This is a genomic window from Vibrio sp. 1402 (genome assembly GCF_033340275.1).
This window is the reverse complement of record NZ_JAWOWE010000003.1, coordinates 287323-344993: the sequence shown is the minus strand read 5'-3', so window position 1 is coordinate 344993 and position 57671 is coordinate 287323. Positions and strand designations below refer to the sequence as shown.

Genomic DNA, 57671 nt, shown 5'->3' with positions numbered 1-57671 from the left:
TTTTTGTCAGTCAATGGGGTTCGTTCAATGTGCTTATGTACGTTTTCTATCATAACGATAGCACCGTCTACCATTGCGCCTATCGCGATTGCAATCCCTCCTAACGACATGATATTGGCGTTGATACCTTGCCAATGCATGACAATAAAGGCCCCTAAAATACCGACAGGCAAACTTAGCGCGATGACCAATGATGAGCGAATGTGGAATAGGAACAACGCACATACAATAGCGACAACAATGAACTCTTCTGCAAGCTTTTTCCAAAGGTTCTCAACCGCTGCATTAATTAACGTCGAGCGATCGTAAGTAGCCACTATCTCAACGCCATCAGGCAAGCTACGTTGAAGCTCGTTTAGCTTATCCTTAACATTACTGATCACTTCGCTTGCGTTTTCTCCAAAACGCATGACAATTACGCCACCTACGGCTTCGCCCTCTCCATTTAATTCAGAGATTCCTCGTCTCATCTGTGGTCCGAGTTCAATATCAGCAACGTCACCTAATATTAGGGGAGATCCCTTTTTACTTACCTTGAGAGGTAGCGCTTTAATGTCATCGATACTAGACAAGTAGCCAGTGGTTCGTACCATGTGTTCAGCTTCTGCAACTTCCACTACAGACGCGCCACTTTCTTGGTTACCATTTTGAATAGCCATATTGACCTGTTGCAGAGTTAGGTCATAAGCACGTAGCTTGGCAGGATCGATTTGCACTTGGTATTGCTTAACCATACCACCAACGGTCGCTACTTCTGAAACGCCGTCTACGGTTTGTAGCTCATATTTTAAGAACCAATCTTGTAAGCTACGCAGTTCAGCAAGATCATGCTTGCCAGTTTTATCTTGTAAAACATAACTGTAAACCCAGCCCACACCTGTCGCATCTGGACCTAGTGTTGGTTTAGCGCTTGGAGGAAGGTTTGGTGCAACTTGACTTAAATATTCGAGCACTCGTGAGCGAGCCCAGTACATATCTGTATCATCATTAAAAATGATATACACATAAGAATCACCAAAGAACGAATATCCACGAACAGTTTCAGCACCAGGAACGGCAAGCATTGCCGTTGTCAGCGGATACGTGACTTGGTCTTCCACCACTTGGGGCGCCTGACCCGGGTAACTTGTTTTTATGATCACTTGTACATCTGATAGATCAGGGAGAGCGTCAACTGGTGTATTTTTTACGCTATATAATCCACCAAAGACTAGAGCAAAAGTCGCTACCAATACCAAAAAGCGATTATTGATAGACCATCGAATGATTGCACCTATCATTGCTTATCCTCTCTTTTAACTAACTCTTTGAGAAGATAATCAGAGCCTTGTTTCTCCACTAGAAACCGAACTTTGTCACCCTCCTGAAAACTTGAGAGTTCTATGTCGCCACCTACTGAAAAGTTGAGCTCACCAGCATCCCATGACCAATCAGCCACAGGAACATGATTTAGAGTCACCATACCAAAATCCGCCATCAACATAGAAACATCACCGTCTATCCATATTTCCGTATTTATGCTCAGCTCAGTTACTTTGTAATCAACGATTTCATATTGACCCGATTCAGATTTTTTCATTTCAAAGTCGATCATTTTCCCTTTTGAAAGTGGTTCCATTTCAACGTGCTCTGACACCATAAAGTTCATGGTCATTCCTGGCCAATCCCATTCAGGAACAGGCTTATGATTAATAGTTAGCATTCTATGTCCAACCATTGCATCAGTAATTTCACCTGTTGCCCAAACCGTTTCGGCAGTGGGTTCGATGCCATTGATTCTTGATAGGTCGGCAGACTGACTTGATTCAGAGTCCAACATGAAGTGCGCTGACGTAACAACGCGCTCTCCTTGTCGCAACCCCTTTAGAACCTCAATCTTATCTGCGGCTTCACGACCAACTTCAATTCTGGCAGAACGATATTTTCCTTCCCCCTCAGCCAGCACCACACGAGTCATACCACCAGATCGAATGACCGACGATCGAGGGATGGTTAACACTTCATCATTTGATACTGGTTTCAGAGTGACATTTGCAAACATATTTGGCTTAAGTTCGCCTTGTGGATTATCGAATCGAAGGCGAACACGCAATGTACGGGTACTAGGGTCTAGAATGGGATAGACATAATCCACTTCACCATTCCATTCTCCACCAGGTAAGGCATCCAGTGTCATAGATGCTTGACTGCCTTGTTTAATCCAATGGGATTGACGCTCAAAGACTTCTGCATCTACCCATACTTGATTCAAAGGACCTGCGCTGATCACCGCTTGAGCTGGAGAAAGGTAGCCACCTTCACGGATATTGAGGCTTGCAATAACGCCGTCTGCCGGTGCTTTAATTTCAATGGTTTGTGACGCTTTGCCTCGACGGGCGATGGATTTAATTTGATTGCGGTCAACCCCCAAAGTGATCAAACGATCTGTAGCACCTTGTATCATTCCTTTACGCTGGCTCTTATAGGCACTGATCAGTTCTTCTTGTGCTTTTACAAGCTCTGGGGAATACAGAGTGAACAGCGTGTCACCTTGTTTCACTTTTTCACCAACAGCATTGATATAAAGCTTTTCAACCCAACCCGATACTCGAACATTGGTCTGCCAAAGTTGACTCTCATCAAAGGCGACATAGCCGACAGTTTCGATACGTGGTGCAAGGACCTCTTGCTTTACGGTATCTGTTTTTACACCGAGGTTATTTTCAACCGCAGGATCGATTTTTACTGTTCCTGGCTTGTCGTTACTACCATTGAGATCATCAGCATACACAGGAATAAGATCCATCCCCATAGGGGACTTTCCTGGCTTATCTCGCTGATAGTTTGGGTCCATCGGTGCAACCCAATATAGTGGTTCATCACTTGATTTAGACTCAGAAGCTGTCATTCCAACCATGTTATGGTTCATGCCTGAAAGGTAAATATTCGCTCCATAACCTAGTGCGCTTCCGATTAAAAGCGCTAGGCTTGCAACTTTAAATGTACTCATCTTGATTCCTTTATTATTGTTCTTTGTACTTAGTGTTTGGCGCAGAAACTTGATATTCGAAACCACCAAGTAACATTGATAACTTGCTATTGACCTGATTCATATCGGTTATTAGGCGAGCAAGCTCCATTTGAAGAGCCAATTCATCGGTTGATGCAGTAATGACATCACCAAACTGAGCAGTATTGTTCTGATAGCCGCGCTCTACCGCTTCAATGCGGGCTTTAGACTGAGGTAATAAGCGCTCTTGGTAGCGCTGAATACGTTCAGTGAGATTCATTCTGTCCGTCATTAATGCGTTTACTTGGGCGTTCATTTGAGCGAGCAGCGTATCTTTTTGATATTGCGCTGCACCTACTTGGTATTGAGCGGCCGCTACATTTTTATCTTGGCGGTTGTCAGTGAACAAAGGGATATCCATAGTAAGATAGGCACTCAGCAAATCTGAAGCTGGCTCACCCTTCATGTTGTCAGATTGACGGTAGGCATACATCACCTCAACACCAAATTGTGGCGTGTAAGATTGTTCAGCAACCTCCACTTGGGTGCGATTGGCAGAGATGTTGGCGTCAGCCATTTGCGCCATAGGATGTTGGTTAAGCAGTGAGTAGTACTGGGTGTTGCTGGTTTGCTGCTCTAAAAGCGTATTCAAACGCGACCAGTCTAATTGATAGCCTGCCTGATTCGAATCAATGGAACGATGATTTAACCACTCTGAGCCTAGCCATTCTGATAACTGAGCTACGGCTCGATTTTGCATTTGTTGATTCGATTGCAGCTTTTCGTCGAGCTTGTTGACTTGAAGCTGGGTGTTAAGCAGATCTTGCGCTTCGCTCTTACCAATTGAGTAATTGGTTTGAATATACTGCTCCATCTCTACCATGAAACGTTGATTAGATTCAATCAACGTTTCTGCATATTGAAGGTAGCCCAGCTCCAACCATAGTTGAGTAATACTATTCGCTACTTCACGCTCACGAACTTGAACCTGATACGCCATACCATCGGCCTGTTGATTCGCTTTACGTTGGTTAAGATCTAACGTCGCACCACGTTCAAACTGTTGCATTAATCCAACAGAAATGTTCGTCATGGGATCTTCATCAAACTTGAATGAATCCACAGGTAAACCGCCAAAGCCCACCTTAAGTTTTGGATCCATGAGAGTCGAGCTTGCAACGCCCGTTTCACGCATCGCCTGTGACTGCGCAGCATATTGAGAGCGACTCGTATCATTTGCTAGAGCCGCTTCAATTAGCGCGTTCAACTGCTGTGTCGAAGCCACGATAGTTTGTGGAGTCGCGTTCGACCCCGTATGTGACAGGGCAGGCATTGCACAAAGTGCGACTGCAACCCCAAGACTCAGGGATTTAAATGCCCTGAAGCCGTTTAATTCAATACTCATTGTTGTTTATCCACGATAAAACAATATGGACATACCCCAACCTCTACCTTCCAGCAGAAAGAATTGAGAGCTAAATAGTTATGATAGTTGAATTAAACAGAGGGTGGACGCAGTAAGCTCTGAATACGAGTTACTGTAACGCCTATTTTGATTGGGTGACGCAGGGCTAAATCAGATTCAGATGTACTGATTAAGCGAGAAGATGAGAGTGGAAAAAATACGCTAGAACACACGCTTTTACAGCAGTCGCCACCAAATGTAGATGAGCTCTCGCAATGTATAGAACTATCGCTCTCTGTCATCTCCATCGATGGGCAGCCTATCATCGCATGATGGCTTGCTGTAGTCTCAGACATTTCCATCGAGTCATGGTGAGAAAGTTTGGGTTGAACTGAAGAGGACGATATTGGACTCATACCCATCATTGGCATACTTGAGACGTAGCTCGACATCAACATCGCTAAGATGCTGATAATCAAAATACTTGTTTGTCTCAAAGAGTTTGTCATGCGGTACCTTTTCACTTTGCATTCATAATACCTTATGAGAACTGATGAGCAATAGTGATATTAAAAATCTATTGGAGCTAAAGATTATTGAAAATAAATACGAATTCAGTTCGCTCATCCTTCGCATTGACTAAGATATCCCCGTGATGTGCTTTCATGATAGCCTTAGCTATAGGAAGTCCTAATCCAGCCCCAACACTTCCGTTATGGGCACGCGACTTATCTGAACGATAGAACCGTTCAAATATATAGGGCAAAGAGCTCAAAGGTATAGGCTCACCAACATTGCTGATTATCACCTTGTTGCTCGTTTCTGATTCGGAGATTACTACCGATATATCCGTATTATGGAAGCAGTGCCTCAACGCATTAGACAACACATTACCAAATGCTCGTTGAAGCATATCTTTGTCACCGAACAGAGTCGAGGAACCATCTAGGGTAAATCGAACATTTTTTTCTTCTGCCAACACATCATAATATTCAAGCAAAGGGTTGATTACTTCTCTCAACTCTAACTCTGCATCGGTCTTGTGCAGAAGCCTATTCTCTGATTTAGCTAGGTATAATGTATCTGAAATGGTCTTATTGAATCGCTCTAGCTCTTCGATGTTTGATACTAGAATGTCTTGATACTCTTCAACGGAGCGCTCTATACCAAGTGCCACTTGAGTCTGGGTCAAGATATTGTTCAACGGTGTTCTTAACTCATGAGCAATATCTGATGAAAACTCACTCAACCTGAGATAACCTTCTTGCAACCTCTCTAGCATTTCATTTTGAGAAATAATTAAGTTGCTTAACTCCTTTGGAAGTGAGTCACTTGGTATACGAATGCTGAGGTTGCTAGTATTCACTTGCTCGATATACTCTTTTAATTGTTTCAGTGGCTGTAACCCATTTCTAACAATGATTAATGCATAAGCACCCGATAAACTCAGTGTTAAAACTAATGTCCAAAATAGAATGGTATTTAGCTTGTCGAAAAACAGCTTGTGATGAGTCACATTCATTGCGAGCACGATCGCACCGTTTTCTACCTCAGGATAATCGAACTTAAAAGCATGAAAACGGTTGTTGCCTACACTCCATTCATATGAAGAGCTACCTATCAGCTCAGATGGAAGGTCAATAGCTTCATTGTTCGTTTGCACCACCTGTTGATTGTTTAATATCCAGGCTGAGATATCCCATGACTGGAACAAGTCTAGATCTCGCTCAACAGTACTTATTAAAGGAAGGAGTTTTGTTTCTAGGTGCCTATAGTCCTGCTCATTAAAATGGTTCTTGATAGCGTGTTGGATCGTTAAAGCAAACACGACTAAAACTACAAAAGAGGCTGTGACAAACATAAACACCAATTTGCGTGCAATTGATTGATTTAGTAATTTTTTCATTCTACGGCGTCATCAAGCTTGTACCCCATACCTCGCACGGTCTGGATAAGTTTGTTCTGATAAGGCTTGTCGATTTTCGTCCTCAATCTTTTCACTGCTGCATCAATGACATTCGTATCACTATCAAAGTTCATATCCCAAACAGCGGACGCTATCTGAGTGCGAGTGACAACTTGACCCCTCTTCGTAAATAAATATTCCAGCAAAGAAAACTCTTTTGCCGTCAGAGGGATCGTGTCATTGTTTCGAGTCGCCTTTCGTTTAAGTAAGTCGAGGCTCAAATCAGCAATACTTAGAACAGACTCAGTTTTGACCGTGGTAGTTTGGTGACGTAATGCATTTTTGACTCTTGCAAGCAATTCGACAAAGGCAAAAGGCTTAACAAGGTAGTCATTCGCTCCAAGTTCAAGTCCTTTCACTCGATCTTCAACCTGATCTTTAGCTGACAAAATAATGACAGGTGTAGATATTTCACTGCTGCGAAGTGTCTGCAATAACTGCCACCCATTCAACTTTGGTAGCATAATGTCTAAAACAATGAGATCATATTCATAAGTGGTCGCTAAGTACAACGCATCAACACCATCGGTAGATAGATCTACAGTGTAGCCTGATTCAATTAGGCCCTTTTTAAGATAAGCTCCAGCTTTCTCTTCATCTTCTACAACGAGTAATTTCATATAAGAAAAATGCCTTCATTTCCTTGGATGTTATACATCGAGCTTGTGATTATATGATGGGTTAGAAATTTGATTTTTCGTATTATTATCAAACAACAAAACGTTTTCTATGACAGACGTAACACCATTTCCTTCTTGTGACACACATAGAGTATCTAGTAATGCACCAACCAAACTCTGAGTATGGCTATGACCAATGAAAACATCTAGTTGGTAATGTGTATTTAAAGCATGGGTATCAATTAGGTTTGCATGACTTCCACGCCCTTGTACTTGATAAATCGTGAAGTTTCGCACCCCTTCCTCTGCGAGAACTGATTCAATATCCTCAAGCTTTTGTTCCTGAAATATTACCGAAATTTTATCAATCATAGTTGCTCCTTAGCTCCTAGAACAAATTGATGCTCTAGGAGCTCTGCTGAGATTAGTTGTTGCTATCTCGTTCTTGATAATGAACATTAAGATGTACTTTGGCTACATACTCTATCTGACCTTGATTATTCAATCTTTCCTGAACAGTTACATACCCTCCATCTTTCAGGTGAGTAGAATTTCGAGCACTACCATAAGTTCTTACAGGGACCAGAGCTGTACTTAAATCTCGCCCGCTCATATCCTCAAATTCTGACAGTTTTTCCAGCCCTAACGTGTATGCTTGCTGTTTAGAGCTCACGGCATCAATAGAGACAGTTTTATGATCAACTCGACTTACATAATTGCCACCGGAATACAATGGTTGTGCAAATGATGCGGCACTAGTAAGTATAATAGAGCTAGTTAATAGAGTTTTGACTAATAGATTCATTATTATTTCCTTCTCTGTTTGGATGCTCTTAGTTTATCTAAACCAGTGTGACCGTTTTCGGCACTCAAACATGACATTTTTGTCATATTAAGATTTAGGAGGGAGACAATCGATAAACTTTTAACCGCAATAAAATCAAGCAACCCCAAAAATAGCCTTGCAGTGATTGCGATGAATCCTGTGGCTCTAAACGATAAAGAGCCGCCCAGTTAGCTCTGGCGGCTCTTTTTTACTCGAAAAAGTAAAGGGGATCTCTTTTTCTGATTACGAATATTTCATTGGTTCAGCTACTCATCATTTTTTTGCACTCTTCTGGCATGTCTTCCATGTTCATGCTTTGCATCATTTGCATGTGTTCCATCATTCCTTCGTGATCCTTCACTTGATCCGTATGAGGTCGATTAGCATGTACTTTCTCATTTTGAACGGCATGGTGGTCTCGATGCTGATCATCGATGGAACTTGTTGCTAGCACTGGCATCGCAACTAGACCACTTAATAACACTGATACATATAACTTTTTCATAAAATCACCTAACCCTTACTTATGCTTTGAACTGTTGATTGTTTTCAATTTTTTCCACCGATTGCTCGTTGGCTTCGGAGCCTTTCTTTTCACTCGGCATCATCATCTTCATCATTAAACCATGCATCGCTAAACAGATGATTAATGGAACAATCGCACTACTAAGGTATGCCCAACTAAACATCTCTTGGCTAGAAGAGAGAATAAATAATGGAATACCCACCATTAGTAACGCGCATAGAACCATCATCCATCCATGACCTTTATGATGACCATTCTTGTGACAATCTGATTTTTTGCTTTTCATTCTCTTGCTCTCCAAAATAACTTTAACTCGTTTAACTGAGATTCAGTTTATCGCAACGTTTAGATCAGGAGTGGGGAGGGATTCATGACAGTTTTGTCATCTTAGCCCTTTAAAACTACCAAGCGATTGGCGTTGGACTCCACCGTAAAAGAAGAACGCGGATATTGCTGCTTCGGCAATGCTTAGCTCTACCGTCATACGGGGCTATACTTCACAATATAAATGGAGCTGTTGTGTTTTTTTATATCCACAAATAGCTTGAAAATCTGCCAACCACGAAACAAGTAAACATAACACGTGTACTTTGATTACAGATGAATCTGCACATTTCGTTACTGTTTGTTTTGTGTTCAAAGTAGAATACCAACCTGCCGGTAAAGAGCTAATCTACTCCAGTGATTTCAACTGCTATTTGGCAACAACTTGGTAAAGCTTGACCGTTCCTGATTAAGTTTTTCATTTTCGTTTAATCTTGTGCCTGCAATGAGCTTTAATAGCAAAAGTGTTTCCCGATATCAGTCAAGATTAAACGCTTTGAAGTGATCGAAAGCGTTAGAATAATTTATGGTATAGCGATTTTACAGGCATGACTGTGATGTTTTTATTTTTTGAAAATCAATGAGATAGAAAATTGTTATGATTGTTTCTTTGTTTGGGGACCTTAGCCCGATTAAGCAGGCTCAGTACTCTGTCTTTCAGACTGTCTCGCGCGGTCAATCAAAGTCCTGGCATCTGCCAGCACTACTCTTGTAGGCTTGGCACTAGACATTAAGGGTAGGCCCTTTTGCAGGTAATTGTAGGTGCTTTCTTTATCCTCATTAAGCAGCTGTTTCATAGTTAGTTACGTGAAGTTGGTTACCTTGATGATGGTGCACATTAAGTTCTGTTCTCAAGCTCGTTGTAATGGGTTCAAGGGTATTTCGCTAGAAGATGACATTTTTATCATCTTCACGTCATGTAGGCATCAGGTGTGCCTATCTATGCTGTCTCTATGTCAAAAGACAATCTAGGAAAAATTATGAAACAGCCCCAAAACCCGCTCAATCTGCCTCGGCGGCGCTTTGTACAAGGACTGGCTGCGGGTGGTGTAATTCTGGGTGTCTCTCCCATACTGGCTTCAGCCCGCTCACCCGTCCCCACTACGTTAAACGGCAGTGTACCCGAACTGTCCGGTACCGAGTTCGATCTGGTAATTGATGAAACCCCAGTCAATTTTACTGGCAAAGCTCGCATGGCTACCACCATCAACGGCTCCATTCCAGGGCCTACCTTGCGCATGCGCGAGGGCGATACCGTCACCATTCGCGTCACCAACCGCCTGAAGGAGCCTACCTCCATTCACTGGCACGGCATTATTCTTCCCTTTGAGATGGACGGCGTGCCTGGCATCAGCTTTGCTGGCATTCCGCCCGGCGAAACCTTTACCTACCGTTACACTCTGGAACAGAGCGGAACTTACTGGTACCACTCTCACTCGGGCATGCAGGAACTGACCGGCATGTATGGTGGCTTGATTGTGGAGCCAACTGATGCTGATTCCATCAGTGCCAATCGGGAACATATGGTGGTTTTGTCGGATTGGACCGACGAAAACCCCATGCGGGTGTTCGGCAAACTGAAAAACCAGGGCGATTACTACAACTTTAACCAGCCAACGGTGGTGGATTTCTTTCGAGACATGGCCAGTGTCGGCCTCAGCGCATCGCTGGAAAAGCGACAGATGTGGAACAACATGCGTATGAGCCCCAGCGATCTAGCTGACCTGTCCGCGGAAACTCTGACTTATCTAATGAACGGTACCACGCCCGCCGGCAACTGGACAGGGCTGTTCAAGCCCGGGGAACGGGTACGGCTGCGATTTATCAACGGTGCTGGCAATACATTTTACGATGTGCGTATTCCCGGTCTGAAGCTGACTGTCGTGCAGGCCGACGGTGTTAACGTGAAGCCTGTGATGGTGGATGAATTCCGTTTTGGACCTGGAGAAACCTACGATGTGTTGGTAGAGCCCACCGCCGAGGCTTATACTCTGTTTGCCCAGTCCATGGACCGAACTGGTTATGCCCGGGGAACCCTAGCTACCCGCAAAGGGCTGAGCACGATAGTACCGCCACTGGATGAACCTCAAGCCCTGACCATGGCCGACATGATGGGCAATATGGATCATGGTGCTATGAATGGTATGGATCACAGTGCCATGAATGGTATGGATCACAGTGCCATGAATGATATGGCGAGCATGGACCATGCTGCCATGACTAGTAGTTTGGCAGCCGCTAGCAAGGAAGTCCGTCACGCCCGCACCGAATATGGCCCTAGCGTCGATATGCGAGTCGAAATGCCGCGAACCAACCTTGATGACCCCGGTGTAGGCCTGCGCAATAACGGCAGACGAGTACTGACCTTAGCAGATCTGCGCACTCCTAGTGGCCCCATGGATCCTCGCCCACCCGAGCGGGAAATTGAATTGCATCTCACAGGCAATATGGAACGCTACACTTGGTCGTTCGATGGCGTCGAGTTTGGGGGATCCACACCCATTCATCTAAGCTACGGTGAGCGGGTGCGCGTCATCCTGCACAACGATACCATGATGACACACCCCATGCACTTACACGGTATGTGGAGCGAGCTGGAAAGCCCTAGCGGCGAGTTTTTGTGCCGTCGGCATACCATACCAGTTCAGCCAGCCCAGCGTATCAGCTTTCTGGTCACCGCCGATGCACTAGGTCGCTGGGCCTGGCATTGTCATCTGATGTTCCATATGGACGCGGGCATGTTCCGCATGGTGGTGGTGTCATGAGTAAACAGAGAGCGATGATGAAACATTTATTGGGCGTGTTGGCGCTGACCGCTTTTCCTGCTCTAGCCCAAGTAGATCACGGCGAGATGAAAATGCAAGGCGGACAACCGCCAGTCGATGCCCGTGATCCTCATGCTTACTCCGGCGGTTACAGTCTGGACGAAGGCCCTTATGCTCTACCAGGTCCTCGCCAACTGAAATTGGCCGACGAGCATCTGTTTTACGGGGTACTGGCTGACCGGCTGGAGCGGCTGGACAACGGGGATGACCAAGTGCTGGCTTACGAGGTTAACGCTTGGGCTGGCCGTGACTACTCCCGCGTAGTGTTGAGAGCGGAAGGCGACATTGAACACGGAAGGCTGGCCGAAGCGAGTACCGAGTTACTGTGGCGTCATGCCTTGACCGGGTTCTGGAACCGAGACTTAGGAATACGTTATGACGCGGGTCATGGCCCAGGCCAAGGCTGGCTGGCCGCTGGTGTGTCGGGTCTTGCACCCTACTGGCTGGAGCTGGGCGCTACTGCCTATCTAGGCTACGATGGCCAGACTGCATTAGTGCTGGAGGCAGAATACGAGATTTTATTTACCCAACGGTTAGTTTTGCAACCGGCCATTGAACTCACTGCTTATGGCAGTAACGATGCTGAGCGAGGTCAAGGCAGGGGGCTCTCGGATGTGGTGACCGGTGCCCGGTTGCGCTATGAGATAAGTCGGCAGTTCGCTCCCTATTTAGGCTGGGAATGGCAGGCTTCCCTAGGTGAACGCGCGAATCAACTCAGGGAAGAACATGAGGCAACTCAGGAAAATCGCTGGGTAGCCGGGATCAGGTTCTGGTTTTAAAGCGACAAAGACTAATTTTTATTTATTAGGAGTATTAACCATGAAAACTACGTTACTGGTTTTAATTCTGTCATTATTGCCCGGCCTAGCACTAGCCGCGGGTGAACATGGCCATCATGAAGGCAATAACTCTGCTTCCATCCAACAGAGCACGCATGGAATGGGCCGGCCCGGTCAGCCGGCCGAAGTCAACCGAACCATTGTGGTGGAGATGGGCGACGATATGCGTTTCACTCCTGCCACCATTAAGGTAAAGGTCGGAGAAACTGTACGCTTCTTTGTAAAAAATGCTGGCAAGCTTAATCACGAGCTGGTGTTGGGCAACCTCGCCATGTTGAAGGAGCATGCCGATATGATGCGTGACATGCCAGGCATGCAACACGTCGAAGCCAATATGCTGAACCTCAAGGCCGGTCAGAAAGGGGGATTAGTGTGGCATTTTGATCAAGCCGGCACTGTGGACTTTGCCTGCTTGATCCCAGGGCATATGGAAGCCGGCATGAAAGGGCAAGTTCAGGTTTCACAATAGCTAATAGACCTTCCTTTAGGAGGACCTGTTAGTATGGGGGACGCTAGTCTGAAGACTTCAGTGCAAAAGCAAGTCATCGGATTTATGCCGCTGAGGATACGGTTTGGTGGTGCGCCCTTCTGGAACGATAAAAACGACTCCAGTGCTCAAGAGGTAACGGCATCCCATCAGAATTTGTCTAAACTCGCCCTGCAGCATTCGTCATCCGGATGATATAGTGTAGCGCTTGCGGACGCAATCGGAGTTAGAAATGGAACCGGGCACTTAGCAAATAATGCCTGTCTTTTGTGGCATTCAAATCCTGTACAATTCCGCCCTCAGTCACCCACTGCTGATGAACCCGCTGTAATCCAGTAGCATCCCCCAATCGGGCCGGTTAGCTGGAGACAATCGATATTGCCAAGACACATCATAACGACCACTGGCGGGGCGATCTTCAATGCCCGCCTGGTACACGGCGTCAACATCAAATTCATTGCGAGCCTGAAAGTGTGTAAACACAAATCCGGCCTGGAAAGCTCCGTTTCGACCATTTTCAGTCGGAATAATGGCACCTCCAAGCAGCCCCAACCGACTGGTACCAGACCGACGGTCTTGCTGCCACAGGATATGCCGGTACAGGATCGATAAATCACCTTGCTGATCTGTACCGCCAGGTGACAATCGATAGGGTAATCCCAGTAATAAGGTTTGGTTTGCACTCAAACCGTAAGCGACATTAGCTGATAAGACATTGGTATCAACATCCTGACTGTGTTCATACACAAAGCGGACTACTGCTCCATCTTTTTCAACCGGTAGCGCCACTAATGATCGCAACCCCATGCCATGGACAGGTGCAACAGCGCTCAACAGACAGCTTAAACCCAGGACAGCAAGAACGTTATTCTTTGTTTTCTTCATCACTGATAACCGTGACTTTGACCGGCGTAAAACCCGCATCCAGTATAGCTTGCTTAATGGTTTCAACGTTCGGTGTATCGCCATCTGTTTCAAGGCGAACTTTGTTGGCTTTCAAGCTGACCTGAACCTTGAAAACCGAAGGCATAGCCGTTAGTTTACGCTCCAGACTATCGACACAAAAAGCGCATGTCATGCCATGGACCTCGACCTCAAGCGTCTTCGCAAAAGCAGTCTGAACCATCATCATCGCTATCGCCAATAACCTAAGTGTCAACCATCGTTTCATTTTACCCCCTCCTACCAGAAAGCCTGCCGAATCGGCAGTAGTAAGTAGCTGAAGAAAAATCCAATGCTCTAGATACTGACGCTGATCCAGAATATCCACCGATTCCAACGTTTGGTTTTCTGGCAGAGTGCTGCCAACGTCGGATCGGTAGGACACCTCTGATTCGGTCGCCAAATCATCCAGGCCAGAAACAACAGTAATAGTGCCGACAAACTTAAAGTCCCTAGCTTGTGTTCGGCAAGAAATAGTAACCCCGGAACGTTGTAGTTCAGGCTGGCCATCGCAGCACCAAACCCTAAAGACACCATCAGCACCGGTAAAGCACAGCATATTAAAGTGCTGCTGGTTACGAACAGGGTCAGCCATCGTATCCAGGATTTATCTGGCAGGTTACTCTCCACGGCAACACCCTCCCATAGACTCGGATGTGCCTTGAAGTTGGATCGGTGGACAAGGCACTGAGCCATAGGAACAGAAAACACAACAGTCCCCAGACTTCGGTTTAAGTAAAACATGGCAATTTGAGCATTCGTGAAACCACTGGCACGCATCCAGAGGCATGGTGAGTATTTCCTGATATCCACAATCTGGGCAGGTCAGTTCTGATTGCTCTACAAGGTCTTTCATCAATAATCGCCTGGTTCGTTGATAGATGTCTGTTAGTATAAAACCTATAGTTACTACAGGTTCAAGGTACAATGAAATGAATTCGCCCCAATTTTCAATCGGCCAGGTCGCCGAACGTGCTGGATGTAAGGTGGAGACTGTACATTACTACGAAAAAACCGGGCTGATGCCTGATCCGCCACGAACTGAAGGCGGCCATCGCGTATATGCCTTGTCGCATGTTAAGCGGCTCAATTTTATTCGCCGCAGCCGCGAGCTAGGATTCAGCATCGAGCAAATAAAAGAATTACTGAAATTCATTGATGAGCCAGACCACTATTGTGGCGAGGTGAGAGCAATGGCAATGTTACAAGCCAGAGCTGTCCAGCAGAAAATAGACGATCTGCAAAGGCTTAAAAAGGCATTAAATACGATGGTTAGCCAATGCAAAGGAAATCGTTATTCTATTGATGACTGTCCGATTATTGATGCGCTTTATGTAGAGAAATAGCGTGAGAGAAGGGTTTTACTGTAACTCGTCGTTTTCGAGGGTGCTCCACAGCCACAATGTGCAGGCTCGAGTTCTAGTCAAAAGGACTCGCGACAACGGTAATAGCCATGATGTTAAAACCATTGCCGCAATTATGAAGTGAAAGGAATTATCTCGCGGCAAATTATCGCTTTGTTTATGGATATACTAGAGCCTGCGACTCTGGTCCGTGATGCGTTGTTGAAACAACCCAATACGAGTCGAGATGCACCAAACATTCAATACATTGAGCTAATTATACTCCGATTAGGTGGCCTCTGAACCCAATCAATCTCGAATAGCTAATAATCTTGCCTATTCAAACTAGCGAAAACCACGCCAATTAGTTGTATTAGTATTGACACTATGATTATACACCTGAAAAAAAATCAATTTCCAAGTACAGTATACTGCCAAAATAGGTGATAAAATTTTCAATGAGTATGGCCTCTTGTAGCAATATGTACTACAAGAGGTGTAATATCGCATCTAATTATTACTGTCGCGTTCTTGATAATGTACTTGTAAATGGACTTGAGCGACATACTCCATTTGTCCTTGACTATTTAGCCTTTCTTCGACTGTGACATATCGCTGTTCTTTAAGGTGGGTTGAGTTTCTATTACTACCGTAGTTTCTAACTAACATAAACTCTGACTCGAGCTCTTTTCCGTTCATGCCCTCTAACTCTGCTAACTTTTCCGCACCTAATTTATAAGCGAGCTCCTTAGAGCTAGTTGCTTGTGTCAATACTGTTGCATGATTAACTCTACTCACGTAGTTACCTCCCGAATACAAAGGCTGAGCGACAGTCACTGCACTAGTGAACAAAATAGAGGTAGTCAGAAGAAGCTTGTTAAGAGTATTCATATGTCTTTCCTTTTTGGTGTTGATGAATTCAATTTAGCACCTTCGTTCTGACTCTATTGGTATCCATTTATGACATCTTAGTCATAATTGTAACTCCGACCACGTTTCCTTTATTAATACGTAAGACAAACTCAACTTAAACTAATGTAGAGGCGTCTGTCGAAAGTTACACCAATAAGCTGTAGAACCTGAATTACCAAAACTAGTAACGGTTGCTTATATAGCCTTTTCTACCTTTCCAAAAATCAGCAGCTAGTGAGCCCTTTATTTGCTAAATCTAAAGCAAAGGCTACTTTTCAGTTGTAAAGTAGCTCTTTGTCCAATGGGGATAGGAAGGCCTTCCCATTATATAAACACCCTCATGCTCTCCAAATAAATTCAACTCAGTTAACTGAACCTCAGTTTATCGCAACGCTTAGATCAGCAATGGAGGGGCGGATTTATGGCATTTTTATCTTCTTAGTTTTTTTTCTTACCCCAAAACCACCAGACTATAAACACGGTTGCTGTAAGACCTAAAAAATTAACTAACATGGTATTACTCCTCATTGGTTGTAGGGGCTGAAGGTGGGGTATATAAGCGCAAGCGGTTCGCATTGGTTACGACGGTAACAGAGGACAGTGACATCGCTGCCCCAGCGATGATCGGACTTAATAGCCACCCTGTGAACGGAAACAGAAGCCCTGCAGCCACGGGAATACCTAAGCTGTTATAGATAAACGCCCCCCACAAGTTCTGCTTAATATTCTTCATTGTGGCAGTACTGATCCCAATCACATCTGAGATACCGTGGAGTGAGCTGCGCATCAAGGTAATATCGGCACTTTCAATCGCGACATCCGTACCACTGCCAATAGCAAAGCCAACGTCTGATTGAGCAAGTGCTGGCGCATCATTGATACCATCACCGACCATGCCAACAACATGCCCTTTCGCTTGCAACTGCTTAATCCAGTGAAGCTTATCCTCAGGCATCAATTCCGCGTGATATTCATCAACATTCGCGAGTGATGCCACCGCTTTCGCTGTATTGTGATTATCCCCTGTTAGCATCACGACATGGATGCCTTGCTGGTGAAAACGATTTATCGCACTTCGAGCATCATCTCGAATCGGGTCACTGATACCGAACAGCGCTTGCACTTGATCGCCTATCGCAAAATACACCACTGTGTTGGCTTCTTGCTCCCACTGAAAAGCATACTCTGCTACCGATTCAACATTGACGTTAAACTGGCTCATCAGCTTGCGATTGCCAAGCAACACGCGTTGACTCGCATACTGAGCCTGAATACCAAGTCCAGTTAATGACTCAAAATCTGACACTTCTGGTAGGCTCGCTTCATCATGTACCTCACTTTGAGTAAATGCGATTAACGCTTTCGCTAGTGGATGGTTAGATCCCTTCTCCAAAGCATTGACCAGAGGCAGCAGCTCTGAATCTTCTGACAACGAGACAAAATTGGTTACTTCAGGTTTACCTTGAGTAATCGTGCCAGTTTTATCCAATACGACGACATCCAATTCACTGGCTCTTTGCAGCGCTTCACCATTTCGGATTAGCCCGCCAAACTCGGCTGCCTTACCGACACCGATCATAGTAGAAATCGGCGTTGCAAGACCAAGTGCACATGGGCATGCGATGATCAACACCGAGGTTGCTGCCACAATCATATAAACTAAGGAAGGTTGAGGACCAAAGTTATACCAAGCCAGTGCTGTAAGAATCGATAGAATCATCACGGTTGGTACAAACACTGAAGACACTTTATCGGCTAGCTGACTGATTGGTGGCTTTGAGTTTTGCGCGTTCGACACCATGCTGATGATCTGAGCAAGAACAGTATCACTGCCCACTTTCTGAGCCTCAAAAACGAAACTTCCGTGGTCATTAATTGTCCCGGCAGACACTGAGCTGCCCACTTGTTTAACCACAGGAATAGGCTCTCCAGTGAGCATAGACTCATCAATCGTTGTTTCACCCTCTGTAATCACACCATCAACTGGGACCTTTTCACCGGCTCTAACGCGAATCAAGTCGCCTGCGATAACTTGTTCAATCGGTAAAGACATCTCTTTGCCGTCACGAATCACCATGGCAGTTTTGACTCTCAAGTCAAGTAAACGCTTAATAGCCTGCGAAGTTCTGCCTCGCGCCTTTAACTCAAGCGCCTGTCCTAAATTGATTAAGCCAATGATCATGGCTGTAGCTTCAAAGTAGAGATGCCTTGCACTTTCCGGTAGCCACTGCGGCCCAACAACGACCACCATTGAATAGAGCCAGGCGGTACCCGTTCCCAGCGCTATCAACGTATCCATGTTCGCATTACGGTTCAGAAAGGCCTTCCAAGCTCCAGTAAAAAAGTGCTTACCCGCACGGACTAAAATGAAAAATGTCACTAAGCCTACGGCCAACCATAGTAACTGCTCAGATTGCGTATTGACATTCATTGGTCCGCCGAACAGACCGTATACCATCAACGGTACGCCAAGACCAAGACCAATAACGCTTTGTTTTACTTTAAAGCGATACTCCTCAGCTTCACGCTCTTCTTTGAGGTCACTTGCTAACGCCTGATCGACAATTTCTTCTGCGTCATATCCTGCGCCTCGTATCGCCTCAATAAGTACGCTGGCAGGCTGACTTGAAACCACGGTCGCCGTGCGATTAGCAAAGTTCACGTCAACAGAGTCGACTCCTGACACCGATATAAGCGCACCTTCAATCGTATTAACACAACTTGCGCAAGTGACACCAATTAATGACAGCTCAATACTGACATCCACCGCCTGTGTTGTTTTCACTTTATTCGATTTAATGACGTCCGTAGTTTGTGGTTGTGTGTCATCGGTATTACCGCTATAACCCAGTTCGGCTAATACGCTTTCAATGTCATCGCCGTTCAAACTGCCATTCACCACCAATGTTTGTTTGTCTAAATCAACAACTACCTGAGCGGAGGCATCCAGTTCAACTATTGCTTTAGTGATTTTACCCACACAGTGTTGGCAAGTAACATTAGATACTGATGTACGATACTCTTGTTGCGTAGGTATTGAAGCTGCATATCCTAACTTTGCAATGACTTCTATCGCGCTTTCCGGCATTAACGTGGTAATAAGCTCTGCTCTATGTTTGGTATCATTAATAGTGAAAGATACATCAGGGTCTCGTTCACGTAACCCATCTACAATTTTAGCGACACATCGGCCACAATTAATGCCGGAAAGTGCTAGTGAATACTGTGTTGTGTTCATGTTAGTTTTCCTCGGGTAGTACTTGATGGTGCTTCTCAGACCAGTCTTCGATTAGGCAACACAATGCGTTGCCGTTGGGATCCATATCCGGTTTTTTATCCCACTCTGTGTAAGTCGCTTCCATCATGGCTAAATGGCGCTGGTATTCTTCGATTTTTTGCTTGGTTTCTACAATTTTATCAGTCAGCATTTGCCTTACAGCAGGGCAAGGAGTCAGTCCTTGCTCAGAGTAATCAATGATTTCTTGAATCTGACTAAGACTAAAACCAATAGCTCTTGCATGAGAAATGAACTTCAGGCGATTAACCGCACTTTGGTGGTATATCTTGTAGCCATTGTTAGGATCTCGCTCTGCATAAAGAAGACCTTTTCTGGTGTAAAACCTGACTGTTTCAGCAGTCACACCTGCTGCTCTCGCAATTTCAGTTGTCAACATAATCCATGCCTCTGAAGGTTTAGTGCACATGAAACTTTGTTCGTTTTATGTTGCTAGCCAAAAATAAATGCGACTAAAAATATAATCACAAACAACCCAATAAACAGTTTAAGTAACAACTTAGGGTCACTGCTCCCACCGTTTGGGGCTTTGTTACAACAACTCATAACTATCTCCAATTCGTTACCAATGTGTATTAGTTGTAGCTTAAAACCTATGTGTTAGACATAGGTCAAGCGTATTGAGAAAAAATTCAAGAGGAATGTTATTGGTGAGGGATAAATTGGGATCTAATTGCAATAATGTAATGAACATTAACTCTAAATGATCTGGAGGCTCTCCGGATTCAGGTAGTGCCACGAATCGCTTAACCACATAGCTAAAAACACTAGAGTTTCTCAGCAACCCTCCCTGCCCAATCTAAGATTGATTCGATTGGAATACCTGTCGGGTGCCCTTCTACTGACTTAGGGTGAGATATACCAATATGCTTTTTGAAGCCAAACATGGCATCCATTTCTTGTGTTGGCCATCCAAGAGACTTTGTCACCACGCCTATTTTAATTCGAGAAAACTGTTCTTTCCAATTACGAGTATCGTTCTGCCGCACGCATTTGGTTGAGATCCATTTATTCAGGCCTGTTACATCTATCTCAATCAAGTAATTAATATGGCCGTTCCGTTCAACGACAACGCAACGAATCGTTCTCTTGGCACCAGAGTCAATCAGGTGACATTTACTACGCCCAACCTGATCCAGCTCGTGAGTATAAGAATCAATGATTGTACAGGCGTATTTTTCCTCTAGCATTTGCACCATCATGTTAAAGGCCGTAAAGCGAGAGGCATACTCCTCAGACCTATCAGTACCATCTTGCATACCTCCACCCATGTCTGCCGAAGGTATCTCACCATTACTGCCAGGCTCATTGGTACTGACCTTATCACCAGCTTTCTTAGCTGCATCTTTGCTTCTATCTGGTCGATGACTCCTTTTGGGTGTTGTTGCTTTCGACGTTGAAAAACTATTTTTAAACCTTACTGAGCAGGTATTTTCACCTAGCAAGAAGGCGTGGTTAGCATCGGACGCCTCGCGATCATCATCGATAATATGATCTTCTGGGCGCTCATACGGTTCCGGGCCTTCACCACCACACGTTGGTTTTTGACCTTCATCTGGATGCGTAAAAGACGGGTTATGGAAGTAGACCCGAGACGGCATTTGAGCATTAATTTCAATATCTGTGATCTTTTCCACCAGAAAATAGCGACCACTTGCATCAAGCCTGCCTTCGTATTCGAAAGACCATCCAGCCATTTGTGGCGGATCAAAGTGAAATAGCCAACGCTTATACCCCGCAGACACATCTCGTTCCTTTTCGACGTTGAAATATCTAAAAATCGACTCAAATGAACGCTTTGCATTGCTATCAATAAGCAACCAGCTCAACATTGCTCTCGTTGCTGAATCATTGAATGCCGAAGGAGGAAAGTTTGATGTTTGCAACACTTCGATATTGGCATAGTCCTCCTTGGTGTTTACTTCGACCTTGAAGTCTGTAAGCAAACGAGAAGACATTAATGACGCTCGCGATAAGTACGAGCTGGCATAAAATAGGACCCTTGCCAGCTCAAGCTGAGGAATAACCAGTGTAGGGGCAGCGCCTCGGTCTAATATAAATGCATGTTGCTCTGACTCTTTCTTTCTCAAAGACTCTGCTGACTCTGAGTCAGGGAACTCACTCAAACTACTGTGTCGAAGGAACTCATTACTTCTAAATTTGTGACTTCCTCGTTTAGCGTAACTTTCTGATAACCCTCTTTGATTAATTATTTTTCCTCGATACAAAGCAGGAACGTTAGAAAATGCAGTCGCATGAAAATTATTTTTCTGCTGTGGTGGATAGCACCAAACTTCAATTGAAGGCCGGTAAGACGAATCACTTGTTCGTACTAATACTTTACCTGTATGGACTATACGTACATCATCGTCACACTTGTAAAACCTAGCTCCCATATCATTTCCTTATTTGATGTTTGATCCTATAACTACCCAGTCGAGCAAATCGTCAACGATTGGCAGTATTCTTTCTTTCGGGAGACTTGCTGAACGCATCAATTTCCAGCGACTCATTCCTGAACCTTTTTTTGATTTTGCAATTACTGCCATGACTAGCCGACGAGCTTGAAACTCAAAGACGCTTTCTTGATACCGATTCACAGTAAGAGATAGTAAGGGTAATAAGTTCAGTTTTTTGCTCACCGAGCCGTAATCATCTAGCTGCTTAAGTAAGAAATTTTTGCTTCTTCGAGGGCCATCAATAACGGTATCTAATCGTTCGACAATCCTAATAAGCTGCTTAGTTAGTGAGCGGTCTCTTGCGTTCCAATCTACTTTTTTCTGCCTTACATGAGATTGGGATTGATGGACTCGATTGAAAGCTAATAGCCAATCTCTATCATTTCGGTAAAGCCAAGCATACAGTGCACCGCCACCTCGAAGTTTGCGTGCTTTCTTAATCGGGGTCTTCCCTATTAAGTCACGCCACTGATTACGTTTTTTCTCATTAGAGTTTGGCACAAGATGAACGTTGTCCTTCGAGAAGGATATCGTCGCTCCCTCTTTTGATTTTACTTCTTTGATGATTTCACCAACCGACATTTCGGGAATAAAAGCAGACCAAACCATTAAGTGCTGTAGGTAGCTAAAAGCTTTACGATGACGGCGAAACAACGTGCGAAGCCAGTTAGTATCTCTATCAGAATTGATGGTTAGCTCAGGGGTAACGATCTTGCTTACAACTAAGTCTGCAATCTTATCGTGAGCAACCTGTTTAGGACCTTTTCCACACCCAAAGTCGTGTGCTAGATGATTGTAGAAAAGGCTCCATTGATGCTGAGTCGGGGAGTCTTGGGCTGGTAAACACATGACCTCTTTAGCTTTGCTAGCTAAGTAAGCAAACCGCTGCGCTGTTACATTATGGTCGTTACATAAAAGGGGCTGACATCGTATTCGGCTACATGCATGGTACGTGTGCCTACTGTCATGGTAAGAGGTTGTCGATTGACTTAGAAGTCCATGCTTAGGGCAGTAAGGTAAAGATGGCAAAAACCACAATCTAGACCAATAACTTTCCCCATATTTTTGCTTTTGTTCCGCGACACAAGCTGGGCAAACACAAAAGTTATCCGACGTTTTTACAATAGAAGCTGGGGATCCTAGCATTAGATGAACAGAGCCCTTAGCGCAACGTTCCATTCGCTCCATCGCTCTAATCCTAATGCTTTCATCAACAAAAGGAGCGTAAATCGGGAACATTGTATGTTCATAAATAAGCTGTTGGACGTCAAATCGTCCCGTATTAATGAGCAGCTCTGATATCGACGATAAATGACTAGGCAGATCAATTGTCGCAATCACTTTTCTGTCACCAAACACTTCACTTAGTAGCTGTTTAGAGCTTGTTATCGCACTGCGAATTCCAGCTCTAGCTACCAAGCTATAGATTAATTCATCTGGGTATGGCACAGGGAAGCAGCGCAATATTAAACCACCTTTTCTAGCAATGACTGAATGTCTAAAATCAAACCCGACTTTGACATTGCGGTGTACACTTCGCTATCAGAATCAGATTGAGAGTGAACAAACCTCAAATCCTCACTATCAAGGGTATGCCATTGCGTCTGTTTAATTGAGGATGCCCTCTTGCCCTTACTTGACTTAGCCTCTGTTTTAGATTGTGTCTGTTCAGGGCTAATGAGTTGCTCATGTACCAGTGGCAGTAAGCTGATCCACGTCAAATCAGGATGTAGATCAAATAGCTGTCGTATTACAGGAGCCAAAAACGTTGAATCAAACTCATCTTTTAAGGCCATATATACACGCCGCTCTTCATCGGTTCTGAGTTGTTGATATGCAAACTCCTCCGGCGTCTGCTGAACAGTTGTTGCTACCTGTTTTTGCAGCTCAAGCAACCTTTTATCAGTGTTGCTTAGTTTAAGATCTGAAAACTTAATCATTTCTTCGGCATCACCCGAGCGAAGAGCTGCTAGCATTGGGTGAACAGGTTTTAATTCATCCTCGTAAACCTGTTGCATTAATTTAGGTGTGATCCTTTCTACTTTTGTCGCGATTGCTCTCAGCTGACACAAGACATATAGCTTAACCACAATATCCAAGACACCTTGGCTTAGGTCATACCATAGAGAACGAATGTCATCCGACAACACCTCATCACGTTTTTGTAGCCATTGAAGAGTCCATAACTTATCCGTGAGCGCTTTCCATTCTCTTCCTTCTTCCATTGGATCCCAAAAAATCGCTCCAAGACCAGAGCCTCGCCTTGCAGATCTCATATCAGCCTCAAATATCTCGCGGGCTCGTGGTGTTCCAACCAAAATCACAGGAAGGCCAATGGTATTTACTAATGTCACAAAGAAATTAAGCATTTTCTCAGAGCCACCAGAGCGAGAACGGCTAAGGTGCTGTATTTCGTCAATAATAAGAACACCAACTGCATGAGCGTTTGCAACCTGAGCCATTGCAGCTAAAAGTGTTTCAATACTCGGTCTTTTGCTCATCGAGTATTGTCTTTCGTAGTTGGATGTCCCTAATGCTCTATCCATCGCACGAAAAAAGTTCAAGCACAGCTCTTTCAGTGATCCATCATGGGAGCAGTCAATTTTTAGATAAACGACTTGCTCAAGATTTCTGTCAGGGTGGTAAATAACTTGAGGGTATAACGACAAAAGCTGCTTGATCGCCGTTGTTTTGCCATTTCCGCTACATCCAATCAATGTCATGCTTTGGGCTGTAGAACTAACTTCCGTGAACTTTATCGCCTTCAAATCACCAGATAAAACACGCTCGTAACCATTTTGTATATGTCTTGCCCAATCACCTGTTTCGGGATTTCTTCCAACATAGCCACGCCGTATCATCAATGAAAGTCGTTCATGCAACTGTATGTGCTGACTGAGGGGCTGGAAAAAATCATCAATAACACGACAGATACTATGCGCTCTTTCGATGCCATTTCGATGGATATCTTCTGCGGCACACCTTAACGAGCCCTTCAGAGCAATCGAGTCGTCTAGGAAACTATTTATCGGTGGTAATGCCTCTATCAGCGGGTTATTTCGATAAACTGAGAGCGTAGCACTTTGATAGACGGCTACTACACGATGATCTTGGCTTTTCTTCATCAGTTATCATCCTCATCATCAAATAGCTCCGGAATGAAATCAGGCAGTTGATAACTTTCCTCCTCTCCCTTTATAGGTATCACCGACGCGACTTCTTCTTGTTTAGCCCTAACTGGCTGTATTGCTAACTCCTTTCTCTCTTGCTCTCGAACATTCCGTTTATTGCCTTTGATGTCATTTATCTTTTGCGCGTTGCTCAGTGTACTGGTTTTACGATTCTTTGTAGCTTTCTTCAGTTTCTTTTCAAGAAGATCATCAAAATCTCGTTCTACGGTTGCAAATTGATACTTAGCTTCAGCTAAAGTCTGCTTTTGAGCTGCTTGACGTTCCCATACTTGATACCAAGTTAGATCACGGAACTCTCTACTTCGACTAGAAAGATCACAAACCCAAAATGTATTTTTTCCTTCTTCAGGAAACAGATATATGTGATTAGCAGAACCAAGCTCATAGGCTGCAAATAGTTTTTTAGGTCTAGATACTTCCGAAGAACGGTGCATCCAACCTGTCTGAATAATTTCTTTTCCTGTGTAGGTTAATCCCCATAACTTTACGCCTAACTCGGATACAGTGACCTTTTGACGCGGTAACAGCAGTATCTTTGCAATATCCGTATCGATGGCTCGTAAGCGCCCAGTGCGATGCTGTAGTCCCCATCTCCAAAGCTCAATAGGGATCGATGGAAGGCCTTCTGGCATATCAGGAGCACGATCGTACTTTTCTAACGGTTTGTTTAAGTTGTGAGCAAGTATTGAATAGAGCAGTATTTCAATAAAATCTGATCTCGCCACAGCAGCTTCAACTCTATAATCTCTTTCACCATGCTTCTTAACCTTGTTACCAGTTACGACACCTGGCATATAGGGCTTAAACTTAGCTTGCAACGTGCCAAATGATCTCTCTACGATACCTTTGGCGTCACCCCGTCGAGGGGGAGCACTTTCAAGGCGAACTCCTATAGCATCAACCAAATAATTGGCTTGATGGCTCATCAATTCACCGCGATCGGCTAACAGAACATCAGGAATACCTACACATGGCCACTGCTCTTCAGAAATATCGATACCATATTCTGCACAGGCTTTTACTTTGCTATCAAAGCTGCATATCAGTGCCTTCATTGCAACGGGAAAAGATGGGTTATCGAAACCGATATAAAAGCCAGCAACCATGCGGCTAAAAACATCAATGACCATATAAATTGTCGGCCGACCAATAACCTTGTCCGGGTCATCGTCATCTACTAGGTAAATATCGGCGATGGTAGCATCAATTTCGTATCGACTACCTGGGCCTAACGCTTGCTCGGTAGCTGTGCCATGAAGTGGTCTAACGTCTTTGTTGTAATTTCCTTGAGGCGTCTGAACAGTGAGCTGAGTGGCCTTTGTATACTCGGTTTTGTAAAAGTATTGAAACTGACGAAGTGTCGGAATTTCATGCTCTTCAGCTTCAGGGTGTTTGAGCTTGTAAGCCTTAGTAAACTTGATATACGAATACCGAATTGAAAAGCCTTTATCGTTCATCAGATACTTATCACAAATGATTCGAAATTGCTTTCTGACACTTTCGGTTACAGGCTCTCCGCGACCAATGCCATATATCCTCTGTCTACCAGCTTTGCTAGTCGTGAAGTTTCTTCTTTTTCCACCTGCACCAGAGTTTTTATAATCAGGTAAAAGAGCATTCTTAATCTGACCCCTTTGCCAATAGCGCCTTAAGAGTCGATAGATCGTAGGTTTTCCTTTACCCGATTCAGCAATAACCTGATTAAGCCTGCTCGCTCGAACTCGCTTGTCAAATGCCTCTTCGCCTTCAACGATAGGCTTTATCAGTTCATAGTTGCGTTGGCTTTCCAAATAACTACTAGATGCTTCGTCCCAAGACTCACCTTGGAGGTATGAGTAGGGGTCAGGGATCTTTTCTAAACGCCCCTCATCAGTCCAATTGAAGCATTCATCAAAATAGACTCTTTCAGGTAAACCTTTGTTCTCATCAATAGCAATCCAATAGAAGTAGCTTGTCTCAGTAAAAAGAATGCGATAAGGCTTGCCATCAAATGATAGGGTTTCATTAACTCGCCACATAGCTGTGCCCCTCATCAAAAGCTACACCTCTAAATACAAGGTCTCTTGCTCGCAAGCTATGGAAAGGATATCGAATATCAAACGTGATAAGCCTAGCAGCGCACATCAATCGAAGATCGAACATAGAGTCTCCTAACTTCTGTCCATAAGCCAACTCATATTCTTTTGCAATTTCAACCACTTTTTTGTCAGGAATGCGAGAGAAATAAGCTTTCATGTGGTTAAACGTTAGCAAAAGCTCATCGGTAATCAATTCATCGAAATACCCTTTGACGCCATATAGCCACTCAATATTATCCACAACGACTTTATCTATTTCTTTTTCCGTGACTAGGAACCACGGGATCTTTTTTAACTGCCAATAACGACGTTCAATTTCAAGTTTTTCGATAGTTCTTGAATCTTTAAGGGCATTTTTATACTTGGCTTGGATAACAAATCTAGGCTGAACTTTAGAAGAGGTGTTGACAAAAAAGTCTGACGACATCACTTGATTAACCCCATTTTGTGCAGGGTGCCAAAGCTGATGTTCCTGGCAGATATTTAGCGTGTCATCCCTATTGAGTGGAAACTGCTCACGAATGTCAGTTACGGCAGGGTTATGATCAAGAAGGAGAAAAATAGCGAATTCAAGGTCCGATAGCACATGATGAATGCGGCTCGTTAGGTGAGAGTAGACTCTTTGAGATCTACCTTCGGATGGAACCTCATTCACGTACAGCCACGGTTTATAGTTAGAAAGCTTTCCTGAACCTCGGCCTTCTTTAATCCGCCTGATGATTTGTTTTTCAGTTAAAACATACTTTGATTTTGCCATAACAAAAACCCGGTTAACTTTTAATCAGCTTAACCGGGTTTAAAAAGTTTTCAACTTTAATGTCTTAGTTTCAAACTTTATTGTTTAGTTTCAAACTTTATTGTTTAGTTTCAATCTTTATTGTCTTACGACACTTGGATTTTTGCTGTTAAGCGTAATTACTCAACCGTTACCGCTTTCGCCAGGTTACGTGGTTGGTCTACGTCCGTACCTTTGATCAGTGCTACGTAGTAAGACAGCAATTGCATTGGGATGGTGTAGTAGATCGCCGCCGTGATTTCACTAACGTGAGGCATCGTGATGATCTTCATTGTTTCATCGCCTTCGAAGCCTGCGTCTGCATCTGCGAATACATACAGAAGACCGCCACGCGCACGTACTTCCTCAACGTTTGATTTTAGCTTTTCAAGTAGGTCGTTGCTTGGTGCAACCACAACAACAGGCATGTCAGCATCAATCAGCGCAAGAGGACCGTGTTTTAGTTCACCCGCCGCGTACGCTTCTGCGTGGATGTAAGAGATCTCTTTCAGTTTTAGAGACGCTTCCATCGCGATTGGGTAGAACTCGCCACGGCCTAGGAACAATGTGTGGTGCTTGTCTGCAAAATCCGTTGCTAGTGCTTCAATTTCTTTCTCGAAAGAAAGTGCCGCGTTGATTTGCTTAGGAAGTGCATGCAGCGCTTCAACAATCTCTTTTTCTTTCTCTTTGCTGATGCGGCCTTGCTCTTTACCTAGTGCTGTTACCAGCATAAGTAGTGCAGAAAGCTGAGTCGTGAACGCTTTGGTTGAAGCCACGCCGATTTCGACGCCAGCGCGAGTCATGAATGCAAAATCTGATTCACGAACCAGAGAAGAGCCTGCTACGTTACAAATGGTCATCGCCGCCATATAACCTTTCTCTTTCGCAAGACGAAGTGCTGCTAACGTATCTGCAGTTTCACCAGACTGAGACAACGTAATAAGAAGGCTGTTTGGACGAGTCACAAACTTGCGGTAACGGAACTCAGACGCGATTTCTACATCACAGCTAACGCCAGCAATGTCTTCAAACCAGTAACGCGCTGTCATACCTGCGTTGTAAGACGTACCACACGCGACGATTTGTACGTGTTCTACTTTGCTTAGAATGTCTGCCGCGTGCACACCGATCGCGTCTGTCACAACAGAGTCTGCCGTGATACGACCTTCCATTGTGTTGATCAACGCTTTAGGTTGCTCATAGATTTCTTTTTGCATGAAGTGACGGTATTGGCCTTTATCACCTGCATCATGCTCTGCGTTAGATTCAACAATTTCACGCTCAACTGGCTCACCCGTTGCATCAAACACAGTGACTTCACGGCGAGTAATTTCTGCTACGTCCCCTTCTTCTAGGTACATGAAACGGCGCGTAACGTTAAGTAATGCAAGTTGGTCAGACGCTAGGAAGTTTTCACCTACACCAAAACCGATCACGATCGGGCTGCCTGAACGCGCTACTACGATGCGTGAAGGATCTTTGCGATCCAACGCTACCGTGCCGTATGCGCCTTCAAGTTGTTTTGCTGTTTTTTGTACCGCTTCTAATAGCGTTTCTGAAGTACGAAGTTCCCACTCAACCATGTGTGCGATAACTTCTGTATCCGTTTGCGATTCAAACACGTAGCCACGAGATTGAAGCAGCTCACGCAGCTCTTCATGGTTTTCGATGATGCCGTTATGGACCACTGCGATATCACCAGACATGTGTGGGTGAGCATTGATTTCAGAAGGTTCACCGTGCGTCGCCCAACGAGTGTGCGCAATGCCAGTTCCGCCGATCACTTTTGCTTCTTCTACTGCATCAGCCAATTCTTGTACTTTACCCAAGCGACGAACGCGCGTTAGGTTTGATTCGCCATCAACAACCGCAACGCCAGCAGAGTCGTAACCGCGGTACTCTAAGCGGCGTAGACCTTCAACCAAAATTTCTGCAACATCTCGTTGTGCTACTGCACCTACGATTCCACACATGTGTTTATCTCCGTTTGTAGTTTTGTTCTTCCCTAGCCATGATTTCAAATAGAGGCAGCAAGCAAAGGCCTTTATCCAGAGGGAAGTGAAATATGAAACTGATTACATCATTAGGCGCAAATGACTTTCACGCCATGTTGTTCAATCTGTACTTTATGCTCTGCTTGGATATCTGCATCGGTCACCAACACATCAACTTGATGCCAAGCGAGCTCTAAGTTTGGGATCTTACGGCCGATTTTTTCGGACTCTATCATTACGATCACTTCACGTGACGCTTCTGCCATTACCTTACTTAAGCCAACCAACTCATTAAATGTCGTGGTTCCACGCTCGAGATCGATGCCATCCGCACCGATGAATAGTTGGTCAAAGTCGTAAGCTCGTAATACAGATTCGGCTACTTTGCCTTGAAAGGACTCTGAGTGCGTATCCCAAGTACCGCCAGTCATCAGCAGTGTCGGTTCGCTCTCTAATTCATTTAGGGCGTTAGCAACATGCAACGAGTTGGTCATGACCACTAAGCCACGTTTGTCATTCAACTGTTGAATCAGCGCGGCAGTCGTGCTGCCACTGTCGATCACGATGCGATTATGCTCGCGAATCAATGATGCTGCTGCTTTTGCTAAGCTTAACTTTCGAGTCGAAACATTAGCGCCCAATTCTTCGTGAATGACTTCCTTTGGGATAGCAATCGCACCGCCATAGCGGCGTAGAAGTTGGCCGTTTTTCTCTAAAGAAGCTAAATCCTTTCTAATCGTGACCTCTGAGGTTTCGAATTTCTGAGCAAGTTCATCAACGCTGACTTCTCCTAGTTCAGAAACCAAGTTAGAAATGGCGTGTCTTCTTAATTGAGTATTTCGTTTCGACATTTAAGTTTTGACTTTAAGTTTCGATGTGAAACTTATTATAGTCAAACCGAAACTTTCAAGTCCATTTATTTCGATCCAAAAAATTAATATTTCTCGATAAAACCTTGTCCTAAGACAATTCTTAAACAGTGATATTGGATTCATTCAGTGGTAGAATTCGCCACCGAAAAGAAAAAAAATTACAGAATTGAAGGCTATTTTTTTGCAACTTTCTGCATATAAAGTGGGATTAGTCACAAAAAGGTAACCAAAATCGCCGATCTTTTAGTCATAAAATGACTAAACTTGGTGAAAGACTTTCAGAATCTGAAGTTCTAATAATGAGACGAAAAATCGGTGGATGACAGGTACTAAATGTCATCAAAAACGTCCTGACTTCAGAGTAAATAACCGACTTTCAAATTGTAACTATACTTACCGGAGAGTATCTTCCATGAAAAAGACCAAAATCGTATGTACGATTGGCCCTAAAACAGAATCTGTAGAGAAGCTAACTGAACTAGTTAACGCAGGCATGAACGTAATGCGCCTTAACTTCTCTCACGGTGACTACGAAGAACACGGCACTCGTATCGCGAACTTCCGTAAAGTAATGGAAGCTACTGGCAAACCACTAGCAATTCTTCTAGATACTAAAGGTCCAGAAATCCGCACTATCAAGCTAGAAGGCGGTAACGATGTTGATCTAGTAGCAGGTCAAGAATTCACTTTCACAACTGACACTTCAGTTGTAGGTAACAAAGATAAAGTTGCAGTAACTTACGCTGGTTTCGCAGCCGACCTAAACGTAGGTAACACTATCCTAGTAGACGACGGTCTAATCGAGATGGAAGTTATCTCTAAGACTGAAACTGAAGTTAAATGTAAAGTTCTTAACAACGGTGCACTAGGCGAAAACAAAGGTGTTAACCTTCCTGGCGTTTCTGTAAACCTACCTGCACTATCTGAAAAAGATAAGAACGACCTTAAGTTTGGTTGTGAGCAAGGCGTTGACTTCGTAGCAGCTTCTTTCATCCGTAAAGCGTCTGACGTTCAAGAAATCCGTGAAGTACTTGCTGCAAACGGCGGCGAGAACATCCACATCATCTCTAAGATCGAAAACCAAGAAGGTGTTGATAACTTCGACGAGATCCTAGAGCTTTCTGACGGCATCATGGTTGCACGTGGTGACCTAGGTGTTGAAATCCCAGCTGAAGAAGTAATCTTCGCTCAGAAAATGATGATCGAGAAGTGTAACCGTGCACGTAAGATGGTTATCACAGCAACTCAAATGCTTGATTCTATGATCAACAACCCACGTCCTACTCGTGCGGAAGCAGGCGACGTTGCTAACGCGGTAATGGACGGTACTGACGCAGTAATGCTTTCTGGTGAAACGGCGAAAGGTAAATACCCTGTTGAAGCGGTAACTATCATGGCTCAAATCGCGAACCGTACTGACTCAGCGCTAAAAGCTGAACTAGGTTCTCGTCTAGACAGCCCACGCCTACGCATCACTGAAGCAGTATGTAAAGGTGCAGTAGACACAGCTGAGAAACTAGCTGCTCCACTTATCGTTGTTGCAACTGAAGGCGGTAAGTCTGCACGTTCAGTACGTAAGTACTTCCCAACTGCAAACATTCTAGCGCTAACAACTAACAAGAAAACTGCTGCACAGCTAGTTCTAACTAAAGGTGTTACTCCTGTAGTTGTTGATTCAATCGAAAGCACTGACGCATTCTACGTAGCGGGTAAAGAACTTGCTCTAGAATCAGGTCTAGGTAACAAAGGCGATATCGTTGTTATGGTTTCTGGCGCTCTAGTTGCTTCAGGTACTACGAACACAGCTTCTGTACACGTGCTATAAGACTGAACTTTTAACACTTCAGTTTCTTGAGAAGGAGGGCTTATGCCCTCCTTTTTTATATGGCTTTCTTGCTCTCATAATAGGCTAATTGTATTATTTACCTCTATCAGAATTTCGTACTGTTTAATTTTATCGTCACGATTAAAGTTTCTATGAGGTGTATGTGTCTAGTCCCACTCTTACCGACAAAGTATTAAGAATGATCCGTCAGGATATTCTCGATGGCGAGCTTAAACCAGGTCAAAAACTCGTGGTTGCCGAACTCAAAGAGAAGTACAACGTAGGAGCGTCACCCATTCGAGAAGCATTGGTGCAATTATCTTGGAGCAAATACGTCAAACTCGAGCCGCAAAAAGGCTGCTGGGTTGCACCTATATGTAAAGATGAGTTACATGACTTGTACGAAAGCCTGCAAATGGTCTCCGCATGCTTACTCAGTAAGGCAATTACGATTGGCGATGAAAAATGGGAACTGGATGTACTAACTGCTTATCACAAGTTATCCCGAGTAAAACCTGGCGAAAGCTTTTGCTGGAGGGAATGGGAAGAGCGCCAAAATCAGTTTCTTACTGCGCTGTTTGAAGGTGCTGGCTCTGTCAATATGTTTGGGTTTTTCCGCGATCTACTCACGCAAATTAAACGCTACCAATACTTCGCGATGCAGATTTTAGGCACAGGGAACCCTGGGCACTGTAATCTCGATGAGCAAGAAATACTGATGAAGGCATCGCTAGACAAAAAGAGTCAGGATGCTTTAGGTTATCTAGAGCGTTATTTGAGACAGTCAATACAGTGTATCGAAGCCGCCATCGACAACCAATGTCGCATACTGGCTAGCGAATAACGCTGAGACTAAAAAGCGGGGGTCTATCCCCGTTTTTTCGTTTTTGTAAAAGCACTAAGCAATATCATCATAACTATGACATAGCGATACGCAGTTACGCCCTGCACTTTTTGACTCATACAAAGCAATATCAGCACATTTATACGTTCTTGTACGATCAGAGGTTAAATCACTATACCCAGCACTGACAGTAATGCCTCTATCACTACGCATTTGAACCGCGACACGTAGCCTGTTCAATACAATTTCAGCCTCTTCTAGAGTTGTATGCGGCATAATCACTGCAAATTCCTCACCACCGACACGAGATACAAAGTCTGTGCTGCGGACTTCTTCTAGGAGGGTTTCTGCGACACTACAAATCACCTTGTCTCCTTCGTCGTGGCCAAGCTCGTCATTAATACGTTTAAAGTGGTCAATATCAAACAACGCCAAACAAGCAGGAGGGCTATCAGGATAGCGTTCAATAATCCCCGCATATTGCGCCAATTGCTCTTCAAATTTTCGGCGGTTCCACAACCCCGTCAAGCCATCTTTTTCGCTTAGGTTTCGTAATTTTTCTTCTAACTCTTTTTGCCCAGAGATATCCACCAGCGACGTAATGTAATAACTCACTTTACCTGATTTGGTTAAATTCGCCTGAATACGCATTATTGCAGTAAAGACTTGATTAAACTTAGTTCGACAACGAATCTCCCCTTCCCATACGTGTTCACTCTTCAGTGTTTTCCAGATACTCAGGTTTGCTTCGAGATCTTCAGGTAAGAGAATTAAATGATGTGCACTCCAACCTTGGGCATGCTTGGTTGAGTAACCCATCATGTTTTCAAACTCTTGATTAACCATGATGATTCTATGTGAAGCATCCGAGATCATCACCGCAGTCATACCATCAAGAGCAGCTCGAGCCAACTTCGATTCCATACTATGACGCCGATAATGCAGAGCAAGGGCTGCCGTCGGCAAAGTGAAGCCGAGCACCAAACTTAGAACAAAAAACGCTTCTTGGATTAAGTCATCAATATCCCTCTGAGCTCGGGATAATAACTGCTCATTGGTAAGATCAATAACCAGATGAAGAGGTTCGCTAGAAACAAACTGGATGGTGCGATACGCGACCAAATTCGAACCATTGTAAGCATAGCCCGAATCTTTTGAATTTAAACTACGCCAAATGTTTGGGTACATCCGGCCAAAATTAAATTGAGAGCGAGCGGGAATTATATGGCCATACAAACGAGCTGATTTAGGGCTATCAATGTAAAATCCGTCACTCTTAATCAGCTCAATATGGAAATCAAGCACTGACGAATAGTTGAGTCGAGAGGATAAATAGTCAATATCAACATTAAGCACAAGATACCCTTCGCGCTTTCCGTTAAGCGAAATAGGCATCAAAATACGCAGTGACGGGCTATAGGGATAGACTAACTCGCCATACTCTCGTTCTAAACCTATCCCCCACGAAGCGATTTCGCCATCGTCTAAGTTCTTAGCGAATTGAAAGTAATCTCGCTCTGACTTATTTTGCAATTTGATCGCGGGCAACGCAGCGCCTGTTTCAATCTCATAATTAATCCTCACTTTTTCTCGACCAGAAACATCAAGAAAGCGAATTTGCTTATACAACTTTTGATTGATTGCGACCGAGATCCACATGTCTTCTAAGATGGAACGGTTCACCCGGTTAGGTTGGCGCAGATATTCATACAGACTTTGGCTGTGACCAAGTAGGTCACTGATCGTTTCGATTTGATCCTGAATATTGCTGTATTCACGGCCAGTATAGGCCAATTGATGTAACGCTTCTTGAGCGGTGTTCTCAACATTGTTTTCTAACAACGTCAGATATTTCTGATAGTAGTAAGCGGCAGTGAGTGCACTAAAAAATAGTGCTGTCGCCAATAAGGTGCCGACTCGCTTAGGTACTTTCACACGTCTAATGCCTATCATGCTTACTAAAACGACAATTATATCATTAATTGTTATTTTCTAAACAAAAAAGCCACTTAGATTAAGTGGCTTTTCTATATGCAATCAGAGAGTTAAGGTTTGAGGGCTCGCTCTCCTCGCGCAATGCCAACGACACCACTACGAGCAACTTCGACAACTTCGGTCACTTCGGATATCGCTTGAATGAAGGCATCTAGCTTTTCACTCGTACCCGCAAGTTGTACGGTGTATTGGGAAGCCGTGACATCCACGATCTGGCCACGGAAGATGTCTGCCGTCCGCTTCACTTCTGCTCGCGCAAAACCACTGGCTTTCACTTTCACCATCATCAGTTCACGCTCAATGTGCTCATACTCGGTGACTTCTTGTACTTTCAGCACATCGATCAGTTTGTGTAACTGCTTCTGAATTTGTTCCAACTGCATCTCATCAGATGTCGTGGTAATGTTCATTCGCGACAGGGTTTCATCATCAGTCGGTGATACCGTCAAAGATTCAATGTTGTAACCACGTTGAGAGAACAAACCAACAACACGAGACAACGCACCCGGTTGGTTTTCCAATAGCAATGAAATAATGTGTCTCATATTAAGTTCTCTCCGTTTTGCTTAGCCACATTTTATCCATACCCTCACCTTTGATTTGCATCGGGTATACGTGTTCGGTTTCGTCTACGTTGATGTCCACAAACACCAGACGATCTTTCATATCCAACGCTTTTTGTAGCCCTTCTTCGAGCTGATCAGGCGTTTCGATACGAATACCGACGTGACCATAAGCTTTTGCAATCGCTGCAAAGTCAGGAACAGAACTCATGTAAGAATTAGAGTGACGACCTTGATAAATAATGTCTTGCCACTGTTTTACCATGCCTAAGAATCGGTTGTTCAGGTTGATGATCTTCACTGGAATGTCGTATTGCATGGCTGTAGACAATTCTTGAATGTTCATCTGAATACTGCCGTCACCAGTCACAACCACGACCTCTTCTTGTGGCATGGCAAACTTCACGCCCATACCAGCCGGAAGACCAAATCCCATGGTGCCAAGACCACCAGAGTTTATCCAACGGCGCGGCTTATTGAATGGGTAGTACAGCGCCGCAAACATCTGATGCTGGCCCACATCAGACGCCACATATGCGTCGCCATTAGTTAGCTTGTGCAGCGTTTCAATTACTTGCTGTGGCTTGATTCGTTCTGGAGACGTTTCATAAGACAAGCAGTTGCGGTCACGCCATACTTGAATGTCATCCCACCATGCAGTGATAGCATCTTGATCATTTCCACTACCTTGCTCTGCAAGCAGCCCGAGCATGGTTGTCAGCACTTTTTCCGCAGAGCCTACGATCGGCAAATCCACTTTCACGTTTTTCGAGATCGATGACGGATCGATATCAATATGCATCACTTTTGCGTTTGGGCAGTACTTTTCAAGGTTGTTGGTTGTACGGTCATCAAAACGCACACCGATACCAAAAATAAGATCCGCTTCATGCATTGCCATATTAGCTTCGTAAGTGCCGTGCATACCCAACATGCCCAGTGAGTTTTTATGTGTACCCGGGAATGCCCCCAAGCCCATCAAAGTACTCACAACGGGTAGGTTCAGTTTGTCGGAAAGCTCTAAAATATGTTCATGAGCGCCAGAAATCACCGCACCACCACCGATATAAAGCACTGGTTTTTTCGCTTCTAATAGCGATTTAAGCGCTTTTTTAATCTGGCCTTTATGGCCCGAAGTTGTCGGCTTGTAAGAACGCATTGAAAGCGTTTCTGGATATTGATAAGGCAGTTTGATTTGCGGATTCATTACATCTTTTGGCAAATCAATCACAACTGGACCAGGTCGACCCGTAGTCGCGATATAAAACGCTTTTTTGATTGTTTCAGGAATATCTTCCGCTTTTTTTACTAAAAAGCTGTGTTTGACCACTGGGCGGGAGACACCGACGATGTCACACTCTTGGAAAGCATCATTACCAATTAGGCTATTCGGTACGTTACCCGAGATAACGATCATTGGGATAGAGTCCATATAAGCCGTGGCAATACCAGTAATGGTATTGGTCGCGCCCGGCCCCGAGCACACAAGTACGACACCCGGTTTACCGGTAGCTCGAGCGTAACCATCTGCCATATGAGTGGCGGCTTGCTCATGCCTTACAAGTACGTGTTTGATTTGATCGGTTTTGGCATGCAGTGCATCGTAGATATCCAAAACAGAGCCACCTGGGTAGCCAAAGATCTGCTCTACGTGCTCTTCTATCAGAGATTGAACCACCATCTCTGCGCCTGACAACATTGCTGTCATAATTGCTCTCCTTAGCCAGTTTCCTCACCGTAAGGTCAACGGATTGGTCTGGTTTTACATAGTCTAGGTCTTATTCGTAGCCTAATCGAAATACTTCCACGTTTTCGGCTATGTCTTGCGTTCGTCATAACATCCCGCAAGGTTACCCAACAAATGTAACGTTTTATTATCAAAGGGTCTAATGAGAGATTGGTCTACTTTTTAAACAAGATACTAGTAATTAGAATGTTAGTAGGAATAGCAGCCACACATCTCCTATTTCACAGTACAACCTAAAAAATTAACGCTTAAAAAAAGAACATTATTTCATAAGCTTTTAGCTACAGGGTGCGAAATAGCGTTATTTGACGAGCAGAACAGAAAAAATCAATACAAACAAAAATCCCCAGCAATGCGCGATCACATCACTGGGGATTTTTTCATCAATATAAAATCTAAGTCAGCTTAAGTTACTTTTTATCCGACTTTTCCTTATACATTTCTTCAATTTCATCTTGGTATTTGTCATTGATGACTTTACGACGAAGTTTTTGAGTTGGCGTTAACTCACCATCATCCATAGAGAAAGCTCTTGGTAACAATTTAAACTTCTTCACTTGTTCAAACTTTGCCAACTCTTTTTGAAGATCGTTCACCCGCTTCTCAAGCATTTCGACCACCTGGTGGTGCTTAATCAACTCAACGCGATCGTGATATTTGATATTCAGCTCTTTCGCGTACTCTTCTAGCGAGTCATAACAAGGCACGATAAGCGCAGAAACAAACTTACGAGTATCCGCAATGACTGCGATTTGCTCGATGAAGTGGTCTTTACCAATCGCACCTTCAATCATTTGTGGAGCGATGTATTTACCACCTGAAGTTTTCATCAACTCTTTGATACGATCGGTGATGAACAAGTTGCCATTTTCATCAATGTAACCAGCGTCGCCCGTTTTTAGGAAACCGTGCTCATCAAAGGTCTTTTCCGTCTCTTCTGGCATTTTGTAATAGCCACGCATCACCATTGGACCACGAACCAGAATCTCGTTGTTTTCGCCGATCTTAACCTGTGCGCCAGGCATCGACATACCAATAGAGTCGGGGTTAAAACATTTATCATCCCAACACGATACTGTCGCCGTGGTTTCAGTCATGCCGTAGCCCAACTTAACGTTGATACCAATCGCATGGAAGAATCGACCGATGGTTTCATCCAGCTTTGCACCACCACAAGGCATAAAGTTGATTTGCCCGCCAAGTAGCGCACGCAGTTTGCTCAGAACCAACTTATCCGCCAAAGCGTATGACTTACGCAGCAAGAGCGATGGCTGACGTTTTTCTTGATGACAAGCGGCCATTTTTGCGCCCATGTTGACTGCCCAAGTAAACATGATCTTACGATGAATCGGCGCGCGAGACACTTTCTCGTGAATCGCAGAGAAGATCTTCTCATAGAAACGCGGTACGGCACACATCACGGTAGGTCGCACCTGGCTCAGTGCATCACGTACTTGCATGGTGTCTTGCAAATAGCAGTTGGTCGCCCCTTTGTACAATACATAAAAGGTCCAAGCGCGCTCAAATACGTGTGACAACGGAAGGAAACATAATGACACGTCACTTTGAGAAAGGCTCAAGCGCTGATCGTGCCCTTCCAATTGCGCCGCAATGTTTGCGTAGTCCAACATAACGCCTTTTGGCTGGCCTGTTGTACCCGAGGTGTAGATGAGCGTAAGTAGATCATCTTCTTTTGCCTGATCTAAACGCGCATCCAATTCAACTTGATATGTAGTGTCGCCTTTGGCAACAAATGCTTGCCAAGAGATAACGAAATCATGATCGCCAAGTTCTATATCATCAGACATCGCAACAATGAGCTCTAACTGTTCGCACTGGTCAAAAATGCTCACTGCTGCATCAAATTGAGGCTGTTCACCAACAAACAGAACTTTGACGTCTGCATTGTTGATGATGTACGCCGACTGAGCGGCAGTATTGGTTGGGTAAATAGGTACTGTCACGCTGCGTAATTGCAGTGCTGCGATATCAGCAATCGTCCATTGCGGCATGTTGTTCGAGAAAATGCCGATCTTATCTTGGACTCCTAATCCCTGAGCCAAAAGTGCAAGTGATAAAGCATCAACTTGCTGACCAAATTGCGTCCACGTAATACCTTGCCACTCCTCACCCACTTTATGCTTGAGTGCAACGCGTGTACCACCGTTCGCAATTTGTTCACGAATACGTTTAACGATATGAAAATCTAACTTGGCCATTCTTTTACTTACCTTTTGGCTTACAGGCGTAAGCTAATTGAGCGAACAAGTGTACTCACGGCTTGCTAAAACGCAACTGACCAGTATCAAACTTATCACTAATAAGAGACAACTATCACTTATACGTCGCGAACGTACCTCAAATTGCTGAATGATTACTCTATTTAACTTACTGTTTCGATTGTTGATTACGAAAACAAAAAGCCCCGAGAGACAAAAATCGCTCGGGGACCAATGAATTGTAAAAATTGATGATTACCAATATGGTCTAATCGAGAAGACCAAACGTCATCTTATTTTGCGGCAACGACTTCACCACAAGTGATCATCAGTTGATCGCGCAGCCAAATGTGGCCTTTATCTTTTTCGCTTGATTCATGCCAGCTTAAGAAGCCGCTGATTTCTTTGTTCGCAAATGGGAAATCAAGAATTTGCAGTTGATCGCTGTTTACCGCATTTTCCGCCATCCAACGTGGTGCAATAGTCACAAGCTCAGATTGACCCACCACGTATAGTAGGTTGCTTAAACTAGAACCTTCATACGCCGCTTGGCAATCCAGTTCACGGTACGCTTGCTCTGAGAAACTACGTTGGCCATGCACTTTCGATAACTTCGCATGCTTTTCGTTAAGCAGTTGCTCAGCCGTCACACCACCTTGAATGCGTGGGTGTGTTTTTGATGCGATAACCACTAATTCATCTTTGAAGATTTCAGTACTTGAGAAACCTTGCTCATCAAAACGAGCGTAGTCGATCACGAAATCAATTTCTTGGTAGCGCATACGCTCAGACAACAAACGGTCAAATTCTGCATCTAGGTGAAGCTGAACGTTTGGTGCTTGTTGATTCACTTTTGCCATGATCTTCGGAGCAAAACGCATGTCGCAAGGGCTGCAAATCGCAAGCTTGAATAAGCGAGTCGAAGATTCTGGCTGGAATACAGAGCTAGGAAGTTCATTGCGAATCAGCTGCAGTGCTTGGCGAATAGGACCAAACAGTTGACGTGCTCGTTGCGTAGGCTGAATACCACGGCCTTGGCGCATGAATAGCTCGTCGTTAAACATCACTTTTAAGCGTGCCACGGCGTTACTTACCGCCGGCTGAGACATGCCTAGGTTATGTGCTGCACGAGTAATATTTTGCTCTTGCATTACAGCATCAAATACAGTCAGTAGGTTTAAATCTACACCACGCAAAGTGCTTTCCATACGGTAGCTAGCAATTGCGCTCATCGCGTCTTTCTTCTCTAACATTGAGTGCGCCTCTTTTGTAATCGTCAACTTTGTTCATTAAATTCATAACGAATAGAATCCCATCTCGCACAAAAGACGGCGGCTGGATTCGAATCATTTTACGAATAGATAACCTAACTTTTTATTATATTTATCGTCCGGATACTTCCGGCTCGAACTGTACTATCAACTAATCGATTGCGGTTTCGCAACTAGATTGATATTTAATCAGTAAATTTTAGCCAATTAGGTATTTATTCGTTAAATAACAAAAGCTTGATAAAAACATAAAAAACTATAAAACACGTAAAAGTGCATTCTTTGAGGACGTATTTAGCAAATTGATAGGACAGGTGGTTAACACAAGCATGCATTTAGCTCGGTTATTGGTTGGGATAGGAACAACATATAGCAGCTATATCTTTGATTGAATTTTGCACTTATCAGTCAAATTATCAGCAAATACACACTGAATAGAAATGAGAGAGGAAGAATAAAAATGCAGCCTTCCAAACAGAAAGGCTGCAACAAAATCGTGTCAAAAATGGAAGGAACAATGTACTTAGAACAACGTACTTAAATGTTCGACACGTAACTTGGAAAATCAACCTGCTCCCACAGCTGTCTGGATAACTCTGCTTTTGAATCCCATGCCCCTTGCAGTACCCAATGAACAATAGCCTGAGCAACATCTGGGTATTTCACACTTTCGGCTTGTTGCTCCTTTAGCCACTGGCGTACTGCGGAAATGTCTAAGCTCTCCATCGACATCGCAAGCCCTAAATCTTCTAAGGTCGCAACATTGCTCTGCTGCTCGAATTGACCCGCGAGTGGCTTTAGTAACAATTTTTTCCCCAAAGACAAGGCTTCTGAAGGAAGCTCAAACCCACCATTAGCAATGACACCACTACAGCGATGCAAATGATGCTGGAAGTTGCTGTGGCATAAAGGGCGCAGTTCTATGTTTTCTACCTGCTCACATTCGATCACATCCGGGTGATAACAGATAAACGCTTGTTGATTAAAGTGGAACAATAAGTCCGAGATATCTTCAATCGATTCGAACGGTAGATACACCAACACGAAGTCGTCGTTTTCTGCTTGGCTATCGACGGTATGCACTATCGGTGGTAACAAAGGTTGATCAAAATGATGCCAATGCAAACCAAGGTGGTGTTGAGAAGGCGCAAAGTATTCAATGACGGATTTATCTAACCAACTTGCTCCCTTTAGTGGCACCGGATAACGGAAAGCATTTTGGTGGCTGATACCAATAGAAGGCTTATTTTGTTGTCTCGCTGCCCACGCAGTCACAGGTTCGAAGTCATTAATGATAAGATCGTAGGACGACAGATCGAGTTGCTTAACTTCTTTGAAAAACTGCACCAAATTGTTATTCAATGCTGTTTTCGCGTAGTTTACAGAGCCTTTTTCAGTAATAAAGGTGAAGCCTCGGCGAGTCTGGTAATCGCCAAATGCTTCCATTGAAAAGTATTTTTCCGGCGCTCGCCCAGAAAACAAAAAGTCGACCTCAACATCGTGCTCTTTAAACGCATGACTCATCGCCCTTGCGCGTGCAATATGTCCGTTTCCTGTCCCTTGAACACCGTACAAGATTTTCATCAATTAGCCTCCTAACATCGCAATCGCTAATCCACCACAAAGACTGCCAAGCAGTGCACCAATGATGACATCGGTAAAAAAGTGCACACCCAATAAGATTCGCGCGGTTCCGATTAAACTTGCCCAAAAGAATGCAGCAACGCCTAGGCTCGGATAGAAATGGTCAATCAGCGTCGCCATGACAAACGCAGCGGCAGTGTGTCCTGAAGGAAGACTGTAGCGATCAGAGGGAGTGATAAAAGCAGGAAGGAGTGCACTAAGCTCTTCAGGGCGACGACGCTTAAAACTATTTTTCAGCGTCCAATAAATTGGTAGCTCGATAGCAAAAGCAAGTAAACCCGCCAGTAAAAACCAGACTCCTTGCTCCTTATCTAAATACCAAGCTAATAAACCCAACACCAAGTAAAGGTGCCCGTCACCACTGTGGGAGACTCCTTTGCTGATATTGGCGACTTGTTGATTAAAACGGTGCTTAAGACAAACACTAGAGAGCGCTAAATCAAACTTAGCAATGGTTGCAATTGGCTGTGTAATTGTCTCTATGGTTCGCATGTGACCTTTCCTTACTTTGACAACGCCTTTGTGTGAAAAGTAGGAGGTTTAGGTGACAACAGCATGACGGGAATTTGGACAATTAATGACAAAGGCCAAATTAAGGTGTGCCCAACAATTTATCTATTGGGCATAACCATAAAAATAGAACATTAAGAAGGGTTTGCTGGTTGCGGTTGAGGGGTGTCTATATACCAGACTTTTCTCTTCTTGCGGCAGGCGCGCAACGAGCCCGTCGTCATGTCGCCATCTTTTGTAAGCTCATAGCTCAGTGAGCGGCAAGTATAGTTTCCCGACAGTTCATGCTCTATACTCGTTTGCTCCGTTTTACTCGAGTTAGGCTCTAGTAGAGGGTTAGGCTGAGTAGATAAAATGTCACGATTTATCACATTGCTGCGCGCATAATCCTTATGGACATAACCTTTTATCACTCCTTTCTGTTCAACGAGAAACCAAGGTTGATCAACCACTTTTGCTAGCACATTAAAGACTTCCCCTTTCGATAATACGCCAAGCTTTGCCCCTTCAAGACTCGGTTTGGAGCGTAGGTTTAATGTGGTCTTAGAGCGGTAAGAGACATCCATAAACTCTACTGGGTTTGAGGTATCGACACCTTCAGTGGTTGGTCGGAAAACTTCCGCTTGCTGTTTCTCACTAGGTTGAACACGGATCTTCCACCAAGAATACGTTTCCGGATCTTTACCTTTAAACTTATTTCGGCTGTCAGACTCAAGGGCAACAAGCATCTGATTCAAGAACGATTCGCGTCCCTCATAACTCAAAAATCGATCCATTTGATCATTGATAACCATGACGCTCTGCGAGTGATCATTCATCACAACGGGGGAAGCCACTTCCACATAGGTCTGCGATTGAAACAGCTGACAACCCGACAAGCTGACCAGAGTAAATACTATGGCTGAACGTCCAAATTGTTTTGTTAACCTCATTCTTTCCCTAACCCTTATTTCTTTTACCTAGTGCAACTGCACTACTATAAATGGTCATTCAAAACTTTTGCCAAACAATTCGGACCTTTGTGTGACAAGTCGCAATCCCGATGCTTGTTTTGGTAATGAAACGTCGCAAACTTGATGAGAACTTACTTCTTCTAGCACGTTTCTATCGCATCATGTCGTTTCACTTAGTGCATCATTTTTTTCAAGCAAACGAAAAGACTCATCCTATATGAATAAAAAATCGACTTTAGGGTTGACGCGCTTCATGGAGTGCGGTACTAATTTGTTAACTTAATTATGTGGAAAGCTTAACAACTATGTCAGCTCATTTTTCTATCCTGCTTAGCCTCCTCCTGATCGTGACCAGTTCGCGCGGGTAGGCTGTGGAAGAAAAATAACCACACCAATTTCTAAGAACCCGCATGAGAATGCGGGTTTTTTTATATCTAAATACTGGAAGTAAACGATTCACTTGCGCGAAAGTGCAGAAATCAGGAAGGAAGCAAACATGAACGATCAGGTCATTATATTCGACACCACATTGCGTGATGGCGAGCAAGCGTTGTCAGCAAGCTTGACGGTTAAAGAAAAACTGCAGATTGCCTATGCGCTGGAAAGACTCGGCGTTGATGTTATCGAAGCTGGCTTCCCAATCTCTTCACCAGGTGATTTCGAGTCTGTACAAACCATCGCAAAAAACATAAAAAACAGTCGAGTTTGTGCACTTTCGCGTGCCGTTGCGAAAGACATTGATGCTGCCGCTGAAGCATTAAAAGTGGCTGACCAATTCCGTATTCACACGTTTTTAGCCACTTCCACCATTCACGTAGAAGACAAACTACGCCGCAGCTACGACGATGTACTAGAAATGGCAGTCAACGCCGTTAAACATGCGCGTAACTACACTGATGATGTCGAGTTTTCTTGTGAAGATGCAGGTCGTACTCCTATAGACAACCTATGTCGCATGGTAGAAGCCGCCATCAATGCAGGTGCGAGTACAATCAACATTCCAGATACCGTTGGCTACACCGTACCAAGTGAGTTTGGTGGGATTATTGAAACCCTATTTAACCGCGTTCCGAACATTGATAAAGCGATCATCTCCGTTCACTGTCACGACGATTTGGGGATGTCAGTTGCCAACTCTATTGCCGCCGTTCAAGCTGGCGCACGTCAGATAGAAGGCACGATCAATGGCATTGGAGAGCGAGCGGGTAACTGTTCACTTGAAGAAATCGCAATGATCATCAAGACTCGTCAAGAGTTTTTGGGCGTTCACACTGGCATTAAGCATGATGAAATTCACCGCACCAGTAAGTTGGTTAGCCAGCTATGCAATATGCCTATTCAAAGCAACAAAGCAATTGTGGGTGCAAATGCGTTTAGCCACTCTTCAGGCATCCACCAAGATGGCATGTTGAAGAATAAGAATACCTACGAAATCATGACCCCTGAGTCTATTGGCCTAAAAAACCAAGCTCTGAACCTAACCAGCCGCAGCGGTCGCGCTGCCGTGAAGAGCCATATGGACACCATGGGTTACAACGAAGACGAGTACAACCTAGACGCACTGTATGCGGATTTCTTGAAACTTGCTGACCGCAAAGGCCAAGTGTTCGATTACGACCTAGAAGCCCTAATGCACTTCTCGAACTTGCGTGAAGAAGATGACTTCTACAAATTGAGCTACCTAAGCGTGCAGTCTGGCAGCGTAATGGCCACCACCAGCATCAAAATGCAATGCGGTGATGAAGAAATGTGTGAAGCAGCGGTCGGTAATGGCCCAGTTGATGCGCTATACCAATGTATCTACCGCGTGACAGGCTACGACATCGTTCTGGATAAATTCGACCTAACCGCGAAAGGTGAAGGTGAAGATGGTTTGGGTCAAGCAGACATCATTGCCAACTACAAAGGTCGCAAATACCACGGTACGGGTGTTTCCACCGACATCGTTGAGGCTTCCGGCCAAGCATTATTGCACGTTATTAACAGCATTCATCGTGCAGATAAAATCGAAGAAATGAAGCAGAAAAAGATTGCGACTGTGTAATAACAACCGGGCTACACGGCTCAGGAAAGAACACGCTCGTTGAAATAATTAAGCTCAAAATTAGAAAACTTAAAGGATTAACATGACAGACAAATCGTACAAAATTGCCGTCCTACCCGGTGACGGCATTGGCCCGGAAGTAATGGCGCAGGCACATAAAGTATTGGATGCAATCGAAAAGAAACATGGTATTGCGTTTGAGCGTGACGAGCATGATGTAGGTGGTATCGCGATCGACAATCACGGTTGCCCACTTCCAGAGAGCACAATAAAAGCATGTGAAGAGTCTGATGCAGTCCTATTCGGCTCGGTTGGCGGCCCTAAGTGGGAGCACTTACCACCAAATGACCAACCTGAACGCGGTGCCCTACTGCCGCTACGTAAACACTTCCAACTGTTCTGTAACTTACGTCCAGCGCAAATTCACTCAGGTCTTGAAGCTTTCTCACCGCTACGTGCAGACATCTCGGGTCGCGGCTTTGACATCGTGGTAGTCCGTGAACTGACGGGTGGTATCTACTTCGGCCAACCGAAAGGTCGTGAAGGTGAAGGCGCAACAGAAAAAGCATTTGATACTGAGGTGTACCACCGCTTTGAGATCGAACGTATTGCAAAAATCGCTTTTGAGTCTGCTCGTCTACGTCGCAAGAAAGTGTGCTCTATCGACAAAGCGAACGTTCTACAAAGCTCTATCTTATGGCGTGAAGTAGTCGAAGAAATCGCAAAAGACTACCCAGATGTCGAGTTGTCACACATGTACATTGATAACGCGACTATGCAGCTTATCAAAGACCCTGCTCAGTTCGACGTAATGCTGTGTTCAAACATCTTCGGCGACATCATTTCTGATGAATGCGCGATGATCACAGGCTCTATGGGTATGTTGCCATCAGCAAGTCTAAACGAAAGTAAATTTGGTCTGTACGAGCCAGCAGGTGGCAGTGCACCCGATATCGCAGGTAAGAATATTGCTAACCCTGTGGCGCAAATCCTATCAGCAGCACTGATGCTGCGTTACAGCCTAGGTGAAGAAACTGCGGCGCAAGACATTGAAGCCGCAGTATCAAAAGCACTTTCAGCTGGGGAGCTAACGGGCGATCTTGCTGGTGACAACCCTGCGCTTACAACATCTGAGATGGGCGATAAGATCGCTGAGTACATCTTAAACTCGTAATACAGAACAGATTCATAATAAATACTAAATCCTCTATCCACCAATGACTTACCTCTAAGTCATTGGTGCTAAAACAAAGCAACAAGGATAACGAGGAAAGGAAGCAAACAATGGGCAAAACACTATACGAAAAAGTCTACGACGCACACGTTGCCGTCGCAGCAGAAGGGGAAAACCCAATCTTGTACATCGACCGTCACTTGGTACATGAAGTGACGTCTCCGCAAGCATTTGACGGCTTGCGTGAAAAAGGTCGTAAGGTGCGTCAGGTCAGCAAAACTTTTGCCACCATGGACCACAACGTTTCAACAACCACCAAAGACATCAACGCATCCGGTGAGATGGCTCGTATCCAGATGGAAACGCTATCGAAAAACTGTGAAGAGTTTGGTGTTACGCTTTACGACATTAACCATAAATATCAAGGTATTGTGCACGTTATGGGCCCAGAGCTTGGTATTACCCTACCGGGCATGACCATTGTTTGTGGTGACTCGCACACGGCTACACACGGTGCGTTCGGCTCGCTAGCTTTTGGTATTGGAACATCTGAAGTTGAGCACGTATTAGCAACTCAAACGCTAAAACAAGCGCGCGCTAAAACGATGAAGATCGAAGTAAAAGGCAAAGTGGCTCCGGGCATCACGGCTAAAGATATCGTGCTAGCGATCATCGGTGAAACCACAGCTGCTGGCGGTACAGGCTACGTGGTTGAATTCTGTGGTGAGGCGATCACCGACCTTTCAATGGAAGGCCGCATGACCGTATGTAATATGGCAATTGAGCTAGGTGCGAAAGCCGGTTTGATTGCACCAGATGAAACCACGTTCGAATACATCAAAGGCCGTAAATTCTCACCCCAAGGTGCCGACTTTGATGCAGCAGTAGAATACTGGAAAACATTAAAAACGGACGATGATGCTCAGTTTGATGCAGTCGTGACACTAAACGCAGCGGATATCAGACCACAAGTCACTTGGGGTACTAACCCAGGCCAAGTGATCGCAGTAGATCAACCGATCCCAGCACCAGAAAGCTTTGCCGACCCAGTAGAAAAAGCATCGGCAGAAAAAGCATTGGCTTACATGGGCCTAGAGGCAGGCAAGTCATTGTCTGATTACAACGTCGATAAAGTCTTCGTTGGTTCTTGTACTAACTCACGTATCGAAGACATGCGCGCAGCCGCTGAAGTAGCGAAAGGTCGCAAAGTCGCGCCTCACGTTCAAGCGCTGATCGTTCCTGGCTCTGAGCAAGTAAAAGCGCAAGCAGAAGCGGAAGGCTTGGACGTTATCTTTAAAGAAGCGGGCTTTGAGTGGCGCCTACCAGGTTGCTCGATGTGTCTAGCAATGAACAATGACCGTTTGGGCCCACATGAACGTTGTGCGTCTACTTCAAACCGTAACTTTGAAGGCCGCCAAGGTCGTGATGGCCGTACCCACCTAGTGAGCCCTGCGATGGCAGCGGCAGCAGCAATTGCTGGTCACTTTGTAGATATTCGTGAACTAGACTAAGGAGCAAACCAATGTCAGGCTTTAAACAACACACAGGCTTAGTTGTTCCTCTAGATGCAGCGAACGTTGATACTGATGCCATCATTCCAAAGCAGTTCCTACAAAAGGTCTCCCGCCTAGGGTTTGGTAAGCACCTATTCCATGACTGGCGCTTCCTAGACGATGCTGGCGAACAGCCAAATCCAGAGTTCGTGATGAACGCACCTCGCTACCAAGGCGCGTCTATCTTGCTGGCTCGTGAAAACTTCGGCTGTGGCTCATCTCGTGAGCACGCACCGTGGGCACTAGCGGATTACGGCATAAAAGCGATGATCGCACCAAGCTTTGCCGATATTTTTTACGGCAACTCGATCAACAACCAAATGGTGCCAGTTCGTTTGACTGAACAAGAAGTGGATGAAATCTTCCAGTTTGTTGAGGCAAATGAAGGTGCAGAAGTCGAGGTCGACCTAGAAGCGAATGTCGTTCGTGCCAACGGCAAAGAATATGGTTTTGAAATCGATTCGTTCCGTCGTCATTGCTTGCTAAACGGTTTGGACAACATTGGCCTAACCCTTCAACACGAAGATAAGATTGCTGAGTACGAAGCGAATATTCCAAGCTTCTTGCGTTAAGACGCGTTAGTAAATACACAAATCAAGGGCTGGCAATTGTCGGCCCTTGATTTGTTTTGGGTGACAGATCTCATATCGCTTTGCTTACAGAATACCGAACGCCTCTGTTGAAATTCGTCATCCTGAACAGCGACGAAGGAGCGTGATTCAGGATCGACTACCAGAGCGCACTGTACAGATTCATACTGTCTTTACTCAAGAGTTTGTGGGTATTAGATTCCTGATATCGCTTATGCTCCTCGGAATGACAGCGAATAAAGGCCACTGATTACTGAAAGAAAACAAGCACTAAACTGGTCTACACTATCAACAATATCTCATTCAAAGGTATCTCTATGAAGCGTCTGTTATTGCTGTTGTGTGCTCTGGTTTCTTTCTCGACATTGTCCGCGCCTAAATCCGACTTATGGCCATATTGGAAACAATCGAATCAAGCCAACCAAACCCAAATTTCTCATCAAGAATGGCAACAACTGCTCGATACTTATTTAGTTGAACAAGGCGAGAATACCTTGTTTCGTTATAGCCAAGTCTCCTCTGTCGATAAAACTAAGCTGAAACAATACATCCAGCGTTTGGCAAAACTAGACCCTCTACAATACAACCAAGCAGAGCAATATGCCTATTGGGTAAACCTTTACAACGCCATCACGGTAGATCTTATTTTGGATAACTATCCAGTCGAATCAATCACCAAGCTAGGTGGTTTATTTAGCTTTGGTCCTTGGGGAGACGATGTGGTCGTGGTCAATGGGAAGGATCTAACTTTAAACGATATTGAACATCGAATTTTGCGTCCAATTTGGAATGACCCAAGAACGCATTACGCGGTTAACTGTGCCAGCCTAGGATGCCCTAATCTGCAATCTCAAGCATTCACTGCTGACAACACGCAAGCTCTACTGGATAGTGCCGCCAAAACATTTATCAACAGCAGCAAAGGCGTATCTATCCAAGGTAACACGGCGCAGCTGTCTTCTATTTATGATTGGTTTGCAGCGGACTTTGGTGGAGAGAAACAAGTTTTCAACCACATCGCAACGTATGCTCCGCAATACAAAAACTTCTCTGGCAAAGTGAAATACGAATACGATTGGGACTTGAATCAAGCCAACTAAACTGGGGGGATGTGAGGTCAATTAGCATTAGGGACATAATAGGCCAAAAGCTAAAGACACCGGCAACTCAAAGACTAAGACATGAAAAAAAGGGCACTGAGTGCCCTTTTTTACATCCAAATGTTTGATAGAAAACGTCCGACTACTTAAAGCCTTTAACCTTCTTAATAAGATCGTAAGCGTTTTGAATCTCTTGAGATTTCTCTTTCGCGACGTTCATCATCTCTGGTGGTAAACCTTTAGCCATCAATTTGTCCGGGTGATGCTCGTTCATCAGTTTACGATAAGCACGCTTAACGGTTTTACTGTCTGCATCTGAAGACACATCCAGAATTTTGTACGCGTCGGCCAACTGATCCGCTTGTGAAGCTTGTTGCCAGCTACCACCTGAAGATTGGCGTTGATGCTGACCATGAAAACCGCCCTGGCTTTGGAAACGAAATGCGGCTTCTTGCATTTGCAAACGACGCTCTAATTGCTCAGAAGAGAAACCCAAACCACGTGCAATCTTGTGTAGTACATTTCGTTCACTCGGGTGGATCGAGCCATCTGCAAAGGCCGCCGAGATTTGCAGCTCTAAGAAAAATTGCAACAAGTCAAAGCGACCAGCTGTCGAAATTTTCACACGAACAAGAACATCTTCTAACGGAAAGTCGCTGTCTTTACCTTCACGAAACGCGTCTTGCGCTGCGCGACGCTGTTCGCCATGCAAATTCATGCGGTCCATCATGGCTGAAGCCAGTTGGATTTCCTCTTTGGTGACTTGGCCTTTCGCTTTTGCCACATGTCCCATTACCGCAAACGCCGCTTTAAAAAACTCTTCTTGGCGCTGAGCTTGACTTGGCCCTTTTCCAAAGCCGCCAGTAGAGAACCCGGCTTGACTCAAGCGACGTGCTTTATCGAATTGATGGCCAATAAATAAGCCAAAGAGTAAACCTAGCGGCCCGCCAAGTAACAAGCCAAAAAAGGCACCCAGAATTTTGCCAAAAATATGCATTATGTGTTCTCTATCAATGAATTTTTATCGACGACGGCGGTCTTATAGTGCCGGATGCAACGATTTCCTTTATGATAATGGAATTAGTTTTATTTCGGCTAGGCCATTTCGCCTGCTTATCTTTGCAGCTATTTTGTCGTCATTATGCCACAGTGAATCAATACGCTGGGATAAATGCGACTATAGTTGATTCATTTGGCTATTACGCTAGGGTACAACAAGCCCTATAGCCATCGAGTAGTAGTGACACAGGAAAGTTCAATTCAATGCAACATTTCTCCCGCACATTTTTAGCGGCCTCTATCAGCACCGCCTTGTTTGTACCCACCACTCAAGCTGAAGCGAATATCCATGATAGTGTGCAGGAAATGCCCGCCACAGATCAATGTTTGGTCGATACAAGTGGCGAGGAGGACGCTCTTAATACCCCAGTAGTGGTAGAGGCTGACACCCTGCAAGCCATCAATGGTGACAAAGCTCAGTACTCAGGTAATGTACAAGTCACCCAAGGCCAGAAGAAAATTACCGCAGATAGCGTAACGCTGCACCAACAAGACAACGTCGTGGTTGCCGAAGGCAACGTGACTTTCAATGACGGCCAAGTCAAAGCTCGATCTGATCGTGTTACTAACGACATTAATCAAGATACGTTTTCACTTGAGAACACCGATTATCAGTTCCTTTGCCAACAAGGCCGAGGCACTGCAGCCTATATCGCCCGCACAGGTCAGTCGGTTTATGAACTCGAAGACGGCTCTATCACATCGTGCCCTCAAGGCGATAATTCATGGCGATTGGTTGCGTCAGGCATCGATGTTGACCAAGATGAAGAGACAGCGACGCTGCACCATCCTCGATTTGAAGTGTTAGATGTGCCTGTTTTCTATGTGCCGTATCTAACCATGCCAATTGGAGATACGCGCAAAACGGGTTTCCTCTTCCCTTCTTTATCGTACGGTTCTAGTGATGGTATGGAAGTCGAGGTGCCATTCTATTGGAACATCGCGCCTCAATATGACATGACACTCACCACGCTCTATATGCAGCAACGTGGTACAAAACTCGATACTGACTTCCGCTACCTAACAGATGGTTGGGGAAATGGAGAAATCAAAGGCGAATACCTCAATAGTGATCGCAAATATCAGGACGAGTCTCGTTGGGGCTACCAAGTTAAACACGACGGTATCATCAATAAACAGTGGATAGTCAAAGTCGATTACTCAAAAGTGAGTGATATTGATTACTTCCTCGATCTCGACTCCAACATTGGTAACCGTGAAGATGGTCAACTGGTTCAAGAAGGACAAGTACAATATCGTTCTGACTTCTGGGATGCCTCGTTAACCGTTCGTGACTTCCAAATCTTATTGAAAGAAGAGAACCGCCCTTATCGCCTGCTTCCTCAGTTAGACTTGAACTACTACACGCCGTTGTGGGGAGATTACCTTAACTTTGACGTGAAGAGCCAAGTCAGCCGCTTCGATACGAGCGATGCTGCGCGACCAAATGCGACCCGTGTTCACATTGAACCAGGGCTTACATTACCGCTCTCAAACTCATGGGCAACGTGGACAACAGAAGCGCGCGTGCTCTCTACGTATTACTCTCAAGACTTAACGGGTTTGACAGATGTAAACTTGCAAAACCAGTTGGATGATGAAGTTTCTCGTGTTATTCCTGAGTTCCGTACGCATGCGCAACTTTACTTAGAACGAGATACAAGCTGGATCAAGGGCTACACCCAAACACTGGAGCCTCAGCTGCAGTACTTGTACGTACCTGAAGAAGATCAAACCAACATCTACAATTACGATACCACCTTGCTACAAACCGACTACTACGGGCTATTCCGCAGTCGTAAGTACAGTGGCATTGATAAAATCGCCTCTGCGAACCAGTTAAGCTACGGTGCGAGTACTCGCTTCTTTGATGATGACTATAAAGAGCGTCTTAACGTTTCATTTGGTCAGATTTACTACTTCGATAAAAAGACCAAACTGAGCAACAGCCCAAATCTTCCGGATGAGACCACCAACTATTCATCATGGGCGATTGAAGCCGATTTCAACTACAACGATTACTTGTTCTATCACGGTGGAATTCAATACGATATCGATTTGAGCTCCATGCAGTTGGCGAACAGTACCTTAGAGTACCAATTTAACGGTGGCTTTATTCAGGGTAACTATCGTTACGTCACGCGTGAATACATCGAAGATACGATCATTCTCGAAAACCTAGACACAATTACTCGTAAAGGCATTTCACAAGCAGGTATTGTAGCGGCCTACGAGTTCAACCCGAACTGGTCTGCAAGTGGTCAATACTACTACGACCTCAATGAAAATGCGGACCTAGAATGGCTAGCGAGCCTGCGTTACCAGTCTGACTGTTGGTACATTGGTGTGACTTACGCCAACCAATTGCTTGGTTGGAAAAACCAAACTATCGGCAGCACTGGGGCATCACCTGAATACGAAAATAACTTTAGCGTTAACTTCGGTATTCAAGGCTTTGCGACCAATCAGCGTGAAGACACTGCAGTCAAAGAACTGGATGGTTCTGACAACGCGATTAAGTACGGCCGCCCATTCTATCTGAACAATTAATCAAAATAGGCGTCTTAAATGAATAAGACGCCTATTCAAAAATACTGACGGAATTTTAAATGAAAATTTGGAAATCAATCTTATTCACGACCCTACTCTCTTGCGGAGCGGTTGCAGCACCAGTAGAGATCGATAAGGTTGCGGTCATCGTGAACGACGGTGTAGTTCTACAAAGCGACATCGAAACAGCGATGAAAACGCTGCAAGCCAACGCACGTCAAAGTGGAAAGAGCTTACCTTCTACCAGCGTGTTAAAAGAACAAGTCGTTGAAAAACTTATCATTGATACGTTGCAAGGCCAAGAAGCAGACCGTATTGGTGTGCGTATTGACGACAACCGTTTAAACCAAGCGATTGCAGAGATCGCACGTAATAATGAGCAATCGGTAGAACAACTCGCTGCTTCTGTAGAAAGTGAAGGTTTAAGTTACCCAGAATTCCGCGAACAAATTCGTAAGGAAATCGCCGCATCAGAAGCCCGCAATGCACTGGTTCGTCGCCGTATTAATATCCTTCCAGCAGAGGTCGATAGCCTTGCGGAACAACTATCACAAGAAACCAATGCGACTGTTCAATACAAAATTGGACACATTCAACTGCGCTTCTCTGACGATAAAGAAAAATCTGCTGTAGAAGCAGAAGCTAAAGCGCTCGCGAAAAAGCTAAACGAAGGTGCAGACTTTACGGAGATGGCCTACACCTACTCAAAAGGTCCTAAAGCTTTACAAGGTGGTGACTGGGGCTGGATGCGTAAAGAAGAGATGCCGACCATCTTTGCTGATCAGATCAAGATGCAAAACAAAGGCAGCATTATTGGTCCTTTCCGTAGTGGCGTTGGTTTCCACATCCTAAAAATAGAGGATGTCAAAGGCCTAGAAACGGTTGCGGTAACGGAAGTAAATGCGCGTCATATTTTGATTAAACCAACCGTGATTCTGAGCGACGAAGGGGCGAAGAAGCAACTGAATGAATTTGTACGCCGCATCAAAGCCGGTGAAGCAACGTTCGCTCAATTGGCAACACAATACAGTCAAGATCCTGGCTCGGCAGCACAAGACGGTGAACTAGGTTATCAAACACCAGATCTTTACGTGCCAGAATTCAAGCACCAAGTAGAAACTCTGCCAGTTGGCTCAATCAGCGAACCGTTCAAAACCGTTCACGGCTGGCATATCGTTGAAGTGTTGGATCGTCGCCAAGTTGACCGTACTGACTCAGCGATGAAGAACAAAGCTTACCGTATTCTATTTAACCGTAAATTTAATGAAGAAGCGGGCGCATGGATGCAAGAGCTACGCGCAAGTGCGTTTGTTGAAATCGTGGATGACAACAATGACAACTAATACAATTCGTAGAATTGTCGTAACCGCAGGGGAACCTGCGGGTATCGGCCCAGACTTAGTGCTTGCCCTATCGAAAGAAGATTGGGCGCACCAAATTGTCGTCTGTGCCGATAAGAATATGCTGACGGAGCGAGCCAAGCAGCTTGGAATCGAAGTCCAACTGTCTGATTACAATCCAGAAGAAGCACCTAAAGCACAAAAAGCGGGCACGCTTATCGTTGACCATATCCAAATATCGGAACCTGCGGTCGCAGGCGAGCTCAATGAAGCGAATGGCCACTATGTACTAAAAACGCTAGAAAGAGCGGCTTTAGGCTGTATGAATGATGAATTTGATGCTATTGTCACCGGCCCTGTTCATAAGGGGGTGATCAATCGCGCAGGTGTTGCATTCAGTGGTCATACTGAATTTTTCGCCGAGAAGTCACAAACGCCGCTAGTCGTAATGATGCTAGCAACGGAAGGACTACGCGTGGCGCTGGTTACAACACATATTCCTTTAGCTTATGTGTCCAAAGCTGTCACCGAAGAGCGATTAGAAAAAATCATCGATATTCTTCATAAAGACCTTGTAGAAAAGTTTGCTATCGCACAACCAAACATCTACGTTTGCGGGCTTAACCCTCATGCTGGCGAAGATGGCTGCTTAGGTCGTGAAGAGATCGAGACCATCACTCCGACACTGGAAAAAATTCGACAAGAAAAAGGTATCAACCTTATCGGCCCTCTGCCGGCTGATACCATTTTCAATGAAAAATATTTAAATGATGCTGATGCTGTTTTAGGCATGTACCATGATCAAGTATTGCCAGTATTAAAGTACAAAGGCTTTGGTCGTTCAGTAAACATTACTCTTGGTCTACCTTTTATTAGAACATCGGTGGACCACGGTACTGCATTAGATCTGGCAGGGACAGGTCAAGCGGATACAGGGAGTTTCCGAACAGCGCTCACGCATGCGATAGATTTGGTAGAGAAGAAACAATGAGAAATGATGTCCATTTAGGACACAAAGCGCGTAAACGTTTTGGTCAAAACTTCCTGAACGATCCATACATTATTGATGGAATCGTATCAGCGATTAACCCAAAACCAGGTCAAAACCTGGTTGAAATCGGTCCTGGTCTTGGTGCAATTACTGAGCCAGTAGGTCGTGAAGTAGATAAGTTCACAGTTATCGAATTAGACCGCGATCTGGCAGAACGCCTACGTACTCACCCTGAACTGGCGGATAAGTTGACCATCCATGAGGGTGACGCTATGCGTTTTGACTTCACTCAATTAGTGAAGCCAAACAACAAGCTGCGCATTTTTGGTAACTTGCCATACAACATCTCTACACCATTGATGTTCCACCTTTTTGAGTTCCATAAAGACATTCAAGACATGCACTTTATGCTGCAAAAAGAAGTGGTAAACCGCTTAGCCGCCGGCCCTGGCAGCAAAGCTTACGGCCGTTTAACGGTAATGGCTCAGTACTACTGTAAAGTGGTACCAGTACTGGAAGTACCGCCAACGGCATTCGTTCCACCACCGAAAGTGGATTCTGCCGTTGTTCGTTTAGTGCCTTACGAAGAGCTGCCATGCCCGGCGAAAGATCTGCGTTTGCTCGATCGCGTTTGTCGTGAAGGCTTTAACCAACGTCGTAAAACCGTTCGTAACTGCTACAAATCGTTGTTAAGCACAGAAGTACTAGAAGAGCTAGGTGTTAATCCAAGCATGCGTCCAGAGAACCTGACGCTAGAACAATTCGTCGCAATGGCGAACTGGCTTGCGGATAACCCGCAGCACTAAGAACTCAAACAATGAGCCAAACCCTTGTAGGTTTGGCTTATTATTATTGGGATATTACGTTTCTGAGGAGTGCACATGGACGTCATTCAACCTTGCATCAAAATTCAAGTTCACACCAAATACATCGAAGAACAGTCCAACCCAGAGCTACAACGCTACGTTTTCGCTTATATCATCACCATCAAAAACCTTAGCCAACAAACCGTACAGTTAGTGAGCCGCCGC

General features: G+C 44.6%; 48 protein-coding genes and 1 pseudogene (2 of these 49 only partly in view). 16 read left to right on the top strand and 33 right to left on the bottom strand.

What is annotated here, in order from left to right:
• The 10 genes from R7044_RS08000 to R7044_RS07955 all read right to left on the bottom strand — a co-directional run.
• Positions 1–1280, bottom strand: the 5' end (the start) of a protein-coding gene (locus R7044_RS08000; RefSeq protein WP_042521805.1) for an efflux RND transporter permease subunit. 1846 nt of this gene lie to the left of the window's left edge; 1280 of the gene's 3126 nt are visible here — the first part of the coding sequence; the start codon lies at positions 1278–1280; its stop codon lies off the left edge, out of view.
• Positions 1277–2989, bottom strand: a complete 1713-nt coding sequence (locus tag R7044_RS07995; protein WP_042521802.1) for an efflux RND transporter periplasmic adaptor subunit — start codon at positions 2987–2989, stop codon at positions 1277–1279. The genes R7044_RS08000 and R7044_RS07995 overlap by 4 nt, the downstream gene beginning before the upstream one ends.
• A 13-nt stretch (positions 2990–3002) precedes the next feature.
• Positions 3003–4394 (bottom strand): TolC family protein, encoded by a 1392-nt coding sequence (locus R7044_RS07990; protein WP_025767037.1) that lies wholly within the window; start codon positions 4392–4394, stop codon positions 3003–3005.
• A gap of 92 nt (positions 4395–4486) precedes the next feature.
• Positions 4487–4903, bottom strand: coding sequence for a hypothetical protein (locus R7044_RS07985; RefSeq protein ID WP_155396151.1), 417 nt, complete (start codon positions 4901–4903; stop codon positions 4487–4489).
• Positions 4904–4980: 77 nt separating this feature from the next.
• Positions 4981–6300 (bottom strand): heavy metal sensor histidine kinase, encoded by a 1320-nt coding sequence (locus tag R7044_RS07980; protein WP_054963216.1) that lies wholly within the window; start codon positions 6298–6300, stop codon positions 4981–4983.
• Entirely contained in the window at positions 6297–6980 is a 684-nt protein-coding gene (locus tag R7044_RS07975; RefSeq protein WP_054963217.1) for a heavy metal response regulator transcription factor, read from the bottom strand. The genes R7044_RS07980 and R7044_RS07975 overlap by 4 nt, the downstream gene beginning before the upstream one ends.
• Positions 6981–7010: 30 nt before the next feature.
• A complete protein-coding gene (locus R7044_RS07970; RefSeq protein ID WP_054963218.1) occupies positions 7011–7352 on the bottom strand; it encodes a P-II family nitrogen regulator in 342 nt (113 codons plus the stop codon).
• A gap of 52 nt (positions 7353–7404) precedes the next feature.
• The gene (locus R7044_RS07965) at positions 7405–7785 is read right to left on the bottom strand and encodes a DUF3316 domain-containing protein (RefSeq protein WP_054963219.1); all 381 of its coding nucleotides are present in this window, start codon (positions 7783–7785) and stop codon (positions 7405–7407) included.
• A gap of 283 nt (positions 7786–8068) precedes the next feature.
• A complete protein-coding gene (locus tag R7044_RS07960) occupies positions 8069–8311 on the bottom strand; it encodes a hypothetical protein (RefSeq protein WP_054963220.1) in 243 nt (80 codons plus the stop codon).
• 19 nt (positions 8312–8330) lie between these two features.
• A complete protein-coding gene (locus tag R7044_RS07955) occupies positions 8331–8618 on the bottom strand; it encodes a hypothetical protein (RefSeq protein ID WP_054963221.1) in 288 nt (95 codons plus the stop codon).
• Between the two features lie 1018 nt (positions 8619–9636).
• Between R7044_RS07955 and R7044_RS07950 the strand changes: the two genes are divergently transcribed.
• From R7044_RS07950 to R7044_RS07940, 3 genes are read left to right on the top strand one after another with little or no spacing between them, the layout of a single operon-like run.
• Positions 9637–11421, top strand: a complete 1785-nt coding sequence (locus tag R7044_RS07950; RefSeq protein ID WP_054963222.1) for a copper resistance system multicopper oxidase — start codon at positions 9637–9639, stop codon at positions 11419–11421.
• Positions 11418–12260, top strand: coding sequence for a copper resistance protein B (locus tag R7044_RS07945; protein WP_225455465.1), 843 nt, complete (start codon positions 11418–11420; stop codon positions 12258–12260). Before R7044_RS07950 ends, R7044_RS07945 begins: the two co-directional genes overlap by 4 nt.
• Positions 12261–12300: 40 nt before the next feature.
• Positions 12301–12789, top strand: coding sequence for a plastocyanin/azurin family copper-binding protein (locus tag R7044_RS07940; RefSeq protein ID WP_054963223.1), 489 nt, complete (start codon positions 12301–12303; stop codon positions 12787–12789).
• A 321-nt stretch (positions 12790–13110) separates the two neighbouring features.
• On the opposite strand, the gene R7044_RS07935 is transcribed toward R7044_RS07940, so the two are convergent.
• From R7044_RS07935 to R7044_RS07925, 3 genes are read right to left on the bottom strand one after another with little or no spacing between them, the layout of a single operon-like run.
• Positions 13111–13692 carry a hypothetical protein gene (locus tag R7044_RS07935; protein WP_212756285.1) on the bottom strand — a complete coding sequence of 194 codons (582 nt, stop codon included), beginning with the start codon at positions 13690–13692 and terminating at the stop codon, positions 13111–13113.
• Complete coding sequence (locus R7044_RS07930) at positions 13673–14344, bottom strand: heavy-metal-associated domain-containing protein (RefSeq protein WP_202816233.1); 672 nt, start codon at positions 14342–14344, stop codon at positions 13673–13675. Before R7044_RS07930 ends, R7044_RS07935 begins: the two co-directional genes overlap by 20 nt.
• A 24-nt stretch (positions 14345–14368) precedes the next feature.
• Positions 14369–14605 carry a GDCCVxC domain-containing (seleno)protein gene (locus R7044_RS07925; protein WP_074181691.1) on the bottom strand — a complete coding sequence of 79 codons (237 nt, stop codon included), beginning with the start codon at positions 14603–14605 and terminating at the stop codon, positions 14369–14371.
• 76 nt (positions 14606–14681) lie between these two features.
• Here R7044_RS07925 and R7044_RS07920 point away from each other — a divergent pair, with 76 nt between their 5' ends.
• Positions 14682–15095 carry a MerR family transcriptional regulator gene (locus R7044_RS07920; RefSeq protein ID WP_054963225.1) on the top strand — a complete coding sequence of 138 codons (414 nt, stop codon included), beginning with the start codon at positions 14682–14684 and terminating at the stop codon, positions 15093–15095.
• 507 nt (positions 15096–15602) lie between these two features.
• Here the strand turns inward: R7044_RS07920 and R7044_RS07915 are convergent.
• From R7044_RS07915 to R7044_RS07865, 11 genes and pseudogenes are all read right to left on the bottom strand, one after another.
• Positions 15603–15983, bottom strand: coding sequence for a DUF3316 domain-containing protein (locus R7044_RS07915; protein WP_054963226.1), 381 nt, complete (start codon positions 15981–15983; stop codon positions 15603–15605).
• A 538-nt stretch (positions 15984–16521) separates the two neighbouring features.
• Positions 16522–19242, bottom strand: a complete 2721-nt coding sequence (locus R7044_RS07910; RefSeq protein ID WP_054963227.1) for a heavy metal translocating P-type ATPase — start codon at positions 19240–19242, stop codon at positions 16522–16524.
• A gap of 1 nt (position 19243) precedes the next feature.
• Entirely contained in the window at positions 19244–19678 is a 435-nt protein-coding gene (locus tag R7044_RS07905; RefSeq protein WP_054963228.1) for a MerR family transcriptional regulator, read from the bottom strand.
• 388 nt (positions 19679–20066) lie between these two features.
• Positions 20067–21695 (bottom strand): Tn7-like element transposition protein TnsE, encoded by a 1629-nt coding sequence (locus tag R7044_RS07900; RefSeq protein WP_042522403.1) that lies wholly within the window; start codon positions 21693–21695, stop codon positions 20067–20069.
• Between the two features lie 9 nt (positions 21696–21704).
• Positions 21705–22607: a TnsD family Tn7-like transposition protein gene (locus R7044_RS07895; protein ID WP_225455475.1), complete on the bottom strand. Its 903-nt coding sequence runs from the start codon at positions 22605–22607 to the stop codon at positions 21705–21707.
• Between the two features lie 156 nt (positions 22608–22763).
• Positions 22764–23207: pseudogene (locus R7044_RS07890) on the bottom strand (TniQ family protein); the annotation flags it as partial.
• A 17-nt stretch (positions 23208–23224) separates the two neighbouring features.
• On the bottom strand, positions 23225–24883 hold the full coding sequence (locus R7044_RS07885) for an AAA family ATPase (protein ID WP_054963230.1): 1659 nt from the start codon (positions 24881–24883) through the stop codon (positions 23225–23227).
• On the bottom strand, positions 24883–26967 hold the full coding sequence (locus R7044_RS07880; protein ID WP_054963231.1) for a DDE-type integrase/transposase/recombinase: 2085 nt from the start codon (positions 26965–26967) through the stop codon (positions 24883–24885). Before R7044_RS07880 ends, R7044_RS07885 begins: the two co-directional genes overlap by 1 nt.
• The gene (locus R7044_RS07875; protein ID WP_042522411.1) at positions 26954–27784 is read right to left on the bottom strand and encodes a heteromeric transposase endonuclease subunit TnsA; all 831 of its coding nucleotides are present in this window, start codon (positions 27782–27784) and stop codon (positions 26954–26956) included. Before R7044_RS07875 ends, R7044_RS07880 begins: the two co-directional genes overlap by 14 nt.
• A 158-nt stretch (positions 27785–27942) precedes the next feature.
• Positions 27943–29775 carry a glutamine--fructose-6-phosphate transaminase (isomerizing) gene (gene glmS, locus R7044_RS07870; RefSeq protein ID WP_033906046.1) on the bottom strand — a complete coding sequence of 611 codons (1833 nt, stop codon included), beginning with the start codon at positions 29773–29775 and terminating at the stop codon, positions 27943–27945.
• A 110-nt stretch (positions 29776–29885) separates the two neighbouring features.
• Positions 29886–30647 carry a DeoR/GlpR family DNA-binding transcription regulator gene (locus tag R7044_RS07865; protein WP_033906045.1) on the bottom strand — a complete coding sequence of 254 codons (762 nt, stop codon included), beginning with the start codon at positions 30645–30647 and terminating at the stop codon, positions 29886–29888.
• Between the two features lie 433 nt (positions 30648–31080).
• Between R7044_RS07865 and pykF the strand changes: the two genes are divergently transcribed.
• A complete protein-coding gene (gene pykF, locus R7044_RS07860; protein WP_005392243.1) occupies positions 31081–32493 on the top strand; it encodes a pyruvate kinase PykF in 1413 nt (470 codons plus the stop codon).
• A 157-nt stretch (positions 32494–32650) separates the two neighbouring features.
• On the top strand, positions 32651–33337 hold the full coding sequence (locus tag R7044_RS07855) for a GntR family transcriptional regulator (RefSeq protein ID WP_081886409.1): 687 nt from the start codon (positions 32651–32653) through the stop codon (positions 33335–33337).
• 54 nt (positions 33338–33391) lie between these two features.
• Here R7044_RS07855 and R7044_RS07850 read toward each other — a convergent pair whose 3' ends face one another.
• The 8 genes from R7044_RS07850 to R7044_RS07815 form a co-directional block, all read right to left on the bottom strand.
• The gene (locus R7044_RS07850; protein ID WP_005379698.1) at positions 33392–35272 is read right to left on the bottom strand and encodes a GGDEF domain-containing protein; all 1881 of its coding nucleotides are present in this window, start codon (positions 35270–35272) and stop codon (positions 33392–33394) included.
• 110 nt (positions 35273–35382) lie between these two features.
• Positions 35383–35877, bottom strand: a complete 495-nt coding sequence (gene ilvN, locus R7044_RS07845) for an acetolactate synthase small subunit (protein ID WP_005379697.1) — start codon at positions 35875–35877, stop codon at positions 35383–35385.
• 1 nt (position 35878) lies between these two features.
• On the bottom strand, positions 35879–37603 hold the full coding sequence (locus tag R7044_RS07840) for an acetolactate synthase 3 large subunit (RefSeq protein ID WP_033906043.1): 1725 nt from the start codon (positions 37601–37603) through the stop codon (positions 35879–35881).
• A gap of 449 nt (positions 37604–38052) precedes the next feature.
• Positions 38053–39861, bottom strand: a complete 1809-nt coding sequence (locus tag R7044_RS07835; protein ID WP_033906039.1) for an AMP-dependent synthetase/ligase — start codon at positions 39859–39861, stop codon at positions 38053–38055.
• 293 nt (positions 39862–40154) lie between these two features.
• Positions 40155–41114 carry a LysR family transcriptional regulator CalR gene (gene calR / locus R7044_RS07830; RefSeq protein ID WP_005379693.1) on the bottom strand — a complete coding sequence of 320 codons (960 nt, stop codon included), beginning with the start codon at positions 41112–41114 and terminating at the stop codon, positions 40155–40157.
• A gap of 555 nt (positions 41115–41669) precedes the next feature.
• Positions 41670–42716: an MJ1255/VC2487 family glycosyltransferase gene (locus R7044_RS07825; protein WP_005379691.1), complete on the bottom strand. Its 1047-nt coding sequence runs from the start codon at positions 42714–42716 to the stop codon at positions 41670–41672.
• A 3-nt stretch (positions 42717–42719) separates the two neighbouring features.
• The gene (locus R7044_RS07820; RefSeq protein ID WP_005379690.1) at positions 42720–43268 is read right to left on the bottom strand and encodes a phosphatase PAP2 family protein; all 549 of its coding nucleotides are present in this window, start codon (positions 43266–43268) and stop codon (positions 42720–42722) included.
• 152 nt (positions 43269–43420) lie between these two features.
• Positions 43421–44218, bottom strand: coding sequence for an SH3 domain-containing protein (locus R7044_RS07815; protein ID WP_138938987.1), 798 nt, complete (start codon positions 44216–44218; stop codon positions 43421–43423).
• Between the two features lie 517 nt (positions 44219–44735).
• Here R7044_RS07815 and leuA point away from each other — a divergent pair.
• From leuA to R7044_RS07790, 5 genes are all read left to right on the top strand, one after another.
• A complete protein-coding gene (gene leuA, locus R7044_RS07810; RefSeq protein WP_005379685.1) occupies positions 44736–46283 on the top strand; it encodes a 2-isopropylmalate synthase in 1548 nt (515 codons plus the stop codon).
• Between the two features lie 82 nt (positions 46284–46365).
• Entirely contained in the window at positions 46366–47457 is a 1092-nt protein-coding gene (leuB, locus tag R7044_RS07805; protein WP_042522421.1) for a 3-isopropylmalate dehydrogenase, read from the top strand.
• 110 nt (positions 47458–47567) lie between these two features.
• A complete protein-coding gene (gene leuC / locus R7044_RS07800) occupies positions 47568–48968 on the top strand; it encodes a 3-isopropylmalate dehydratase large subunit (RefSeq protein WP_005383069.1) in 1401 nt (466 codons plus the stop codon).
• 11 nt (positions 48969–48979) lie between these two features.
• A complete protein-coding gene (gene leuD / locus R7044_RS07795; RefSeq protein WP_005383071.1) occupies positions 48980–49582 on the top strand; it encodes a 3-isopropylmalate dehydratase small subunit in 603 nt (200 codons plus the stop codon).
• A 335-nt stretch (positions 49583–49917) separates the two neighbouring features.
• Complete coding sequence (locus R7044_RS07790; protein WP_225455464.1) at positions 49918–50700, top strand: DUF547 domain-containing protein; 783 nt, start codon at positions 49918–49920, stop codon at positions 50698–50700.
• A 142-nt stretch (positions 50701–50842) separates the two neighbouring features.
• Here R7044_RS07790 and djlA read toward each other — a convergent pair whose 3' ends face one another.
• The gene (gene djlA / locus R7044_RS07785; protein ID WP_033906031.1) at positions 50843–51697 is read right to left on the bottom strand and encodes a co-chaperone DjlA; all 855 of its coding nucleotides are present in this window, start codon (positions 51695–51697) and stop codon (positions 50843–50845) included.
• A gap of 266 nt (positions 51698–51963) precedes the next feature.
• Here djlA and lptD point away from each other — a divergent pair, with 266 nt between their 5' ends.
• From lptD to apaG, 5 genes are all read left to right on the top strand, one after another.
• Positions 51964–54309 (top strand): LPS assembly protein LptD, encoded by a 2346-nt coding sequence (gene lptD / locus R7044_RS07780; protein ID WP_033906028.1) that lies wholly within the window; start codon positions 51964–51966, stop codon positions 54307–54309.
• A 59-nt stretch (positions 54310–54368) separates the two neighbouring features.
• Positions 54369–55652 (top strand): peptidylprolyl isomerase SurA, encoded by a 1284-nt coding sequence (gene surA / locus R7044_RS07775; protein ID WP_005379672.1) that lies wholly within the window; start codon positions 54369–54371, stop codon positions 55650–55652.
• Positions 55642–56640: a 4-hydroxythreonine-4-phosphate dehydrogenase PdxA gene (gene pdxA, locus R7044_RS07770; RefSeq protein WP_005383085.1), complete on the top strand. Its 999-nt coding sequence runs from the start codon at positions 55642–55644 to the stop codon at positions 56638–56640. Before surA ends, pdxA begins: the two co-directional genes overlap by 11 nt.
• Positions 56637–57446, top strand: a complete 810-nt coding sequence (rsmA, locus tag R7044_RS07765; protein WP_005379669.1) for a 16S rRNA (adenine(1518)-N(6)/adenine(1519)-N(6))-dimethyltransferase RsmA — start codon at positions 56637–56639, stop codon at positions 57444–57446. Before pdxA ends, rsmA begins: the two co-directional genes overlap by 4 nt.
• 75 nt (positions 57447–57521) lie before the next feature.
• Positions 57522–57671: the 5' portion of a Co2+/Mg2+ efflux protein ApaG gene (gene apaG, locus R7044_RS07760; protein ID WP_005379668.1), read on the top strand. Its footprint extends 231 nt past the window's final position; the window shows 150 of its 381 coding nt (coding positions 1–150); it begins with the start codon at positions 57522–57524; the stop codon falls past the right edge of the window.

Bases quoted from the DNA above. Each gene is read 5' to 3' on its own strand.
- R7044_RS07875 (WP_042522411.1), bottom strand. From the start codon at position 27,784: ATGGCAAAATCAAAGTATGTTTTAACTGAAAAACAAATCATCAGGCGG.
- R7044_RS07955 (WP_054963221.1), bottom strand. From the start codon at position 8,618: ATGAAAAGCAAAAAATCAGATTGTCACAAGAATGGTCATCATAAAGGT.
- ilvN (WP_005379697.1), bottom strand. From the start codon at position 35,877: ATGAGACACATTATTTCATTGCTATTGGAAAACCAACCGGGTGCGTTG.
- R7044_RS07820 (WP_005379690.1), bottom strand. From the start codon at position 43,268: ATGCGAACCATAGAGACAATTACACAGCCAATTGCAACCATTGCTAAG.
- R7044_RS07985 (WP_155396151.1), bottom strand. From the start codon at position 4,903: ATGACAAACTCTTTGAGACAAACAAGTATTTTGATTATCAGCATCTTA.
- R7044_RS07880 (WP_054963231.1), bottom strand. From the start codon at position 26,967: ATGTGGCGAGTTAATGAAACCCTATCATTTGATGGCAAGCCTTATCGC.
- R7044_RS07815 (WP_138938987.1), bottom strand. From the start codon at position 44,218: ATGAGGTTAACAAAACAATTTGGACGTTCAGCCATAGTATTTACTCTG.
- pykF (WP_005392243.1), top strand. From the start codon at position 31,081: ATGAAAAAGACCAAAATCGTATGTACGATTGGCCCTAAAACAGAATCT.
- R7044_RS07975 (WP_054963217.1), bottom strand. From the start codon at position 6,980: ATGAAATTACTCGTTGTAGAAGATGAAGAGAAAGCTGGAGCTTATCTT.
- R7044_RS07910 (WP_054963227.1), bottom strand. From the start codon at position 19,242: ATGAACACAACACAGTATTCACTAGCACTTTCCGGCATTAATTGTGGC.
- R7044_RS07995 (WP_042521802.1), bottom strand. From the start codon at position 2,989: ATGAGTACATTTAAAGTTGCAAGCCTAGCGCTTTTAATCGGAAGCGCA.
- calR (WP_005379693.1), bottom strand. From the start codon at position 41,114: ATGTTAGAGAAGAAAGACGCGATGAGCGCAATTGCTAGCTACCGTATG.
- leuC (WP_005383069.1), top strand. From the start codon at position 47,568: ATGGGCAAAACACTATACGAAAAAGTCTACGACGCACACGTTGCCGTC.
- glmS (WP_033906046.1), bottom strand. From the start codon at position 29,775: ATGTGTGGAATCGTAGGTGCAGTAGCACAACGAGATGTTGCAGAAATT.
- R7044_RS07925 (WP_074181691.1), bottom strand. From the start codon at position 14,605: ATGAAAGACCTTGTAGAGCAATCAGAACTGACCTGCCCAGATTGTGGA.
- R7044_RS07790 (WP_225455464.1), top strand. From the start codon at position 49,918: ATGAAGCGTCTGTTATTGCTGTTGTGTGCTCTGGTTTCTTTCTCGACA.
- R7044_RS07970 (WP_054963218.1), bottom strand. From the start codon at position 7,352: ATGATTGATAAAATTTCGGTAATATTTCAGGAACAAAAGCTTGAGGAT.
- R7044_RS07990 (WP_025767037.1), bottom strand. From the start codon at position 4,394: ATGAGTATTGAATTAAACGGCTTCAGGGCATTTAAATCCCTGAGTCTT.
- lptD (WP_033906028.1), top strand. From the start codon at position 51,964: ATGCAACATTTCTCCCGCACATTTTTAGCGGCCTCTATCAGCACCGCC.
- R7044_RS07840 (WP_033906043.1), bottom strand. From the start codon at position 37,603: ATGACAGCAATGTTGTCAGGCGCAGAGATGGTGGTTCAATCTCTGATA.
- leuD (WP_005383071.1), top strand. From the start codon at position 48,980: ATGTCAGGCTTTAAACAACACACAGGCTTAGTTGTTCCTCTAGATGCA.
- R7044_RS07935 (WP_212756285.1), bottom strand. From the start codon at position 13,692: ATGAAGAAAACAAAGAATAACGTTCTTGCTGTCCTGGGTTTAAGCTGT.
- R7044_RS07950 (WP_054963222.1), top strand. From the start codon at position 9,637: ATGAAACAGCCCCAAAACCCGCTCAATCTGCCTCGGCGGCGCTTTGTA.
- R7044_RS07865 (WP_033906045.1), bottom strand. From the start codon at position 30,647: ATGTCGAAACGAAATACTCAATTAAGAAGACACGCCATTTCTAACTTG.
- R7044_RS07965 (WP_054963219.1), bottom strand. From the start codon at position 7,785: ATGAATCTATTAGTCAAAACTCTATTAACTAGCTCTATTATACTTACT.
- djlA (WP_033906031.1), bottom strand. From the start codon at position 51,697: ATGCATATTTTTGGCAAAATTCTGGGTGCCTTTTTTGGCTTGTTACTT.
- pdxA (WP_005383085.1), top strand. From the start codon at position 55,642: ATGACAACTAATACAATTCGTAGAATTGTCGTAACCGCAGGGGAACCT.
- R7044_RS07900 (WP_042522403.1), bottom strand. From the start codon at position 21,695: ATGGGAGCTAGGTTTTACAAGTGTGACGATGATGTACGTATAGTCCAT.
- R7044_RS07980 (WP_054963216.1), bottom strand. From the start codon at position 6,300: ATGAAAAAATTACTAAATCAATCAATTGCACGCAAATTGGTGTTTATG.
- R7044_RS07885 (WP_054963230.1), bottom strand. From the start codon at position 24,883: ATGAAGAAAAGCCAAGATCATCGTGTAGTAGCCGTCTATCAAAGTGCT.
- R7044_RS07895 (WP_225455475.1), bottom strand. From the start codon at position 22,607: ATGTGTTTACCAGCCCAAGACTCCCCGACTCAGCATCAATGGAGCCTT.
- R7044_RS07960 (WP_054963220.1), bottom strand. From the start codon at position 8,311: ATGAAAAAGTTATATGTATCAGTGTTATTAAGTGGTCTAGTTGCGATG.
- surA (WP_005379672.1), top strand. From the start codon at position 54,369: ATGAAAATTTGGAAATCAATCTTATTCACGACCCTACTCTCTTGCGGA.
- R7044_RS07915 (WP_054963226.1), bottom strand. From the start codon at position 15,983: ATGAATACTCTTAACAAGCTTCTTCTGACTACCTCTATTTTGTTCACT.
- rsmA (WP_005379669.1), top strand. From the start codon at position 56,637: ATGAGAAATGATGTCCATTTAGGACACAAAGCGCGTAAACGTTTTGGT.
- R7044_RS07905 (WP_054963228.1), bottom strand. From the start codon at position 19,678: ATGTTGACAACTGAAATTGCGAGAGCAGCAGGTGTGACTGCTGAAACA.
- R7044_RS07945 (WP_225455465.1), top strand. From the start codon at position 11,418: ATGAGTAAACAGAGAGCGATGATGAAACATTTATTGGGCGTGTTGGCG.
- leuA (WP_005379685.1), top strand. From the start codon at position 44,736: ATGAACGATCAGGTCATTATATTCGACACCACATTGCGTGATGGCGAG.
- leuB (WP_042522421.1), top strand. From the start codon at position 46,366: ATGACAGACAAATCGTACAAAATTGCCGTCCTACCCGGTGACGGCATT.
- R7044_RS07940 (WP_054963223.1), top strand. From the start codon at position 12,301: ATGAAAACTACGTTACTGGTTTTAATTCTGTCATTATTGCCCGGCCTA.
- R7044_RS07920 (WP_054963225.1), top strand. From the start codon at position 14,682: ATGAATTCGCCCCAATTTTCAATCGGCCAGGTCGCCGAACGTGCTGGA.
- R7044_RS07835 (WP_033906039.1), bottom strand. From the start codon at position 39,861: ATGGCCAAGTTAGATTTTCATATCGTTAAACGTATTCGTGAACAAATT.
- R7044_RS07825 (WP_005379691.1), bottom strand. From the start codon at position 42,716: ATGAAAATCTTGTACGGTGTTCAAGGGACAGGAAACGGACATATTGCA.
- R7044_RS07930 (WP_202816233.1), bottom strand. From the start codon at position 14,344: ATGGCTGACCCTGTTCGTAACCAGCAGCACTTTAATATGCTGTGCTTT.